The sequence below is a fragment of the Ideonella sp. FW305-24 genome (assembly GCF_058788035.1).
In genome coordinates this window covers 1-54077 of record NZ_JBYTAI010000004.1, presented here as the reverse complement: position 1 = coordinate 54077, position 54077 = coordinate 1, and the positions used below count along the sequence as shown (strand labels likewise).

56 protein-coding genes and 3 pseudogenes (1 of these 59 running past the window's edge) are annotated in these 54077 nt (G+C 69.2%); 40 read left to right on the top strand and 19 right to left on the bottom strand.

Features of this window, described 5'->3' with window-relative positions:
- From AC3WR5_RS12175 to AC3WR5_RS12155, 5 genes are all read left to right on the top strand, one after another.
- On the top strand, positions 1-775 hold the 3' portion of the coding sequence (locus AC3WR5_RS12175) for a LysR family transcriptional regulator (RefSeq protein WP_492484705.1). Its footprint begins 152 nt before the window's first position; only the last 775 of its 927 coding nucleotides appear in the window; the start codon falls outside the window, past its left edge; it ends in the stop codon at positions 773-775.
- Between the two features lie 293 nt (positions 776-1068).
- Positions 1069-1491 carry an Lrp/AsnC family transcriptional regulator gene (locus tag AC3WR5_RS12170; RefSeq protein WP_141288077.1) on the top strand — a complete coding sequence of 141 codons (423 nt, stop codon included), beginning with the start codon at positions 1069-1071 and terminating at the stop codon, positions 1489-1491.
- A 173-nt stretch (positions 1492-1664) separates the two neighbouring features.
- A complete protein-coding gene (locus AC3WR5_RS12165; protein ID WP_492484703.1) occupies positions 1665-2738 on the top strand; it encodes a hypothetical protein in 1074 nt (357 codons plus the stop codon).
- A 79-nt stretch (positions 2739-2817) separates the two neighbouring features.
- Entirely contained in the window at positions 2818-3612 is a 795-nt protein-coding gene (locus tag AC3WR5_RS12160; protein ID WP_492484701.1) for a hypothetical protein, read from the top strand.
- Positions 3613-3807: 195 nt separating this feature from the next.
- Entirely contained in the window at positions 3808-5595 is a 1788-nt protein-coding gene (locus AC3WR5_RS12155; protein WP_492484699.1) for a tannase/feruloyl esterase family alpha/beta hydrolase, read from the top strand.
- A 17-nt stretch (positions 5596-5612) separates the two neighbouring features.
- Here the strand turns inward: AC3WR5_RS12155 and AC3WR5_RS12150 are convergent, their stop codons facing one another.
- The gene (locus AC3WR5_RS12150) at positions 5613-6353 is read right to left on the bottom strand and encodes an IclR family transcriptional regulator (RefSeq protein ID WP_492484697.1); all 741 of its coding nucleotides are present in this window, start codon (positions 6351-6353) and stop codon (positions 5613-5615) included.
- A 189-nt stretch (positions 6354-6542) separates the two neighbouring features.
- On the opposite strand from AC3WR5_RS12150, the gene AC3WR5_RS12145 reads away from it, so the two are divergent.
- From AC3WR5_RS12145 to AC3WR5_RS12110, 8 genes are read left to right on the top strand one after another with little or no spacing between them, the layout of a single operon-like run.
- Complete coding sequence (locus AC3WR5_RS12145) at positions 6543-7547, top strand: tripartite tricarboxylate transporter substrate binding protein (RefSeq protein ID WP_492484695.1); 1005 nt, start codon at positions 6543-6545, stop codon at positions 7545-7547.
- Positions 7544-8080 (top strand): tripartite tricarboxylate transporter TctB family protein, encoded by a 537-nt coding sequence (locus AC3WR5_RS12140; RefSeq protein WP_492484693.1) that lies wholly within the window; start codon positions 7544-7546, stop codon positions 8078-8080. The genes AC3WR5_RS12145 and AC3WR5_RS12140 overlap by 4 nt, the downstream gene beginning before the upstream one ends.
- Positions 8081-8135: 55 nt before the next feature.
- A complete protein-coding gene (locus AC3WR5_RS12135) occupies positions 8136-9614 on the top strand; it encodes a tripartite tricarboxylate transporter permease (RefSeq protein ID WP_492484691.1) in 1479 nt (492 codons plus the stop codon).
- A 7-nt stretch (positions 9615-9621) separates the two neighbouring features.
- Entirely contained in the window at positions 9622-11001 is a 1380-nt protein-coding gene (locus tag AC3WR5_RS12130) for an MmgE/PrpD family protein (protein ID WP_492484689.1), read from the top strand.
- The gene (locus tag AC3WR5_RS12125; RefSeq protein WP_492484687.1) at positions 10998-12317 is read left to right on the top strand and encodes an LLM class flavin-dependent oxidoreductase; all 1320 of its coding nucleotides are present in this window, start codon (positions 10998-11000) and stop codon (positions 12315-12317) included. The genes AC3WR5_RS12130 and AC3WR5_RS12125 overlap by 4 nt, the downstream gene beginning before the upstream one ends.
- On the top strand, positions 12314-13756 hold the full coding sequence (locus AC3WR5_RS12120; protein WP_492484685.1) for an FAD-binding oxidoreductase: 1443 nt from the start codon (positions 12314-12316) through the stop codon (positions 13754-13756). The genes AC3WR5_RS12125 and AC3WR5_RS12120 overlap by 4 nt, the downstream gene beginning before the upstream one ends.
- Positions 13757-13763: 7 nt before the next feature.
- Positions 13764-14639 carry a sulfurtransferase gene (locus AC3WR5_RS12115; RefSeq protein ID WP_492484683.1) on the top strand — a complete coding sequence of 292 codons (876 nt, stop codon included), beginning with the start codon at positions 13764-13766 and terminating at the stop codon, positions 14637-14639.
- Positions 14636-16963, top strand: coding sequence for a molybdopterin-dependent oxidoreductase (locus AC3WR5_RS12110; RefSeq protein ID WP_492484681.1), 2328 nt, complete (start codon positions 14636-14638; stop codon positions 16961-16963). The genes AC3WR5_RS12115 and AC3WR5_RS12110 overlap by 4 nt, the downstream gene beginning before the upstream one ends.
- A gap of 34 nt (positions 16964-16997) precedes the next feature.
- Here the strand turns inward: AC3WR5_RS12110 and AC3WR5_RS12105 are convergent, their stop codons facing one another.
- On the bottom strand, positions 16998-17447 hold the full coding sequence (locus AC3WR5_RS12105; RefSeq protein WP_492484679.1) for a CopD family protein: 450 nt from the start codon (positions 17445-17447) through the stop codon (positions 16998-17000).
- Between the two features lie 71 nt (positions 17448-17518).
- Between AC3WR5_RS12105 and AC3WR5_RS12100 the strand changes: the two genes are divergently transcribed.
- Positions 17519-17923 (top strand): VOC family protein, encoded by a 405-nt coding sequence (locus AC3WR5_RS12100; protein ID WP_492484677.1) that lies wholly within the window; start codon positions 17519-17521, stop codon positions 17921-17923.
- Between the two features lie 73 nt (positions 17924-17996).
- Here the strand turns inward: AC3WR5_RS12100 and AC3WR5_RS12095 are convergent, their stop codons facing one another.
- Positions 17997-20525 carry an ATP-binding protein gene (locus AC3WR5_RS12095; RefSeq protein WP_492484675.1) on the bottom strand — a complete coding sequence of 843 codons (2529 nt, stop codon included), beginning with the start codon at positions 20523-20525 and terminating at the stop codon, positions 17997-17999.
- 145 nt (positions 20526-20670) lie between these two features.
- Between AC3WR5_RS12095 and AC3WR5_RS12090 the strand changes: the two genes are divergently transcribed.
- The 5 genes from AC3WR5_RS12090 to AC3WR5_RS12070 are packed head-to-tail and all read left to right on the top strand — an operon-like array spanning position 20671 to position 25644.
- Positions 20671-22125, top strand: coding sequence for a carotenoid oxygenase family protein (locus tag AC3WR5_RS12090; RefSeq protein WP_492484673.1), 1455 nt, complete (start codon positions 20671-20673; stop codon positions 22123-22125).
- Positions 22122-23297, top strand: a complete 1176-nt coding sequence (locus AC3WR5_RS12085; protein ID WP_492484671.1) for an SMP-30/gluconolactonase/LRE family protein — start codon at positions 22122-22124, stop codon at positions 23295-23297. The genes AC3WR5_RS12090 and AC3WR5_RS12085 overlap by 4 nt, the downstream gene beginning before the upstream one ends.
- Before the next feature lie 36 nt (positions 23298-23333).
- A complete protein-coding gene (locus AC3WR5_RS12080; protein WP_492484669.1) occupies positions 23334-24134 on the top strand; it encodes an alpha/beta hydrolase in 801 nt (266 codons plus the stop codon).
- 27 nt (positions 24135-24161) lie between these two features.
- A complete protein-coding gene (locus AC3WR5_RS12075) occupies positions 24162-24386 on the top strand; it encodes a 2TM domain-containing protein (RefSeq protein ID WP_492484667.1) in 225 nt (74 codons plus the stop codon).
- A gap of 10 nt (positions 24387-24396) precedes the next feature.
- Positions 24397-25644, top strand: a complete 1248-nt coding sequence (locus AC3WR5_RS12070; protein WP_492484665.1) for an MFS transporter — start codon at positions 24397-24399, stop codon at positions 25642-25644.
- Positions 25645-25777: 133 nt separating this feature from the next.
- Here AC3WR5_RS12070 and AC3WR5_RS12065 read toward each other — a convergent pair whose 3' ends face one another.
- From AC3WR5_RS12065 to AC3WR5_RS12055, 3 genes are all read right to left on the bottom strand, one after another.
- Entirely contained in the window at positions 25778-26173 is a 396-nt protein-coding gene (locus tag AC3WR5_RS12065; protein WP_141289345.1) for an ankyrin repeat domain-containing protein, read from the bottom strand.
- A 79-nt stretch (positions 26174-26252) separates the two neighbouring features.
- Positions 26253-26633: a DUF5071 domain-containing protein gene (locus AC3WR5_RS12060; RefSeq protein WP_492484663.1), complete on the bottom strand. Its 381-nt coding sequence runs from the start codon at positions 26631-26633 to the stop codon at positions 26253-26255.
- Positions 26634-26729: 96 nt separating this feature from the next.
- A complete protein-coding gene (locus AC3WR5_RS12055; protein WP_492484661.1) occupies positions 26730-27179 on the bottom strand; it encodes a CopD family protein in 450 nt (149 codons plus the stop codon).
- Positions 27180-27250: 71 nt separating this feature from the next.
- Here AC3WR5_RS12055 and AC3WR5_RS12050 point away from each other — a divergent pair, with 71 nt between their 5' ends.
- The 4 genes from AC3WR5_RS12050 to AC3WR5_RS12035 all read left to right on the top strand — a co-directional run bounded on the left by AC3WR5_RS12050 (position 27251) and on the right by AC3WR5_RS12035 (position 28549).
- Positions 27251-27646, top strand: a complete 396-nt coding sequence (locus AC3WR5_RS12050; RefSeq protein WP_492484659.1) for a VOC family protein — start codon at positions 27251-27253, stop codon at positions 27644-27646.
- An 83-nt stretch (positions 27647-27729) separates the two neighbouring features.
- Entirely contained in the window at positions 27730-27963 is a 234-nt protein-coding gene (locus tag AC3WR5_RS12045; RefSeq protein ID WP_492484657.1) for a FitA-like ribbon-helix-helix domain-containing protein, read from the top strand.
- Entirely contained in the window at positions 27960-28352 is a 393-nt protein-coding gene (locus AC3WR5_RS12040; protein ID WP_492484655.1) for a type II toxin-antitoxin system VapC family toxin, read from the top strand. The genes AC3WR5_RS12045 and AC3WR5_RS12040 overlap by 4 nt, the downstream gene beginning before the upstream one ends.
- 29 nt (positions 28353-28381) lie before the next feature.
- A complete protein-coding gene (locus AC3WR5_RS12035; protein WP_492485492.1) occupies positions 28382-28549 on the top strand; it encodes a hypothetical protein in 168 nt (55 codons plus the stop codon).
- Here the strand turns inward: AC3WR5_RS12035 and AC3WR5_RS12030 are convergent.
- From AC3WR5_RS12030 to AC3WR5_RS12020, 3 genes are all read right to left on the bottom strand, one after another.
- Entirely contained in the window at positions 28505-28858 is a 354-nt protein-coding gene (locus AC3WR5_RS12030; RefSeq protein ID WP_492484653.1) for a BrnA antitoxin family protein, read from the bottom strand. The two genes, AC3WR5_RS12035 and AC3WR5_RS12030, sit on opposite strands and share 45 nt — an antisense overlap.
- Positions 28815-29084 carry a BrnT family toxin gene (locus AC3WR5_RS12025; protein ID WP_492484651.1) on the bottom strand — a complete coding sequence of 90 codons (270 nt, stop codon included), beginning with the start codon at positions 29082-29084 and terminating at the stop codon, positions 28815-28817. Before AC3WR5_RS12025 ends, AC3WR5_RS12030 begins: the two co-directional genes overlap by 44 nt.
- Positions 29085-29195: 111 nt before the next feature.
- On the bottom strand, positions 29196-30053 hold the full coding sequence (locus AC3WR5_RS12020; RefSeq protein WP_492484649.1) for a LysR substrate-binding domain-containing protein: 858 nt from the start codon (positions 30051-30053) through the stop codon (positions 29196-29198).
- A gap of 127 nt (positions 30054-30180) precedes the next feature.
- Here AC3WR5_RS12020 and AC3WR5_RS12015 point away from each other — a divergent pair, with 127 nt between their 5' ends.
- Both AC3WR5_RS12015 and AC3WR5_RS12010 read left to right on the top strand, forming a co-directional pair.
- Positions 30181-31482: an aspartate aminotransferase family protein gene (locus AC3WR5_RS12015; RefSeq protein ID WP_141287981.1), complete on the top strand. Its 1302-nt coding sequence runs from the start codon at positions 30181-30183 to the stop codon at positions 31480-31482.
- A gap of 103 nt (positions 31483-31585) precedes the next feature.
- On the top strand, positions 31586-32353 hold the full coding sequence (locus tag AC3WR5_RS12010) for a hypothetical protein (protein WP_492484647.1): 768 nt from the start codon (positions 31586-31588) through the stop codon (positions 32351-32353).
- Between the two features lie 26 nt (positions 32354-32379).
- Here the strand turns inward: AC3WR5_RS12010 and ylqF are convergent, their stop codons facing one another.
- The 5 genes from ylqF to AC3WR5_RS11985 all read right to left on the bottom strand — a co-directional run bounded on the left by ylqF (position 32380) and on the right by AC3WR5_RS11985 (position 37226).
- Positions 32380-33309, bottom strand: coding sequence for a ribosome biogenesis GTPase YlqF (ylqF, locus tag AC3WR5_RS12005; protein ID WP_492484645.1), 930 nt, complete (start codon positions 33307-33309; stop codon positions 32380-32382).
- A gap of 76 nt (positions 33310-33385) precedes the next feature.
- On the bottom strand, positions 33386-34552 hold the full coding sequence (locus AC3WR5_RS12000) for a mandelate racemase/muconate lactonizing enzyme family protein (protein ID WP_492484643.1): 1167 nt from the start codon (positions 34550-34552) through the stop codon (positions 33386-33388).
- A gap of 28 nt (positions 34553-34580) precedes the next feature.
- Positions 34581-35279 carry an SDR family NAD(P)-dependent oxidoreductase gene (locus AC3WR5_RS11995; RefSeq protein WP_492484642.1) on the bottom strand — a complete coding sequence of 233 codons (699 nt, stop codon included), beginning with the start codon at positions 35277-35279 and terminating at the stop codon, positions 34581-34583.
- On the bottom strand, positions 35269-36237 hold the full coding sequence (locus tag AC3WR5_RS11990) for a Bug family tripartite tricarboxylate transporter substrate binding protein (protein WP_492484640.1): 969 nt from the start codon (positions 36235-36237) through the stop codon (positions 35269-35271). The genes AC3WR5_RS11995 and AC3WR5_RS11990 overlap by 11 nt, the downstream gene beginning before the upstream one ends.
- 56 nt (positions 36238-36293) lie before the next feature.
- A complete protein-coding gene (locus AC3WR5_RS11985; RefSeq protein WP_492484638.1) occupies positions 36294-37226 on the bottom strand; it encodes a dihydrodipicolinate synthase family protein in 933 nt (310 codons plus the stop codon).
- 179 nt (positions 37227-37405) lie between these two features.
- On the opposite strand from AC3WR5_RS11985, the gene AC3WR5_RS11980 reads away from it, so the two are divergent.
- Genes AC3WR5_RS11980 through AC3WR5_RS11965 form a run of 4 tightly spaced genes read left to right on the top strand, consistent with a single transcriptional unit; the run spans position 37406 to position 41791 of the window.
- Positions 37406-38317 carry a LysR family transcriptional regulator gene (locus AC3WR5_RS11980; RefSeq protein WP_492484636.1) on the top strand — a complete coding sequence of 304 codons (912 nt, stop codon included), beginning with the start codon at positions 37406-37408 and terminating at the stop codon, positions 38315-38317.
- 8 nt (positions 38318-38325) lie between these two features.
- Positions 38326-39867: a DUF2868 domain-containing protein gene (locus tag AC3WR5_RS11975; RefSeq protein WP_492484634.1), complete on the top strand. Its 1542-nt coding sequence runs from the start codon at positions 38326-38328 to the stop codon at positions 39865-39867.
- Positions 39864-41378, top strand: coding sequence for a DUF3482 domain-containing protein (locus tag AC3WR5_RS11970; RefSeq protein WP_492484632.1), 1515 nt, complete (start codon positions 39864-39866; stop codon positions 41376-41378). The genes AC3WR5_RS11975 and AC3WR5_RS11970 overlap by 4 nt, the downstream gene beginning before the upstream one ends.
- A complete protein-coding gene (locus AC3WR5_RS11965) occupies positions 41375-41791 on the top strand; it encodes a hypothetical protein (protein WP_492484630.1) in 417 nt (138 codons plus the stop codon). Before AC3WR5_RS11970 ends, AC3WR5_RS11965 begins: the two co-directional genes overlap by 4 nt.
- Before the next feature lie 10 nt (positions 41792-41801).
- On the opposite strand, the pseudogene AC3WR5_RS11960 reads toward AC3WR5_RS11965, so the two are convergent.
- Positions 41802-41951, bottom strand: a pseudogene (locus AC3WR5_RS11960) (LysR family transcriptional regulator); the annotation flags it as partial.
- 8 nt (positions 41952-41959) lie between these two features.
- On the opposite strand from AC3WR5_RS11960, the pseudogene AC3WR5_RS11955 reads away from it, so the two are divergent.
- The 3 genes and pseudogenes from AC3WR5_RS11955 to AC3WR5_RS11945 all read left to right on the top strand — a co-directional run.
- Positions 41960-42268: pseudogene (locus AC3WR5_RS11955) on the top strand (hypothetical protein); the annotation flags it as partial.
- 18 nt (positions 42269-42286) lie between these two features.
- Positions 42287-44044: an arsenical pump-driving ATPase gene (arsA, locus tag AC3WR5_RS11950; RefSeq protein WP_141287304.1), complete on the top strand. Its 1758-nt coding sequence runs from the start codon at positions 42287-42289 to the stop codon at positions 44042-44044.
- A 558-nt stretch (positions 44045-44602) separates the two neighbouring features.
- The gene (locus AC3WR5_RS11945) at positions 44603-45403 is read left to right on the top strand and encodes a hypothetical protein (protein WP_492484628.1); all 801 of its coding nucleotides are present in this window, start codon (positions 44603-44605) and stop codon (positions 45401-45403) included.
- A 55-nt stretch (positions 45404-45458) separates the two neighbouring features.
- Here the strand turns inward: AC3WR5_RS11945 and AC3WR5_RS11940 are convergent, their stop codons facing one another.
- Positions 45459-46145 (bottom strand): alpha-ketoglutarate-dependent dioxygenase AlkB, encoded by a 687-nt coding sequence (locus AC3WR5_RS11940; RefSeq protein WP_492484626.1) that lies wholly within the window; start codon positions 46143-46145, stop codon positions 45459-45461.
- Between the two features lie 284 nt (positions 46146-46429).
- Here AC3WR5_RS11940 and AC3WR5_RS11935 point away from each other — a divergent pair, with 284 nt between their 5' ends.
- The 5 genes from AC3WR5_RS11935 to AC3WR5_RS11915 all read left to right on the top strand — a co-directional run bounded on the left by AC3WR5_RS11935 (position 46430) and on the right by AC3WR5_RS11915 (position 50049).
- Positions 46430-48412, top strand: a complete 1983-nt coding sequence (locus tag AC3WR5_RS11935) for an AfsR/SARP family transcriptional regulator (RefSeq protein ID WP_492484624.1) — start codon at positions 46430-46432, stop codon at positions 48410-48412.
- A 13-nt stretch (positions 48413-48425) separates the two neighbouring features.
- Entirely contained in the window at positions 48426-48851 is a 426-nt protein-coding gene (locus tag AC3WR5_RS11930; protein ID WP_492484623.1) for a globin domain-containing protein, read from the top strand.
- Positions 48852-48992: 141 nt separating this feature from the next.
- The gene (locus AC3WR5_RS11925; protein ID WP_492484621.1) at positions 48993-49337 is read left to right on the top strand and encodes a hypothetical protein; all 345 of its coding nucleotides are present in this window, start codon (positions 48993-48995) and stop codon (positions 49335-49337) included.
- A gap of 47 nt (positions 49338-49384) precedes the next feature.
- Complete coding sequence (locus tag AC3WR5_RS11920; protein WP_492484619.1) at positions 49385-49843, top strand: globin domain-containing protein; 459 nt, start codon at positions 49385-49387, stop codon at positions 49841-49843.
- The gene (locus tag AC3WR5_RS11915; protein WP_492484617.1) at positions 49840-50049 is read left to right on the top strand and encodes a hypothetical protein; all 210 of its coding nucleotides are present in this window, start codon (positions 49840-49842) and stop codon (positions 50047-50049) included. The genes AC3WR5_RS11920 and AC3WR5_RS11915 overlap by 4 nt, the downstream gene beginning before the upstream one ends.
- 86 nt (positions 50050-50135) lie before the next feature.
- Here the strand turns inward: AC3WR5_RS11915 and AC3WR5_RS11910 are convergent, their stop codons facing one another.
- The 3 genes from AC3WR5_RS11910 to AC3WR5_RS11900 form a co-directional block, all read right to left on the bottom strand.
- Positions 50136-50411, bottom strand: a complete 276-nt coding sequence (locus AC3WR5_RS11910) for a hypothetical protein (protein WP_492484615.1) — start codon at positions 50409-50411, stop codon at positions 50136-50138.
- A gap of 196 nt (positions 50412-50607) precedes the next feature.
- On the bottom strand, positions 50608-51090 hold the full coding sequence (locus tag AC3WR5_RS11905; protein ID WP_492484613.1) for a GreA/GreB family elongation factor: 483 nt from the start codon (positions 51088-51090) through the stop codon (positions 50608-50610).
- 381 nt (positions 51091-51471) lie between these two features.
- Positions 51472-52113 (bottom strand): TetR/AcrR family transcriptional regulator, encoded by a 642-nt coding sequence (locus AC3WR5_RS11900; protein WP_492484612.1) that lies wholly within the window; start codon positions 52111-52113, stop codon positions 51472-51474.
- Between the two features lie 90 nt (positions 52114-52203).
- Between AC3WR5_RS11900 and AC3WR5_RS11895 the strand changes: the two genes are divergently transcribed.
- The 3 genes and pseudogenes from AC3WR5_RS11895 to AC3WR5_RS11885 form a co-directional block, all read left to right on the top strand.
- Positions 52204-52647: a PaaI family thioesterase gene (locus AC3WR5_RS11895; RefSeq protein ID WP_492484610.1), complete on the top strand. Its 444-nt coding sequence runs from the start codon at positions 52204-52206 to the stop codon at positions 52645-52647.
- Positions 52640-53602, top strand: a complete 963-nt coding sequence (locus AC3WR5_RS11890) for a LysR family transcriptional regulator (RefSeq protein WP_492484608.1) — start codon at positions 52640-52642, stop codon at positions 53600-53602. The genes AC3WR5_RS11895 and AC3WR5_RS11890 overlap by 8 nt, the downstream gene beginning before the upstream one ends.
- 134 nt (positions 53603-53736) lie before the next feature.
- Positions 53737-54077: pseudogene (locus tag AC3WR5_RS11885) on the top strand (hypothetical protein); the annotation flags it as partial.

The window sequence follows — 54077 nt, the reverse complement described above, 5'->3', positions numbered from 1 at the left end:
GCTGATGCAGCGGTCCACCCGCAAGCTGTCGCTGACGAACGCCGGCCAGGACTTCTACGACCGGTGCGCCAGCGCCGTGGAAACCCTGGGTGATGCGGGCCAGGCACTGATGTCTGGCAACGAGGTGCCCAGCGGGCTGGTGCGGGTCGCGGCGCCGGCCGAGTTCTTCGATTTCTTTCCAATGGCATGCCTGGCGGATTTCCTCGCCAAGCACCCACTGGTGCGCGTGGACTTCGTCCTCAGCGACGCGCGGGCCGACCTGATTGCAGACCGCATCGACGTCGCCATCCGGGGCGGGGTGCTGGAAGACTCGGGGCTCTTCGCGCGCCAGGTGCTGGACGCCGGGCTGGACGGCCTGGTGGCCAGCCCGGCCTACCTCGCAGCCAGGGGCGCACCCGCCACCTTGCAGGACTTGGCCAACCACGACTGCCTTGTCTTCGCGCACCCGAGCGGGCGTGCGACCTGGCGGCTCTCAGCGCGCGATGGCACTGACACCGAGGTGCAAGTGGCCGGCCGGTTCAGCGGCAACACATCGCAGGCCTTGCGCAAGGCGGCATTGGCCGGCCTGGGCATTGCGCTGCTGCCGGCGGCGATCACGCGCCGTGAACTGAGCGCCGGCAGCCTGTTGCCGGTGCTGCCGCAGTTCCATCGGAGGGGACACGGCGTGCACCTGGTCTATGCCAGTCGCCGCCACTTGCCTTCGGCCGTCTCCGCGTTCATCGAGCTGGTGGCCGACAAGTTCGGTGACCTGTCGGACACGGCCGCAAAGCCTTAAAAAAGCACGGGCGCTGGCTCACATGGAGGCAGCGCCCGCGGGTCGGTTGGGACCTGGCTACATCACGTAGGGAGATCCCTCTCGGACCAAGAGAATGAAGACATATCACCTCCTTTCGCAGCTTGCTGAAGCCCACAGGGTACCCCAACGCAGGGTTGCAGGCATGGCCGAAATCAATGCGGCCTGTGAGGTTTGCCGCGTGCAAACCCGTCTTTTGCAGAATGCACGGTCCACCCTACATTTCGCCAGGTGTTTCATCTGATCTGCGCAAACTGCTGCGCGCGTACCCGCCCATGGACGACACCGACCGCCAGCTGATTGCACTGCTGCGCGACAACGCCCGCCTGCCGGTCGTGGCCCTGGCCAAGAAGCTGCGCGTGGCGCGGGCCACGGTGCAGAACCGCATCGCCAGGCTGGAGGCCGACGGCACCATCGTCGGCTACACCGTGCGGCTGCGGCCCGAGGCCGAGGCGCACCGCATCCGCGCCATCATGAGCATCGAGATCGAAGGCCACCACGCCGAAGAAGTGCGACGCCAGCTGCGTGGCCACCCCAACGTGATCGCCCTGCACACCACCAATGGCCGCTGGGACCTGATGGCCGAGTTGCGCACCGACACGCTGGAGATGTTCGACAGCGTGCTCAACGCCATCCGCTCCATCGAGGGCATCTCCAGCACCGAGACCAGCATCCTGCTGTCCACGCACAAGCTCTGACAATAGCAAAGGCCCACGAAGGGTCGCTTGGCAGGGCGGGCTCAAAGCCGCTTTCCGGCGCCTTGATCAGCTTGGTTGTTGATGCCGCGGCACAAGGATGGGGCCACGCTACGCCTCATTCCCGTCAATGCGCTGCGCAGCGTTGTGAACGGGTTCTGTCACCCGGATGCACCATGCCTCAGATCACTTTTCGCCGGTCGGCGCCGCCCGCGGCAGCGCTTGCGCTGCTGCTTAGCGGTTGCGCGTCAATCCCCGATGTCGAGGTCACGTACTACCTGCCAAAGGCAAGCGTGACCTTGACGCTGCTGCAAACCCTGCAATGCAGCAAGGCAACACCGCCGCAGCTCATCGCTGGCTACAGCGTCACTTCGGCGGTCTCGTATGCGAGTGACCTGGCTCGCAGACAGCAGATCTCGCTACAAGACCTCGACGGGACCTATTCGGACATCGACCTGAAATTCGGTCTCACCGAAGACGGTCGGCTGACTGCGGTCAACACAACGGCGACGGGCCAAGGCGAAGCCATTGCACGCTCCGCCATCACCCTGCTTGGCTCTGTATTGCCATTGCTGGTGCCGGGTCCGCACCCGGCGCCTTCGCCCTCGCCGTCACCCAATGTCTGCGAGGTGCTCAAGAACTGGGCGAAGGCCGACACGCCCGCCTCCCTGACCTACGTGGCGACCATCGCCTTCGCGAATGGCATGCCCACCGTGCCGCCGCAGTTCTTGCCGATGGGCGGCAGCGACGTGCTCGCAGAAAGCCTTCGCACGGCCGGCGGCGTGCCAATGGCGCGAATCAGCGTCGGCGCACCGGAGGCCGTGCAAGCGCCAGCGTCAACCTCCGCTTCTGCGCCGCGTCGTGCAGGCGTGCTCGTGGCGACGCGCACAGCGCCCGTCACGCTTCAAATCGATCTGCCGCCCAGCACTTCGGCGTCGAAGCCCGTACCGATATGGTCAGGCACCGTGGTGATTCCCCTTGCGGGCGAGATCCCGTTGCCAATCGGCCACGGTGCGGCGTTTGGCCAACAAACGTTCGAACTCGCGTTGGCTGAGTCGGGCGCCATCAAGACGCTGCGCTACGCGAAGAGCACCGGCATCGGCTCGGCCCTGAATGCTGCAAACGCCGCGCTCATTCCGTTCCAGCCCCCATCCCTTTCCGACCAAACCGCTGCCATCAACGCGCAGGCCGATCTGCTCGCCGCCCAGCAGCGACTCGTGAAGTGCAAGGCCGACCCGACAAGCTGCTGATCGCACGCGCGCAGCAGCACTTCGCCCACGAAGGCGCAACGCGTCTTCGCCATGTTCTAGCCCATCCCGGGAGCATCCGATGAGAACTGCCCAACTGGTCCTGACCCCTGGCGGCTTCCGCCATTCTTCGCTGGTGCACCATGTGCCGAGCGACCACGAGGTCCGTCACACGGCCACCGTGCAGCGCATCCGAGAACTGAAGACTGGTCTTTACAAGACCTTTTCGCAGCAGGCCATCCTGCCCGGCGAGGTGCCTGCGCTGAGCGGCGGCTGGATCTGCTACGCCTGGTGGACCAACAACACCGGCTCGCCTATCCAGTCCTTCGAGACCACCTGGACTGTGCCACCGCCGCCCGCCTCGCCAGGCGCGCAGACCGTGTTCCTGTTCAACGGCATCGACCCGCTCAACACCTCCGACGGCATCCTGCAGCCGGTGCTGCAATGGGGTGAATCGGCCATCGGCGGGGGGCCGTGGTGGGCCGTGGCGAGCTGGTATGTCGCGGGTGATGGCCATGCATATCACAGCGACCTGGTACCGGTGAACCCTGGCGACACGCTGGTGGGCCGTATGACACTCACGAACGCCGCCGGCAATGGCTTGTTCGACTACACCAGCCAGTTCGTGGGCATTGCCAACACCCAGCTCGCGGTGCCCGACCTGCCCGAGCTGGTGTGGTGCAACGAGACGCTAGAGGCCTATGGCATTGCTCAGTGCTCCGACTACCCGGCGGGCGGTGGAACCACGCTCAGCCAGATCAGCGTGCAGACAGCCAATGGCCTCGTGGCGGTCCCGTGGACCCGCCAGGTCGATGTACAAAACTGCAACCAGAACGTCACCCTCGACACGGGCGGCTCAATCCTGCTCAGCTACTGAGCAACGCTTGAGCGGAGCCCCCAGACCTGTCGCGCTGGGGCGACCCGTGCAAACCATGATCCTTCGCGGTTATCGCGGCCGTTCCCGCGACATCTTCAACACGGGCAAGCCCGTGGCTAAAGTCTCCCCACCCTTCCCTGCCCAGCATTGCATTCGGCCGGCACGCAGGCGGGTCCAACCACAATGGAGACGAGCATGGAGAAGACAACCGTGCGGCGCCAGCGCGCCGCATCCGGGTTCGGCACGGCGGCACAGAAGTGTCGGCAGGCTGTGTGGGGCGCGTCGTGGGCATTGGCACTGGCCTTGCCGCTGTCTGCCACCGCCGCCCCGCCGATTGCCAACCTGCCGGCCGTGCCGGCGCTGATGCAGTGCTCGCTGCCGGCCTTCCAGGCGCTGAATCTGAGCGGCGTGGCCGACGACGGCGGCCAGGTCAGCTTCACCAGCGCGACGCTGGTCGACGTGTCGTCCAGCAACCCGGCCGCGTACTGCGCGGTGCGCGGCATCATCGGCCCCGGCGCCAGTTCCATCGTGATGAACCTGCCGATGGCAACCTGGACCCAACGCTACGTGCAGAACGGCTGCGGCGGCGAGTGCGGCAACGACAACCTCGGCGCGCCCACGCAATCCAGCGGCTGCGTGCCGGGGGTCAAGGGCCAGCTGGTGACGGCCACCACCAACATGGGCCACACCAGCGCGCAAGGCTCTGCCTGGATCGTCAACAACCCCTGGGCCGCGATCGACTTCGCCTACCGCGGCGTGCACGTCACCGCACAGGTCGCCAAGGCGGTGATCCAGCAGTTCTACGGCCAGCCGGCCACCTACTCGTATTTCGACGGCTGCTCCGACGGCGGCCGCGAGGCGCTGATGTCTGCGCAAAGGTACCCGAATGACTTCAACGGCATCACCGCAGGCGCGCCGGCCAACAACATGGACGTGCAGAACACGTACCACCATGCCAACCGGCTGCTGACCAACCAGAGCACGCCAGGCACCATCCCGCTGCCCGCGCGCAACACCTACCTGCTGCTACGTGGCAACCTGCCGTACATCCACGCCAAGGTGGTGGCGGCCTGCGACGCGCTCGATGGCGTCAGCGACGGCATCATCGACGACCCGCGGGCGTGCAAGTTCGACACCAACACCCTCGTCTGCGCCAACAACGGCAATGAATCCGGCTGCCTGACCCAGGCCCAGGCCGACGCGGCCTTCCGCATCCATGACGGCGCGAAGTCCGTCGCCGGCCACCGGCTGGAACCGGAAATCGCCAGCGAATGGGGCTCCGAGCTGGACTGGACGCTCTACATGCCGGACGCGCAAGGTGGCACCGCCTCCTCGGAGAACTTCGTCACCAGCTGGCTGTACAAGACCTACCTCAATGAGCCGTACCTGGACGAAGCCACGTCGACCCCGCGCACCATCAACGACCTGACATGGAAAGTGCCGGCCTTCCGCAAGACGGTCAAGTCCTCGCAGCTGTACTCGGCCACCAACCCGAACCTCACGCCCTTCGCCGCAGCCGGCGGCAAGCTGATGCTGTGGCATGGCTGGGCCGACCAGCACATCTCGCCACAAGGCACGCTGCAGTACTGGGAAAGCATGACCGGCACCACGGCCAGCAGCGAGGACTTCGCGCGCTTCTACCTGTTCCCAGGCATGGGCCACTGCGGCAGCGGCCTGGGTCCGAACACCTTCGACGTGCTGACGCCGATGATGTCCTGGGTCGAGACCGGCACCGCGCCCTATGCACTGGTGGCCAACAACGCGACGACCGGCGTGTCCCGCCCGGTGTATCCGTACCCGACCGTGGCGCGCTACGTCGGCAGCGGCAGTACCAACGACGCGGCCAACTTCAAGCCCTTCACGCCGAAGAAGAAGTCCGGTGTGAAGGTCACCAACGCTGGCGACTACCTCTACTCGGCCGACTTCCCGCAGGTGCATTGCACCGCGCTGGGCACGCAGATCGCCTGCGACACCGGCGACTGATCGAGCGCGAGCAGACTTCAGCGGGCGGCCACCAGCCCCTCGGCTTGGGTGACAAACCCCCGCTCCGCCAGCAGTTGGCGCGCCCGCTGCGCCGCCGCACGCAGGCTGTCGTCGCCGTGCAGCTGCGCCGGCCCGATGAGCACCAGCGCGCCGCGGAAGCGCCCGTCCAGCTCGAACACCGGCACGGCCACTGACGCCAGGTCGGCCAGGCGCTCCTGGCGGGTGATCCAGTGGCCCTGGGCCCGCACCTGGTCGCCGGTGGGGCTGACGCGTCCTGTGTAGGCCAGCAGCACATGGGCAGACGACCCGCCCTCGGACAAGCGGATGCGGGTGCCAACCTCCACGTGGTGGGCCACGCCGCCAGTCGCACCGTCCCGGTAGAGGCAGACGCGCTCGTCGCCATCGCGCACGTAGAACGCCGCCGTCTCGCCCAAGGCCAGCGCCAGCTGCGTGAGCACCGGCTGCAGCCGTTCCGACAAACCAAAGCTGGCGCTGTAGACGGCGCCCAGCCGCAGGCTGCCTGGACCCGGTGCGTATTGCCCGTCCTCCAGCCGCTGCAGCAAGCCATGGCCGATGAACACCTTCAACAGGCGCAGCAAGGTCGCCTTGTCCAGCCCGGTGGCCGGCGCCAGATCGCGCAGCGACCAACGCGGCCGGCTGGCGGTGAAGCACTCGAGCAGCAGCAGCCCGCGCTCCAGCACGCCGGCAGGCACCTGGCGTGCGACCGCTGCGTCAGGCGCCTGAGTTGACGAACTCATGGACGGATCCGGTACAGAATTTCATTGATTGAAATTTATCACACCACCCCCGCGCAGTTTTCTCGTCATTCAGCCGCCTTCATGCCGAAGCTTCATGAAGGAAACAAGCATGTTCTTATGCCTTGACGCCGAAGGGGGTCAGTTTCTATCGTTTCGCCCTAGAGCATGAAAATTTCAAGGAACGAAACGATGAATGAGCAGTCCCCGATCGGTGCCCCGCACTTCCGCTTGAACCGGCGGCGAGTGCTGGGCGGGCTTGCCGCCGCCGCCGCGCCGCTCAGCGGACACGCACGCGCCGACTACCCCAACAAGCCGATCACCTTGCTCTGCCACACGGCGCCTGGCTCGGCTGCCGACGTGTACGCCCGGGAACTGGCGCGCATCCTGGAGCCGGAACTGGGCCAGCCGGTGGCGGTGGTCAGCAAGGTCGGCGGCAACGGCCTGGTGCAGATGGCCAGCATCGCGGCCGCACCGGCAGACGGCTACACGCTGGGCGTGAACACGGTGTCGCACCTGTCCATCCTGCGCACCACGGCCAGGCAGACCTACAAGCTGAGCGACTTCAGCTGGATCGCCCGCGTGCAGCGCGAGACCTTCATGACCGTGGTGCGTGCCGACTCGCCCTGGCTCACGCTGAAGGATTTCGCCGCCGCCGCGCGCAGCGCCAACCCGCTGCTGAGCATTGGCGGCCAGGGCGCGCCGGGCTCGGCGCACAACATCCACACCCACATGCTGGCCCAGGCAGCGGGCTTCAAGTTCAACTGGGTGCCTTACCAGGGCGGCATCGAGCACCTGACCGCGTTGCTGGGCGGCACGCTTTCAGGCACCAGCAACAACCCCCAGACGGTGCTGCAGTTCGCCGAGGCCAAGCGGGTTCGGCCACTGGGCGTGCTGGGCGACAAACGCATCGACGCCTTCCCGGATGTGCCGACCTACGGCGAGGCCGGCTTCAACGTGGACCCGAACTGGATGCAGGTGCGCGGCCTGTTTGGCAAGGCCGGGCTGCCAGCCGAAGTCATGCAGCGCCTGGTGGCCGCGGTGCAAAAAGGCCTGCAGAACGCTGCGTGGAAGCAGTACATGAAGGAAAGCAGCCTGATGGACGGCTTCCAGGCCACGCAGGAATACACCGCCTTCATCGCCAAGCAGGATGCCCTCACGGGCCATTGGCTGCAGGCCCTGGGGCTGGAAAAGTGAACGCGCCCCTGCCCGACGAGCGCCAGCCAGGGCCCGCCAGCACTGCGGCAGCAGACGCAAGCGGCAAACCCGGCACGACCTGGTCACTCCCCCCAGGGCCGACCGCAGCACTCACCGTGCTGCTGAGCTGGCTGGTGGCGGCCGCCTTCCTGGCTGGCAGCCTGGACCTGCTGCATGCGCCGCAACCGGGTGACATCGGCGCCGGCACCTTCCCGGCCCTGGTCGCCGTGGGGCTGGCGCTGGCCGGCACGGTGGTGGGCTGGCGCACCTGGCGCGGCCTGGACGCATTGCCGCTGCACTGGCCACAACCGCTGGCCACGCTGGGCACCGGCCTGGCCGTCGTGTTGATGGTGGTCCTGTGGGGACCGGCGCAGGCCGTGCCTGGCAGCGCCTGGGGCCTGTTCGCGCTGTTCGCCGTCGGGCTGCAATTCCTGCTCGGCGAGCGCCGGCCGCGGTGGCTGTGGGGCGGCAGCCTGGTGCTGGCCGCCACGCTCTGGCTCATCTTCGGCCGGCTGCTGCAACTGCCGCTCTGACAGCACCCTGACCACCCCGCAGCCGCCCCGCGCGGCCGCCACTGCGAGACCCTCCATGCTCGACCTCCTCGGCCAGGCCCTCTGGCACAGCCTGCACCTCACGCCATTGCTCGCCATCCTGCTGGGCACCTTGATCGGGTACCTCATTGGCGCCCTGCCCGGCGTCGGCCCGGTGATGACCATCGCCTTGATCACGCCTTTCACCTACGGCATGGACCCGAAGATCTCCATCATCTTCCTGGTGGCGATCTACGTGGCCGCGGAGTACGGCGGCGCGATCACCGCCATCCTGCTGAACATGCCCGGCGAGGCCGCCGCGGTGGCCACCTCCTGGGACGGCTACCCGATGGCGCGGCGCGGCGAGGCCGCCACCGCGCTGCACATCTCCATCGTCGCCTCCGGCATTGGCGCGCTGCTGAGCGCGGTGATGCTGATCTTCAGCGCAGTGCCGCTGGCCGAGTACGCGCTGAACTTCGGGCCCAGCGAGTTCTTCATGCTCTCGCTGCTGGGGCTCACGCTGGCCGCCGGCCTGGGCGGCGCCTCGCTGGCGCACGGGCTGGTTGCCGTCGGCCTGGGCCTGCTGCTGACCACGGTGGGCATTGACCTGGTCAGCGGCGAGCCGCGCTTCGCCGTGGTGCCGGCGCTGATGGACGGCATTCCGCTGGTGGTCGCGCTCACGGGCCTCTATGCCATGTCGGAAGTGTTGGTGATGGCCGAGGAAAGCGCGCTGCCCGCCCCCGAGGTGACCGGCCTGCACGGCCTGCTGGGCGTGCCGTTGTCGCTTTACCGGAAGCTGATGCGCACCATCGTGCGCAGCTCGGTGATCGGCTTCGTGATCGGCGTGATCCCTGGTGCTGGCGCCGTCATCGCGTCGCTGGTGGCCTACAGCGACGCGCGCCGCACCTCGTCGGAACCCGAGCGCTTCGGCAAGGGCCACCCGGAAGGCGTGGCGGCGCCTGAGGCGGCCAACAACGCAGCCGTGCCCGGCGCGCTGGCGCCACTGCTGGCGCTGGGCATTCCCGGCTCCAGCACCGCCGCGGTGCTCGGCGGCGCGCTGACCATCCACGGCATCCAGCCCGGTCCGCTGCTGTTTTCCAAGCACCCGGAGGTGCCGTACGCCGTGTTCGCCTCGCTGCTGATCGGCGTGCCGGTGATGGTGGCCGTCGGCCTGCTGGGTGCCAGGATGTGGGCTCGCCTGGCGCTGGTGCCGCGGCCGCTGCTGGCCGCGCTGATCGCCATCACCTGCTGCCTGGGCGCCTACGCCACGGCCAACGACCTCTACCCCGTGTGGGTCATGCTGGCCTTCGGCCTGCTGGGCTGGGTGCTGCGCAAGCTCTCGGTGCCACTGGGCCCGCTGGTGCTGGGCTTCGTGCTGGGCGACATGCTGGAGACCAACCTGCGGCGCGCGCTGGTCGTCGCGCAAGGCGACCTGAGCCAGTACCTGTCGCGCCCGCTGACGCTGGTGCTGATGGCCGCGGCCATCGCTTCGCTGGTGCTGGCGCTGCGCCGCCGGGCCACGCCGGCCCTGGCCTGAGGTCAACATGAGCCAGACCCCTGACGCTCTTTCCCTGACCGAAGGCCTGGCGCAGGCCGTGGTGGCCAGCGAACCGCTGAACGACCCGCAGCTGGCGCGGCTCGCCCGCCAAGGCCTGCTGGACTTCCTCGCCTGCGCATTGGCCGGTGCGAACGACCCGGCAGTGGTGCACCTGGAAGCCGGCCTCGCCTCAGGCGGCGGCCCCTGCGCCGTCTTTGGCCGCGGCCAGCATGCCGACCCGGTGAGCGCTGCCATGCGCAACGCCTGCGCCGGCCATGCGCTGGATTTCGACGACGTGCACGCCAGCGTGCGCGGCCATCCGAGCACGGTGATCCTGCCGGCAGTGCTGGCGCTGGCCGGCGCGCAAGGCAGCAACGGCCAGGCCGTGCTGGCGGCCTACGCCGTCGGCCTGGAAGCGATGGCGCGGCTGGGCCTGGCCACCGGCACCCAGGCCTACGAAGCCGGCTGGCACCACACGGCCACGCTGGGCGGTGTGGGCGCCGCCGTCGCCTGCGCCCATCTGCTGCAGCTCACGCCGGCGCAGACAGCCGTTGCCATTGGCCTGGGCGCGACGCAGGCGCAAGGCCTGCAGGTGCAGTTCGGCTCCGAGGCCAAGCCTTTGCATGCGGCGCTGGCCGCGCGCGCCGGCTTGCAGGCGGCGCTGTGGGCGCAGGCAGGCCTGCAGGGCAGCAGCCAGGCGCTGGACGGCCCGCGCGGCTTCATCCGGATCTTCGGCGGCAGCGGCGCGCAGCCGGAGCGGCTGCTGCAAGGCTGGGGCGCGCCCTGGCAGTTGGCGCTGCCTGGCCTGTCGTTCAAACAGCATGCCTGCTGCAATGCCACCCATCACGCGGCAGACGCCGCGCTGCGCCTGCATGCGCAACTGGGCCCGTCGCTGGCGCGCGTGCAGTCGGTGGTCGTGCACATGCCGCCCGGCAGCGACGCGCCGCTGCGCCGCAGCCCGCCGGCCAATGGCGTCGAGGGCCGCTTCAGCCTGCCCTACGTGGTGGCGCTGGCGCTGTGGCGTGGCGCGCTGCCGCTGCAGGCGTTTTCGGATGCGCCCTTGGCAGCGGACCTGGCCGCGCGCCTGCCGCTGATCCACACCCACATCGACGACGATGCCCCGCGCGTCGGCACCGACCCCGCCCACCGCTACGCCGAAGTCGTCGTCACGCTGGACGACGGCCGAACGCTGTGCGAGCGCGTCAGCAGGCCCGAAGGCGCAGGCGACAGCCGCGCCAAGTTCCGCAGCGCCACCGATGACGCCGCCGCCTGGCGCGAAGTGCCCGACCGCGTGCAGGACCTGGCCAGCACGGCCGACCTGCGCGCGCTGTTCGAGGTGCTGCTGCGCCCGGCCACCCACCCACTTGCCTTGAACACCGCCCCATGAGCACTGACAAACACATGCACCTCGGCCTCTTTCTCCAGGTGGTGGGCCACCACGTGGCCGGCTGGCGCCATCCGGATGCAGCCGTGGGCAACCACAACCTGCCGCTGGTCCAGGAGATCGCCCGCATCGCCGAGCAGGCCTGCTTCGACATGCTGTTCCTGGCCGACGGCCTGACCAGCACGCCAGACGCGCACCCGTCGATGGTCGTGCGCTACGAACCGCTGGGGCTGCTCTCGGCGCTGTCGGTCACCACCCAGCGCATCGGCCTGGCCGCTACCGTGTCCACCACCTACAGCGAGCCCTTCCACGTGGCCCGCTCGTTCGCCTCGCTGGACCACCTCAGTGGCGGCCGCGCAGCCTGGAACGTGGTGACCACCTCCTATGACCGCTCGGCCGCGAACTTCAGCCGCGGCCAGCACCCGGCGCACGGTGAGCGCTACGAGATCGCGGCCGAATTCGTCGAGGTCGTGCGCAAGCTCTGGGACAGCTGGGACGACGACGCCTTCCCGATGGACAAGGCCAGCGGCCGCTACCACGACCCGGCAAAGCAGCACACCATCGACCACGCCGGCAAGCACTTCCAGGTCAAGGGCCCGCTCAACGTGGCGCGCTCGCCGCAAGGCCACCCGGTCATCATCCAGGCCGGCTCGTCCGAGCCCGGGCAGGACCTGGCCGCCGCCACTGCCGACGTGGTGTTCACGGCGCAACAGACGCTGGTCGAGGCCCAGGCCTTCATGCAAAGCCTCAAGGGGCGGCTGGCGCAGCACGGCCGGCAGCCGGGCGACCTGAAAGTGATGCCTGGCGTGTTCCCGGTCATCGGCCGCACCGAGGCCGAGGCCAAGGGCCGCTACGCGCAGCTGCAGCAGTGGGTGGACAGCAGCAACGCCATCTCGCTGCTCTCCGAGCGCCTGGGCTACGACATCTCCGGCTACCCGCTGGACGGCCCGCTGCCCGAGCTGCCCGAGTCCGACCAGATCAAGAGCCGGGCCCGACTGCTGACCGACCTGGCTCGCCGCGAGAACCTGAGCCTGCGCGAGCTGTACCACCTGGTGGCGGGCGCACGTGGCCACCGCATCGTCTGGGGCACGGCCGGCCAGGTGGCCGATGCGCTGCAGGACTGGTTCGAGCAAGGCGGGGCCGACGGCTTCAACATCATGCCGCCCTACTTCCCCGGTGGCCTGCGGGACTTCGCCTCCGAGGTGGTGCCGGAGCTGCAGCGTCGCGGCCTGTTCCGCGCGGCCTATGGCGGCCCCACGCTGCGCGACCACCTCGGCCTGGCGCGCGTGCCGGCGCCGGTGCGCACGCCAGCGGCATGACGGCCCGCCTGCTGGCCGAACTGGCGGCCATCGTCGGCGCCGCCCACGTGTTGCGCGACCCGCCCGACCTCGCCTCCTACGACCACGAGTACCGCGGCCAGTACCCCGGGCGGGCGCTGGCCGTCGTGCGCCCGGGCTGCCGCGACGAGGTGGCCGCGGTGGTGAAGGCCTGCGCACGCCACCGCGTGGCGCTGGTGCCGCAGGGCGGCAACACCGGCCTGGTCGGCGCCTCCACGGCGGACGACAGCGGCACCGAGCTGCTGCTCAGCCTGCGCCGGATGCGCCAGGTGCGGCAGGTCGATGTGGACGACGACAGCCTCACCGTCGAAGCCGGCTGCACCGTGGCCGAGGTGCAAGCCGCAGCGGCCGCGCACGACCGGCTGTTCGCGCTCTCCCTCGCCTCGGAAGGCAGCGCCACCATCGGCGGCGTGCTGGCCACCAATGCCGGCGGCGAGCAGGCGCTGCGCTACGGCGTGGCCCGCGAGCAGGTGCTGGGCCTGGAGGTCGTGCTGGCCGATGGCCGCATCTGGCATGGCCTGAGCAGCCTGCGCAAGGACAACACCGGCTACGACCTGCGGCAGCTGTTCATCGGCGCCGAAGGCACGCTGGGCATCATCACCGCCGCCACGCTGCGGCTGCGGCCATCCGTGCGGCAGCGCTGCACCGTGTGGGCCGGCGTGCCCACGCCGGCCGCCGCGGTGGCGCTGCTGCGCCGGCTGCACGAGGCGCTGGGCGAGCGCGTCACCGCCTTCGAGCTGGTCAGCGCCACCGCCTTGCAGATCGTGCTGGCCCACCCCTTGCCCGGCATGCGCGCGCCGCTGGCGACCGATGCAGCGTGGCACGTGCTGTTCGAAGTCTGCGAAACCTCGCAGCGCCTCGACCCGGGCCCGGTGCTGGAAGACACGCTGGCCGACGCGATGGCCGCGGCCGAAGTGCTGGACGCCGTGCGCGCCGAAAGCCAGGCGCAGGCCCAGGCGCTGTGGGCGCTGCGCGAGCACCTGTCGGAAGCCCAGCGGCGCGAGGGTCCGTCGATCAAGCACGACATCGCCGTGCCGGTCTCGCGCATCCCCGCCTTCCTGGCCCAGGCCGGCGCCGCCTTGCAGGCCCGCGTGCCGGGCATCCGCATCGCCGCGTTCGGCCATGTGGGCGACGGCAACCTGCACTACAACCAGAGCAAGCCGCTGCAGATGCCGGACGACGCGTTCCGTGCGCTCGCACCGGCGCTGCATGCGCTGGTGCACGGCCTCGCCGTGGACCTGGGCGGCACCATCTCCGCCGAGCACGGCATCGGCCGGCAGAAACAGGCCGAGCTGCTGCAGTTCAAGCCGCCGGTGGCCATCGAGCTGATGCAGCGCCTGAAGCAGGCGCTGGACCCGCAAATCACCTTCAACCCCGGCCGGCTGCTGCCGCGGCCACCGGCTCTCCCCCATCTGCCATGACGCCGCCATGACCCTGCCGCTCATCACCGCCGACACGCTTGCCCAGGCTTTGCAGGCACCCGAAAGCCAGCGCCCCGTGGTGCTGGACACCAGCTTCGACCTCGCCCAGCCCGACGCCGGCCGCCAGGCCTGGCTGAGCAGCCGCATTCCCGGCGCGCTGCATGTGGACCTGGAGCGCGTGCTGAGCGCGCCCAAGACCGGCCGCAACGGCCGCCACCCGCTGCCCACGCCGGAAGCCTTCGCCCAGGCACTGGCCGCGCTGGGCCTGGACGGTTCGCGGCCGGTGGTGGCATACGACCGCAGCGGCGGCATGTTTGCCGCGCGGCTGTGGTGGATGCTGCGCTGGGTCGGGCATGCCGAGGTGTCGGTGCTCGACGGCGGGCTTGCGGCCTGGACCGCCGCCGGCCTGCCACTGGCCAGCGGCCCGGCCCAGGCCCAGCCCCCCGCCGAACGCTTTGCGCTGCGACCCAGCCTGGTCAAGCAGATCGACCACGCCGCGCTGCGCGTGGCGGTGGCCGAAGCCTCACCCTTCATCGCCGATGCCCGCGCGCCCGACCGCTACCGCGGCGAGAACGAAACGCTGGATCCGGTGGGCGGCCACATTCCCGGCGCCCGCAACCGCTTCTTCCGCGACAACCTGGCCGCCGATGGCCGCTTCAAGCCCGCAGACGCGCTGCGCACCGAATGGCTGGCGCTGCTGGGCGCGCAGGATGCGGCCGAGGTGATCCACCAATGCGGCTCTGGCGTGACGGCCTGCCACAACCTGCTGGCGCTGGCCCATGCCGGCCTGGCCGAAGGCCTGCTCTACCCCGGCTCCTGGAGCGAATGGAGCGCGCAGCCGGGTGCCCCGCTGGCGACGGGCGCGCAAGAGGTGGCCAGGTGAGCGACCACGGCACCGCCGCAGCGCCGGCCGACGGCCCCTGGCGGCCGCACAGCGCGCACTGGGGCGCCTTCTCCGCCGCCTGGCGGGACGGCCGCCTGATGCTCAGGCCGCACCCCGGCGACCCCGACCCCAACCCGCTGCTGGACAACATGGCCAGCGCGCTGCACCACCCGGCGCGTGTCACCCGGCCCATGGTGCGCCGCGGCTGGCTGGCGGACGGGCCGGGGCCGGACACGCGGCGTGGCGACGACCGCTTCGTGGCGATGGACTGGCCCGAGGTGCTGGACCGGCTGGCCGCGGAGTTGCGCCGCATGCGGGACGTGCATGGCCCACAGGCGGTGTTCGGCGGCTCCTACGGCTGGTCCAGCGCGGGCCGCTTCCACCATGCCCAGAGCCAGGTGCACCGCTTCCTCAACACCGCGCTGGGCGGCTACGTGCGCTCGGTCACGAGCTACAGCTCCGGCGCCGCGCAAGTCATCCTGCCGCATGTGCTGGGCCCGATGGATGAAGTGGCCCGCCGCCACGTCACCTGGGACCAGGTGGCTGCGCACACCGACATCGTGCTGGCCTTCGGCGGCATGGCCTTGCGCAATTCGCGCGTGGCCGGCGGCGGCGTGAGCCGGCACATCGAACGCGAGGCCATGCAACGCGCCGCGGCACGCGGCTGCCGCTTCGTCAACATCAGCCCACTGCGTGCCGACCTGCCCGAAGAGGCCTGCCCGGAATGGCGCCCGCTGCAGCCCGGCAGCGACACCGCGCTGATGCTGGCGCTGGTCCACACCCTCGTCACCCACGACCTGCACGACCGCGCCTTCCTGGCCGGCTGGACCGAAGGCTGGGAGGACTTCCTGCCTTACCTGATGGGCGAGCAGGACGGCACACCCAAGTCCGCCGCCTGGGCCGCCCCGCTGACCGGCTGGCGCGCCGAGGCCATCACCGCGCTGGCGCTTTCACTGCCGGGCAAGCGCGTGCTCGTCGGCGTGGCCCATGCGCTGCAGCGGGCCGAGCATGGCGAGCAGCCGGTGTGGATGGGCGCGGTGCTGGCCTGCGTGCTGGGGCAGCTGGGCCTGCCCGGTGGCGGCTTCGCCTATGCGCTGGGCGCGCTCGCCCACTATGGCCGCTGCCGCAATGCCGTGCCGGTCGCCGCACTGCCGCAGGGCCGCAACAGCGTGCAGGACTTCATCCCTGTGGCGCGCATCGCCGACATGCTGCAGCACCCCGGCGAGCCCTTTGCGTACAACGGCGCCACCCACCGCTACCCGCACATCCGCCTGGCCTACTGGGCCGGCGGCAACCCCTTCCACCACCACCAGGACCTGGCCCGGCTGAAGCAGGCCTTCGCGCGGCTGGACACCCTGGTCGTGCACGAAAGCGCCTGGACCGCAACGGCCCGCCATGCGGACATCGTGCTGCCGGCCACCATGACGCTGGAACGCGAGGACATCGGCGCCGCGCCGACCGACCCGCTGCTGGTGGCCATGCACCGCGTGGCCACACCCTGGGGCCAGGCACGCGACGACTACGCCATCTTCACCGACCTGGCCGAGCGGCTGGGCGCGCGCCAGGCCTTCACCGAAGGCCGGGACGTGCACGGCTGGTTGAGGCACCTCTATTCACCCACCCAGGCCGCGCTGGCCGAACACGGCCTGCCGGCGCCTGATTTCGACAGCTTCTGGCAAGCCGGCGAACTGGCCCTGCCCCAGCTGCCCGACGACGGCGGCATCATCGGCGCCTTCCGCCGGGATCCCACCGGCCATCCCTTGCCCACGCCCAGCGGCAAGGTGCAGCTCAGCTCATCGGTGCTGGCCGGCTTCGCCCTGCCGGACTGCCCCGGCCATCCGGCCTGGCTGCCGCCCAGCGAAGCCCCGACGCCAGCACACCCCTTGGTGCTGCTGGCCAACCAACCCGCCACCCGGCTGCACAGCCAGCTGGATTTCGGTGCCCACAGCCAGTCGGCCAAGCGGCATGGCCGCGAGGTCTGCCGCCTGCACCCGCAGGACGCCGCGGCGCGCGGCATCGCCGACGGTGACCTGGTGCGCCTGCACAACCACCGCGGCGCCTGCCTGGCCGCCGCGCGGCTGGACGAGGGCGTGCTGCAAGGGGTCGTGCAGTTGCCCACAGGCGCCTGGTTCGACCCGCAACCAGAGCTGGCGGGCGAATCGCCGATTTGCTGCGGCCACGGCAATCCGAACGTGCTGACGCGCGACATCGGCACCTCGGCGCTGGCCCAGGGCTGCACCGGCCAGCTGAGCGTCACCCAGGTCAGCAGACACACAGGGCCGCCGCCGCCCATGCGGGCGTTCGAGCCCCCCACGCCAGTGTGAGCCCGGCCGATGCCGCAGGCACCGGCCCGCGGCCTCAGCGCGCCGACACTGCGGCCACCACCACGAGCACGCCCAACGCGAGGTTCAGCGCCACCAACTGGCGGATGCGGTTCAGCACCTGGGCCGCAGCCGGCCAGGCCGAGGCATCGCAGAACGCCCGCAGCCTGGGGAACAGCAGCAGGTACAGGTAGGCGAACACCGCGGCCATCACCAGGCCCAGCGTGAACATGGCATGCCAGCCCGGCGGCGCGGCGCGAAAGCCCACCGGCAGCAGCATGGCCAGCCCCGAGCCCAGCAACAGCAGCACGGCGACTGCCATGTATGGCAGGAAACGCGAGAAGGTCGCCACCCACAGCGGCAGCCGCCGTGGTGGCTCCAGCACCTCGGCGGCCGCCGGGCGCAGGCAGAAGTAGGCGAAGAACATGCCGCCCATCCAGGCCATGGCCGCCAGCAAATGCAGCAGGAGCAGTGATTGGTGAAGCATGGTGGTGGTCTCTTCGCAGGCGTTGGGCAGGAGCCGCATTGTTGCCGGCCCGCGGCTGGCAAGATGGCGCCATGTTTTCCCACCACTTCACCGGCGTGCAGGACTTCGAGCGCGCCCTGGCCTTCTACCGGCCGCTGCTGGCCTCGCTGGGCCTGCAGCAGCGCTTCGTCGATCCTTCGCGCCCCTGGGCCGGCTGGCAGGTGCCCGGCCAAGCCCGCCCGCTGTTCGTCATTGCCGCACCGCACGACGGCACCCATGCCCCCGGCAACGGCCAGATGGTGGCCTTCCTCGCGCCCAGCCGCGAGGCGGTGCGCCAGGCGCATGCCATTGGCCTGGCGAATGGCGGCACTTGCGAAGGCGAGCCCGGCCTGCGCCCGCACTATCACCCCGACTATTACGGCGCGTATTTGCGTGATCCGGAGGGCAACAAGATCGGGTTGGCATGCCATGCCCCGGAGGCCGAAGCCGGCAGCTGAAGCCATGCCGCCAGGCAGGGGGTGGCTTCATCAGAGGCAGCTGGCGCCTGGCGTTTGGCGAGCAGCGGCGGCTTCAGTCGCCCACGGCCAGCAGGCTGCGGGCTTGCTCCCGGGCCTCTTCGAGCGACCATCTGCGGCCTTCCTGCCAGGCACGGTCGAAGGCGTCGTCGTCCTGGAGGGCGTGTCGCGCGGCCTCGCGCAGGCGCTGCAGCCGCGCGGGGCGCATCGAGAACAGGGCCCGCTCTTCCCGGTGGCGCTGCACGCAGCCCCACACGCCCGCTGCAGCGACAGCGTGGCCGGGCACCTCCAGCGCGCCCGCAAACACGTCCAGCCATTCCAGCAACTCGTTGTACTGCCCGCGCGGCAGCCCATCGAAGGCCCGGCGCAATTCCGCCCTCGCGGCGGGCAGGTCCCCGAGGTCCTGCGCGACTTTCGCCAGCTGCATCCGCGCGTAGGCCACGCCACCACGGTCGCCGAACGCGATAAAGCCCTGCAGGCTCTCCTGCAACGCGGCCCGGGAAGCCTCGAGGTCCTTGAGTTCCTGCATCAGCAGCGACCACATCGTCAGCGTGGCCGCGGTATTCCACGGCCCGATGCTGCGAGCGACCGCCAGGCACTGCGACAGCCAGGTTCTTGCCGTGGGCAGGTCACCGGACGACAAGGACGATTGCGCCAGCACGGCCAGCGCAAACGAGATGGTCCGCAGGTCACAGAACTCGCGCGCGATCGACAAGGCCTCCTCGGCCATGGCCCGTGCCGCCACCAGCTCGCTGCTGTAGGCCAGCACTTCCGCCAGGTTGGCGAGCGAGGCCGCGAGCCGCTGGCGGTCGCCCAGTTGCTGCCACAGGTCGGCCGCCTCCCGCAGCCTGGCCTCCGCCGCGGCCTGGTCGCCGTTGAAGGCCACCAGCGCGCCGGCCCCGTGCAATGCCATCGCGCGGGCCGGGCCGCGTTCGTCGGCCGGCGCCAGCGCCAGCAGGCGCCCCAGCCACCCCACGCCCTCGCCATAGTTGCCGCGCGTCTGCCAGAACGTGACGAGAAGGCTCGCGAGCCGCAGGCCCTGCACGGCACGGGCGGGCTCGCCTTCGCACCAGGCCAGGGCCGCGCGCAGGTTGTCCTGCTCGGCATCCAGCTGCGGCAGCGTCTGCTGCAAGACCGCGTCGAGCGAACCGTCCAGCGCACCGGCCAGGCCGATCAGGTACTGGACATGGCGGTCGCGCACCGCCACTTCCTCGCCGCTTTCGCGCAGCCGGTCCTGCGCGTAGTGGCGCACCGTCTCCAGCATCTTGAACCGGGGGTCGCCATCGGTCGCCTGGGTCGCCTGGGTGATGACGAGGTTCTTGTCGACCAGCGCGGCCAGCAGGTCCAGCAGGTCGCCGGGCGCCACGCCTTCGCCGCTGGCGATCTGCTCGGCCGCCGCCAGCGTCCAGCCGCCGGCAAAGACCGACGCGCGGCGCAGCACGGCTTTCTCGGGCCCGCTCAGCAGTTCGTGGCTCCAGTCGATCAGCGAGCGCAGCGTGCGATGCCGCGGTAGCGCCGTGCGTGAACCTTCGGTCAGCACACGGAAACGGTCGTCGAGGCGCTGGCTCAAGGCCTCCAGCGACATCACGCGCACGCGCGGCGCAGCGAGCTCGATCGCGAGCGCGATGCCGTCGAGGCGGCGGCAGATGGCCGCCAGCGCGGGGGCGTCGGCGGCAGTGGCCTCGAAGTCCGGCCGCTGCAGCCTGGCGCGGTCGACCAGCAGGCGCACGGCCTCGCTGGCCAGCAGGCCGTCGCTGGCGTCATCGGCTGGCATCGACAGCGACGGCACCCGGTAGTTCAGCTCGCCCTCGATGCCCAGCCGTTCGCGGCTGGTGACCAGCAGTGCGAGCCGGGCGCACTGGCGCAGCAGCCGGTCGGCCAGCTGCGCGCAGGCATCGAGCAGGTGCTCCGCGTTGTCCAGCACCAGCAGCACGCGGCGCGACGCCAGCCAGCCGATCAGCGTGTCGGCAATCTCCTGACCCGGTGGCGCCTGGATGGCCAGCGCCTTGGCCACGGCCCAGGGCACCAGCTTCGGGTCACCGAGCGGCGCCAGGTCGACCAGCCAGACCCCATCGGGATGCTGCTCCAGCATGGCGCCGGCCACCACCAGCGCCAGCCGCGTCTTGCCGCACCCACCTGCGCCAGTCAAGGTCAGCAGCCGCGTGCTTTCCAGCCAGCGCCGGATGTCGGCGATTTCGCGCTCGCGGCCGATGAAGCTCGTCAACGCGTGCGGCAGGTTGTGCGGCGTGGCCGGCGCGGGCAGTGCCTCGACCGGCGCCGTGGCCAGCGTGAACCGGTAGCCCTGCCCGCTGACGGTGGCGATGGCCGGCACCCCCAGCACCCTGCGCAGCGCTGAAACATGCGCCTGCAGCGCGTTCTCTTCGACCACCACCTGGCCCCAGACCCGCCGCAGCAGTTCGGTCTTGGTCACCAGATGCCCGGCGCGTTCCACCAGCACGGTCAGCACGTCGAACGCCAGCGGGCGCAGCGCCACGGCGGCCCCCGCGCTCAGCAGCCGCCGCTCGTCGAGCTGAAGCTCGAAGCGGCCAAAGCGATAACGAACCGGTGCGGCCGAAGCAGGCATCGTTGCAAGCTCCTGGGGAAGGTGGGTGCACCGAGTCTAAATCTCTGAAACCCGGCGCATCAGGAAAGCTTCAGGATAGCTTCAGCTCCGGTCCACCACGCGGCAAAACAATCCCGACGTCCTCCCAGCTCGGAGCAGCGACGTCATGCCTCAGGTCCAAACCCGTTTCCGTGAGATCGAGTCGATGGCGCCGTTCCGGCGCTCGCCCGATGTGCACCAGCCGCGCGAGGCCGCCGTCACCGGCAAGGTGCCCGCCTGGCTGCGGGGTGACCTGCTGCGCACCTGCCCGGCCGTGTTCGCCCAAGGCGACTGGCAGGCCCGCCACTGGTTCGACGGGCTGGGCCAGGTCTACGCTTTCCGCATCGGCAGCGGCGCAGTGAGCTTCCAGTCGCGCCTGCTGGACAGCGAGGCCGCGCGCGAGGTGGCGGCCGGACGGGCGCAGCGCTCCTCGTTTGGCACACCCACCGGCCGCACGCCCTGGCAGCGCCTGCTGCAGCCGGTGCAGCGCAGCACCGACAACACCAATGTCAACATCGTGCAGATGGGCGACGAGCTGGTCGCGATGACCGAAGGTGCGCAGCAACTGCGCATCGACGCGGCCACCTTGCGCTCGCTGGGCGTGCGGCCCTATGCACAGGACGGGCTGGCCGGCACGCTGATGAGCGCGCACCCGCACCGTGACTTCGCGCGGCGCCAGGTCGTGAACCTGGCGACCAACTTCGGCAGCAGCGGTGGGGTCGTCTCGCTCTACGAACATGGCGACGGCGAGCACACGCGCCGGGTCATCGGGTCCTGGCGGACCGAGCGCGTGCCCTACCTGCATTCCTTCGGCCTCACGCCCTCGCGCGCGGTGCTGCTGGCCCACCCCTTCTCGGTGAAGCCGCTGGCCATGCTGTGGTCCAACCGCGGCTACATCGACCACTTCGAGTGGCGCCCGCAGGACGGCACGCGGCTGGTGGTGATGGACCGCGCGACCGGCGCCACGACCGAATACGAAACCGACGCGATGTTCGTCTTCCACGCCGTCAACGCCTTCGAGCGTGGCAGCGAGACGGTGCTGGACGTGCTGGCCTATCCGGACGCCGCGATCATGGAAGACCTGCGCGTGGCCCGCATGGTCGAGCGGCTGCCGGACCTGCGGCCCTCGCTGGTGCGCATCACGATGCGGCCGGGCCAGCCACGCGCCGAGCTGCAGACGCTGAGCGAAGCCGGCTTCGAGTTCCCCTGCATCCACTACCGCCGGCACAGCGGCAGCGACTACCGCTTCGCCTGGGGCGCGGCCGACGGCCCCGCGGCAGCTGACGGCAGCGGCGGCTACACCTCGTCCATCGTCAAGGTGGACCTGCACAGCGGCATGGGCCGCAGCTTCAGCGACGGCGAACGCATCTACGGCGAGCCGGTGTTCGTCGCCAGGCCCGGCGGCACCGACGAGGACGAGGGCGTGCTGCTCTCGGTGGGCTGCAGCCAGCAGCAGCGCAGTTCGGCGCTGGCCATCCTGGACGCTCGCACGATGGCGCTGCTGGCCTCGGTGGAGGTGCCTGCGGCCATCCCGCTGGGCTTCCACGGCTCCTTCGTCCACGCTCAAGGAGGCAGAACGTGAGCACCACCAACACCAGGGCCGTGCACGGGTTGGGCCCGCGCCCGCCGCTGCCGACAAAACACCGGTCCATGGCCAGGCGGTTGGCCGGCGTGGTCGCCGTGGTCGTGGCCGCCGCCGTGGCCTACCTCTGCCTGTGGCCGGTGCCGGCAGAGCCGGTGGCCTGGCCAGCGCCCACGCCGCCCGGCTACGTGGGGCCCCATGCCGCGAACACCCGCCTGGCCGGGCTGCACGCCCTGGACATCGGCACCGAGTACGGCCCCGAGCACATCGCGTTCGGGCCGGACGGCAAGCTCTACGCCGCGATGACCAGCGGCACGCTGCTGCGCATGGACGCCGATGGCGGCCAGCGCGAGGTGCTGGCCCGCACGGGCGGGCGGGTGCTGGGCTTCGACTTCGACCGCCAGGGCCGGCTGCTGGCCGCCGATGCGATGCGCGGGCTGCTCGCCATCGGCACGGACGGCAAGGTGGAAGTGCTGGCCGACCACGTGAGCCCGGACGACCCGATCCGCTATGCCAACTCAGTGGTGGTCGCACCGGACGGCACGGTGTACTTCACCGATGCCTCGGGCCGCTTCGCGCCTTCGCAATGGGGCGGCACCTACGAGGCCAGCGTGCTGGACATCCTGGAGCAGGCCGCCACCGGCCGCGTGCTGGCCTACGACCCGGTGGCACGCAGCACGCGCGTGGTCGCCCGGGGCTTCTCGTTTGCCAACGGCCTGGCGCTCTCGGCGGACGGGCAGTCGCTGTTCGTCGCCGAGACCGGCCGCTACCGGGTCTGGAAGCTGGACCTGGCCGCGCGCGACCTGGACGTGCAGCAAGGTACGCCGCAGGCCCGCGTGCTGCTGGACAACCTGCCCGGCTACCCGGACAACCTGATGCGCGGCCGCGAAGGCCGCATCTGGGTGGGCCTGTTCAAGCCGCGCAACCCGGCGGCCGACAGCCTCGCGCAACACCCCTTCCTGCGCAAGCTGCTGCTGCGGCTGCCGCGCGCCTGGCTGCCGCTGGGCCAGCCCTACGGCCACGTCTTTGCCATCACCGAAGACGGCCGCGTCGTCGAGGACCTGCAAGACCCGACCGGCGCCTACCCGCAGACCACAGGCGCCACCGAGACCGCCCAGCGCCTCTACATCCACAGCCTGCATGCACCGGCCATCGGCTGGCTCGCGCGCTGAGCCTGTACCTCAAACCCCTCAACAAGGAGCCCTGACATGACGCATTTCAACCGCCTCCATCGCTTGTTGCGCCTGATGGCGCTGCTCGCCCTCCCGCTGCTGGCGGTCGCCCCCGCTGCAGCACAACAGGCCCAACAAGCCTCACCCACCCAGGAGAAAGCCAAAGTGAAAAACATCGTCCTCGTTCATGGTGCCTGGGCCGACGGCTCGGGCTGGCAAGGTGTGCATGAGCTGCTGCGGGCCAAGGGCTACGCCGTCAGCATCGTGCAGAACCCGCTGACCTCGCTGGCGGCCGACGTGGCGGCCGTGCGCCGCGTGATGGCGCGGCAGAACGGCCCGGCCCTGCTGGTGGGCCACTCCTACGGCGGCGTGGTCATCACCGAAGCCGGCAACGTGCCGAACGTGGCGGGGCTGGTCTACGTGTCGGCCTTCGTTCCGGACGCGGGCGAGTCCGTCACCTCACTGCTCGACGGCGGCGCCGCGCCACCGGTGCAGCCATCAGAAGATGGCTACCTGTTCTTCGACGCCAACATCTTCCCGCAGGCCTTCGCGCAGGACCTGCCACCGGCGCAGGCCGCCTTCCTCGCTGCCGCGCAGATCCCGCCGGCTGCGGCGGCCTTCGAGGCCAAGATCACGCAGCCGGCCTGGCGCACGCACAGCAGCTGGTACGTGCTGTCCACCGAGGACCGCATCATCCCGCCGGCCGCGCAACGCAAGATGGCCGGCCGCGCGAATGCGGCCGTCAAGGAGGTGCGCGGCAGCCACGCCGCGTATGTCTCGCAGCCCGTGGCGGTGGCCGAGGCCATCGACGAGGCCGCACGCGCCCTGGTCCGCTGAGCGCAGCGCGCACGACAGGAGCCCGACATGAGACGACACGGCAGCCCTTCTGAAAGACGGCGCGGCTTCGGTGTGCATGCGCTGGTGTTCGTGCTGGGCATGGCCCTGCTGGCCGGCATCAACCTGCTCTGGACGGGCCCGCCGTACTGGGTGCTGTGGGTGCTGCTGGGCTGGGGCATCGGCCTGGTGGCCCATGGGTGGGCCGTGCTGGGTGCAGGGACTCGCAACGAGTTTGGAAGCGCGAGGCGCTAGGAGGACCAGCATGTTCAACGAAGCCTACGAGCCGCAATGCCGGGCCACCAAGGCCCATTGCACCGACGCCCGCCAGCTGCGCCGCCGCCGGCTGACCCTGCTGGCCCTGGCACTTGGCACCTTCTGCATCGGCACGTCCGAGTTCGCCAGCATGGGCATCCTGCAGTTGTTCGCCGCCAGCCTGGGGCTGAACCTCGCCAGCGCCACCCACGCCATCGAGGCTTATGCCTTCGGCGTGGTGCTGGGCGGTCCGGCCATCACCATCCTGGCCGCCAAGCTGAACCGCAAGCATCTGCTGCTGGCCCTGATGGCGATCTTCATCGTCGGCAACGTGCTCTCGGCGCTGGCCACCGGCCTGGGCAGCTTCGCGCTGGCCCGCTTCATCAGCGGCATTCCGCAGGGCGCGTACTTCGGTGCCGGCGCCGTGGTCGCGTCCTACATCGTCGGCCCCGGCCAGGGCGGGCGGGCGTTTGCCCTGGTGATGACCGGGCTGACGGTGGCCACCATCTTCGGCTCGCCGCTGGCCACGCTGCTGGGCCAGACGCTGGGCTGGCGCAACGCCTACCTGGCCGTGTCGGCGCTCGGCGTGCTGTCGTTCCTGGCGCTGTGGCTGCTGGTGCCCCGCTCCAGCGCGCTGGATGGCGGGCCGGTGCTGCAGGAACTGCGGGCCCTGAACCGCCCGGCCGTGTGGGCCATGGTGGCCGTGGCCGCGCTGGGCGTGGCCAGCATCTTCGCGGTCTACACCTTCATCGGCCCCTTCGTGACGGACGGCGCCGGGCTGGACGCGTCCTGGATCCCCATCGCGCTGGGCCTGTTCGGCGTCGGCATGACGGCAGGCAACGTCTTCGGCGGCTGGCTGTCGGACCGCCACCCTTCGCAGGGTTTGACAGCGGGCTTCGGCAGCGCGCTCATCGCGCTGGCGCTGCTGGCCGTGGGCGGCCAGAACCCCTGGGTGCTGATGGCCGGCATGCTCGCCGTGGGCGCCACGATGATGGTTGCGATCCCCACCATCCAGATCCGCCTCACCCAGGCCGCGCCCGACGCCCCAACGCTGATGGGCGCGATGAACCTCGCCGCCCTGAACGTGGCCAACGCCATCGGCGCCTGGGCCGGCGGCCAGACCATCGCCCAGGGCCACGGCCTGCTCTCCGCCGTCTGGGCCGGCTTCGCGCTCACGCTGGCGGGGCTGCTGCTGTTTTTGCTGGTGGCTCGCAAGCCCTCCGACGGCCAGCCGGCGCGCGCGCTTTATCCGCTGTAGGCGGCCACCCTCACGCGAGATGATACGTCCGCGGTCCCAGGCCGGCCCCTGTCCAGCATTGCCGCGCAGCACGACGGTACCCATGCGCCAAGCAAAGGCCAGAAGGTGGCCTGCCTCGCGCTCGGCTACAGGGTCAGGTACCGCGGCCGCGGACCCATTCGGCCATGTCTTGACGGTCGAACTCCAGGAGGTGCTGCACGATGTCTTGCCCCTCAGCGTCGAGGGCCTTGACGTCGGCCCCATTGGCCAGGAACCAATCGAACAAGTCCTTGTATTCCAGCGACGCGACCTCGAACAGCGCCGGCGTGCCGAACTTGTTCTTGGTGTCGAGATCAGCGCCTCGGGCGTGAAGCCACACCACACCGTCCAGAGCGTTCTCCACGGCCAAAAAGTGAAGCACGGTCTCGCCGATGCCATCGGTGTGGTGCAGCAAGGCCGGCTGCATGTCCAGAAGATGGGCCGCAGCGTCGAAGTCGCCCGCGTAGAGCGCATCACGCAACGCGTACCAGGATTGTGGTGTGTCACTCATGGTGCGGCATGTTCGATACAAGAAGCGGCCTGCGTCTCGGCAGAAGCAATCGCCGTGACGGGAAGATCATTCATGTGTTTCAAAGTTGCGCCAAAGCTTCAGCGGCGACGCGGTCGACCTCTTCTGTGCGCTCCGAGTCGGTTGGAAACCGGACGATGCGGCGCAGTTCGCCCTCGAGGGCTTCGGCAAGTGACTTGGAGCGGGCGACGACCGCCGAGATAACGTAGTACTTCCAGACATCATCCTGAGTCTGGAGAATCTGCCGAACATATGGCGCCAAGTCAGCACCGATGCGTTCAAAAAAGGGCGCTAACACTCGGGCGACAGGCCAGTTGATGTCCTGCAGCCACATCAGCAGTTGCATGGTCATCGGCTCCACGTCGGGCCAGCCTAGCTTGACTGCTGTTTCGGCCGCCGACAGATCGGACTTGTGGCGCGGTAAGAGGGTTTCCAAGTTCATGCTGGTGATGTGTGAAATGGCGGACAACAGGCGCTAGCGGCGCTCTAGGGTGAGGAACTGGCAGCCCTGCCACCTTCGTCCACGCCAGCAAGCCCCTCAGCGCGCCGAGACCGCCGCCACCACGACCAGCACGCCCAGGCTGAGGTTCAGCGCCACCAACTGGCGGATGCGGTTCAGCACCTGGGCCGCAGCCGGCCAGGCCGATGCGTCACAAAACGCCCGCAGCCTGGAGAACAGCAGCAGATACAGGTAGGCAAACACCGCGGCCATCACCAGGCCCAGCGTGAACATGGCGTGCCAGCCCGGCGGCGCGGCGCGAAAGCCCACCGGCAGCAGCATCGCCAACCCGGAGCCCAGCAGCACCAGCACGGCCACTGCCATGAACGGCAGGAAACGCGAGAAGGTCGCCACCCACAGCGGCAGTCGGCGAGGCGGCTCCAGCACCTCGGTCGCCGCCGGGCGCAGGCAGAAATAGGCGAAGAACATGCCGCCCATCCAGGCCATGGCCGCCAGCAGGTGGAGCAGGAGCAGTGATTGGTGAAGCATGGCGATGGTCTCGTGGCAGGCGTTGGGCGGAAGCCGCATTGTTGCCGCCCCGCCGCTGGCAAGATGGCCCCATGTTTTCACACCACTTCACCGGCGTGCAGGACTTCGAGCGAGCCCTCGCCTTCTACCAGCCATTGCTGGCCTCGCTGGGCCTGCAACAGCGCTTCGTCGATACCTCACGCCCTTGGGCCGGCTGGCAAGTCCCCGGCCAACCCCGCCCGCTGTTCGTGATTGCCGCCCCACACGACGGCCCTCACGCCCCCGGCAACGGCCAGATGGTCGCCTTCCTCGCCCCCAGTCGTGAATCGGTGCGCCAGGCGCATGCCATCGGCCTGGCGAATGGCGGCACCTGCGAAGGCGAGCCGGGCCTGCGGCCGCACTATCACCCTGATTACTACGGCGCCTATTTGCGCAACCCGGAGGGGAACAAGATTGGGGTGGCGTGCCACGAGGCGGAGGCTTCTTAAGCGTCGAATTGCCAGCCGTGCCGTGGCGATCCAAAATGCAACCGTTTTGGTTGCAAAAGACAATCTTCACCATGCCGACCTCCTTGACCCTGAAGAACATTCCAGATGCGGTGTACGAGCGGCTGAAGGCTGCTGCCGAACTGCACCGCCGAAGCTTGAACAGCGAGGCCATCGTGTGCCTGGAGTCTGTGCTGATGGCTGGCCGTGTGGCGCCGAGCGATCGCCTGGCACGCGCTCGCGAACTCAGAGCCGGCCTGCCACCGGTGCAGTTCTCCGCGAAGGACATTGATGCAGCCAAGCGGGCAGGCCGCAAGTGATCGTGGTCGACAGCAATGTGCTGGCCTACCTGTACCTGCCAGGGGAGTTCACCGCCGCAGCCGAAGCCCTGTTGGAGCGAGAGCCGGAATGGGCTGCGCCGCCCCTGTGGCGCAGCGAGTTCCGGAACATTCTGGCCGGCTGCATGCGCCGCAAGATGCTGAGTTTCGAACAAGCCTGCAGCCTTCAGGCTGAAGCTGAATCCCTGATGGAGGGATTCGAATTCGACGTGCATTCGCGGGAAGTCATGGCGCTGGTGCGGGCCAGCGAGTGCTCTGCCTGCGACTGTGAATTCGTCGCGCTGGCTGAACGCCTGGATGCCAAGTTGGTGACGATGGACAAAAAGGTGCTGAAAGCCTTTCCTGAACGAGCCATTTCGCTTGTGGCTTGACAAGGCCTGGCAAGCGACAGATGGCGCAAGTGCGCAGCTACAAGGCCAAGAATGGCCTGCAGTTTCGTTGCGACGAAGACATTCTTCCGCTCATCGAACTTGTGCATCACACTGATCAATCAGATCGCGGCTGCGCGATCTATCGTCATCCGTCAGGCCGCACTCTGCCGGCGGGCCTTGCGCTTGGGTGGCTGTGATGCCAACCACTCCTTGAGCGCAGCGTTCACCCTGGTCTGCCAACCAGGGCCGCTGGCCCGAAGCGCACCGACGACGTCGGGGTCAAGCCGAATCGCAACTTGTTCCTTGGCGGGCTTCTTGGCTGGGCCCCGGCTACGGCGCAGCGCTGCGATGGTTGCCGTGACACCCCCTCCGGGCGTCACTGCGCCCTGCGTCCAATTGACATTGGACGCCGCCGATGGGGCGTCGACGGCCGCCGCCTTTGCGGCGGCGATCTCTGCGGCACTAAAGGGCTTGGAAGTAGTCGTCGGTTTCTTGGCGGTCGGCATAGCGGCAGGAGATCAAGTGCGCGGTGTCATCACCTCGCGGGGTCCACACCAAGAAGACGACTCGTCCTTGCCACATGCCAAGACTCTGCAGCCTCAGCTCGCCGTAGCTCTCGCGCGCGTCTTCCACCGTGATCATTGGGAAGTCGAACATGGGCGCCAGATCAGCAAGATCAATCTTGTGCTTCCGGATGTTCCCCCGACGCTTCGTCTCGTCCCAGGTGATCATCTTCAGAATGTAGATGCGATCTGATGGCCGGTCAACCGACAGTCTTCCGGGAGGATGAACAGCACCCTGCGCCATCGCCGCGACCGCCAGCGCATGATTCCGGCTGGACGCCTACAGCGCCGGAAGTTGCCGCTGCAAATGCTCCGCAAACTCCACCGCCAGCGGCGGCGGTCTTCGCAGGTCGAAGGCGACGGCCAAGCCGACGTCGGGCAGGCGGGGCAGCAGTTTGTTGCCGGTGGGAAGGACCTGCAGGTCGGTTGGCACTGCGGCCTGGGTCAGCACGGCAATCGCCTGGCCTGAGCGCACCACGGCCAGCAGGCCGGAGATGCTGCCGCTGGCGTAGGCGACGCGGTAGGCGCGGCCGATGGCGTCCAGGCCTTCGCAGGCGGCGCGGTGATCCAGCGTGTCGGGGTCGGACAGGGCGAGTTGCAGCGGTTCGCGCAGCACGGCGTCGTCGTCGTGCTTGCCCACCCACACCAGCGGCTCGCGGCGCACCACGGGCGTGGGGTCGTCCTGCGCGGTAGAGACCAGCGCCAGGTCCAGCTCGTGGCGCTTGAGCCGCTCGCGCAGCCGCGGCGTGGGCGCGCACAGCACTTCCACGAAGACCTGCGGGTGGCGGCCGGCGAAGCTGCGCAGGATGTGCGGCAGGAAGGCGGTGGCGTAGTCGTCCGGGCAGCCGAAGCGCAGCGTGCCCGAGAGGCCGGCGCCGGAGATGTCGGCCACGGCCGCGTCATGGTGGCGCAGGATGGTGCGGGCATGGGCCAGCAGGCGCTCGCCGTGCAGCGTGAGTTGCACGCCGCGGCCGGTGCGATTGAGCAGCGGCTGGTTCAGCATGGCCTCCAGCTTCTTGACCTGCATGCTCACGGCAGCCTGCGTGCGACCAACCCGCCCTCCCGCACGGCCCAGCGTGTGGGTCTCGGCAATGGCCACGAAGGTGCGCAGCAGGTCGATGTCGAGGTGGCGGGTCATGCATCGGATCTCCAGCCATCCATCTTGCCATCAAGCTACCTGATAGCTGGTTTCAAAAATATCAGCTTTCCTTGACCCCTTGACGTTCGTAAGCTGGGGGCGAATCAAGCCACCCACAGGAGCGCCCATGTCCCGCAATGACGACCCCGCCTTCTGGCAGCACGCCCGCCAGCACCTGATCCGCTACGGCGGCAGCTTCGAGCCGATGATCATCGAGCGGGCGCAGGGCAGCTTTGTCTATGACGCCGACGGCCGCGCCATCCTGGACTTCACCTCAGGCCAGATGAGCGCGCTGCTGGGCCACGGCCACCCGGAGGTGGCTGCGGTGGTGGCCGAACACGCTCGAAACCTGGACCACCTGTTCAGCGGCATGCTGAGCCGCCCGGTGGTGGACCTGGCCACGCGCCTGGCCGAGATTGCACCGAAAGGCCTTACCCGCTCGATGCTGCTGAGCACCGGCGCCGAGGCCAACGAAGCAGCCCTCAAGCTGGCCAAGCTCTACACCGGCAAGTTCGAGGTGGTGAGCTTCGCCCAGTCCTGGCACGGCATGACCGGGGGCGCCGCCTCGGCCACCTACAGCGCCGGCCGCAAGGGCTACGGGCCGGCGGCGGTGGGCTCGTTTGCCATTCCCGCGCCCTACCCCTACCGGCCGCGCTTCGAGCGCCACGGCCGGTTCGACTGGCAGGCCGAGCTGGACTACGCCTTCGACCTGATCGACCGCCAGTCCAGCGGCAACCTGGCCGCCTTCATCGCCGAGCCCATCCTCAGCTCCGGCGGCATCCTCGACCTGCCGCTGGGCTACTTGGCCGCGCTGAAGCAGAAGTGCAGCGAGCGCGGCATGCTGCTGATCCTGGACGAGGCGCAGACCGGCGTGGGCCGCACCGGGCTGATGTTCGCCTGCAACCGCGACGGCGTCTCACCCGACATCCTGACCCTCTCCAAGACCCTGGGCGCCGGCCTGCCGCTGGCCGCCGTGCTCACGTCGGACGAGATCGAAGAGACCTGCCACGCGCGCGGCTTCCTGTTCTACACGACACACGTCTCCGACCCGCTGCCTGCCGCGGTCGGCCTGAAGGTGCTGGAGGTGGTCGAGCGGGACGGGCTGGTGGAGCGCGCCAGGCTGGCCGGCCAGCGGCTGGAGCGCGGCCTGCGCGCGCTGCAGGAAGAGTTCGCCTGCATTGGCGACGTGCGCGGCCGCGGCCTGCTGCTGGGCCTGGAGGTAGTGAAGGACAGGGCCGGCAAGGAGGCCGCGCCGGAGCTGGGCTCGGCCATCACGCGCGAATGCATGCGGCTGGGCCTGAGCATGAACATCGTGCAGCTGCCTGGCATGGGCGGCGTGTTCCGCATCGCCCCGCCACTCACCGTCAGCGACGAGGAGCTGGACCTGGGCCTGTCGCTGCTGCGGCAGGCGATGCAGAAAGTGGCGTGAACAATCGTCCAGGGACCTCGCGGCATCCTCTGCCTGGATGATGGTGGTGGCGCAGGGCCGGTGCTAGCGTCGCCGCTCCCCACCCATACCAAGCGAGTTCCAGATGACGAAGTACCTCCCCGCAGCACCGTTGCGCAAAACCCTGGCCCTGTTGGCGCTGGCTGCACTGACCAGCCCGGGCTGGGCCCAGGACGTGGGCCTGTCCACCCGCACCCATGCCATTGCCTGGACGCTGGACTTCGACAACCAGCCCGTCGAAGCCTTCGACTACAGCGACAGCGCCACCACTGCCGGCCTCGGCAACGACTACTCCACCTCCATCGGCGACGCCATCAACGGCACGCATGCCAGTTGCCAGGCCGGTGGCAGCCTCGGCTGGATCACGGCCAGCAGCAGCGCCAGCTACCCGGCCCATGGCAGCTACGACTTCTCGCTGTACGCCAAGTGCATCGCCGAGGTTCACTCGCGCGACCGCATCCTGGCCAGCGCACCGGGCGTGCCCGCCGGCACCATGATGAAGTACACCGTCACGGTGGACACGAACGCCTACTCGAACGTCATCGACCCCTCGCTGACACCCGACGCGGTGGTCGCCCGCCTGCTGGTCACCGTGGCCGACGACAAGCACAAGGCCGACGCCAGCATCAACAACACCGACGCCTCGGTCGAACCGCTGAGGCTCAAGCGCACATTCCAGGTGCCGGCCGGCAGCTACTTCGACATCGACGCGATGCTCAAGACCAAGGCCAAGTCCTTCGCCGGCGAAGGTGCCAGCGGCGCCTCTGCCACCGCCGACTACGCCCGCGTGCGCGTGCGCTCCGAAACGCCCAACGCCAACATCACCGGCGTCTCCGGACACTCCTACCGCTGACGCAGAGAGCCGAAGGGCGCCGGGCTTCAGCGCCCGTCCGGCCGCCGCGTGCCGGCGCGGGCCGCCTTCTTCTGCGCCTTCTCGGCCTGGGCGGCCTCGGCCTCGGCACGCCAGGCGGCAAAACCTTCCGGCGTCTCCAGCGTCACCCGGCCCAGCGCGGCCGAGCGGTAGTCGTTCAGCAGGGCTTCGGAGGCCTTCTGCATGCTGACCTTGCCGCCGCTCTGCACCGCGCCGCGCGCACGGCCAATGCCGGCCAGCACGTCTTCGGACAGCATGCCCGCCACGTCCTGCAAGCGGTAGCGCGCTTCGAGCAGCGGTGCGTAGTCCGGCTGCAGCGTCTCGATCAGCTCCAGCGCCACCTCTTCCTCGTCGTACGCATTGCGGCCCACCGAGCCGGCCGCTGCCAGGTGGTAGCCGCTCTTGGGCACCAGGATCTTGGGCCACAGCATGCCGGGCGTGTCGTAGAGGTAGGCATCGCTGGCCAGCGAGATGCGCTGCTCGTTTTTCGTGATGCCCGCCTCGTCGCCGGTCTTGGTGGCCTTCTTGCCAACCAGCGTGTTGATCAGCGTGCTCTTGCCGACGTTGGGCACGCCGCAGATCAGCACCCGCAGCGGCTTGGCCATGCCGCCGCGGTTCGGTGCCAACTCGCGGCAGGCGGCGGCCAGGCGCGCGGCCGGCGCGGCTTCGCTGGCATCCAGTCCGATGGCGCGGGTCTCGGGCCTGGCGTTGAAGTGGTCCAACCAGGCCGCCGTGCGCGCGGGGTCGGCCATGTCCTGCTTGTTCAGCACCTTCAGCGCCGGCTTGGCCCCAGTCAGCTCGGCCAGCAGCGGGTTTTCGCTGGAGCCGGGCAGCCGCGCATCCAGCAGCTCGATCACCACGTCCACCCCCAGCTTCATGCGCTCGATGATGGCCTTGCGCGTGGCATGCATGTGGCCGGGGAACCAGTTGACGGACATGGGGAGAACCTTGGAACAGAAACGGGACCGGCCCGCGCTCGCGGCCGGCAACACCCATTGTCCCAGTTGTCAGCCATCAGCCCGCCAACGCCTTCATCTCCGCGTACAGATCGGCCTTGCCTTCGAAGCCGATGCCAGGCAGCTCGGGCAGCGTGACGTAGCCGTTGTCCACCTTCACGCCGTCGGGGAAGCCGCCGTAGGGCTGGAACAGGTCGGGGTAGCTTTCGTTGCCGCCCAGGCCCAGGCCGGCGGCGATCGCCAGCGACATCTGGTGCCCGCCGTGCGGCACGCAGCGCGCGGGCGACCAGCCGTTCTCCTTGAGCATGTCCAGCGTGCGCAGGTATTCCACGCAGCCATAGCTCAGCGCGCAGTCGAACTGCAGCCAGTCGCGGTCGGGCCGCATGCCGCCATAGCGGATCAGGTTGCGCGCGTCCTGCATCGAAAACAGGTTCTCGCCGGTGGCCATGGGCTTGGCATAGTGGTTCGCGAGTTCCGCCTGCAGCGCGTAGTCCAGCGGGTCCCCGGCTTCCTCGTACCAGAACAGGTCGTACTGCGACAGCGCCTTGGCGTACTCGACGGCGGTCTTGACGTCGAAGCGGCCATTGGCATCCACCGCCAGTTGCTGGCCCGGGCCCAGCAGCTTGAGCACGGTCTCGATGCGCGCCATGTCTTCCTTGAGCGAGGCGCCGCCAATCTTCTTCTTGACCACCGAATAGCCACGGTCCAGGTAGCTCTGCATCTCGCGCTTCAGGCCTTCCAGGCCCTGGCCGGGCCAGTAGTAGCCGCCGGCTGCGTAGACGAAGACCTTGCGATTGGCCCGGCCGTTGCCATGGCGCTCGGCCAGCAGCTGGTAGAGCGGCTTGCCTTCGATCTTGGCCACGGCGTCCCACACGGCCATGTCGATGGTGCCCACGGCCACCGAACGCTCGCCGTGGCCGCCCGGCTTTTCGTTGCTCATCATCGTGGCCCAGACCTTGTGCGGGTCCAGGTTCTCGCCCGTAACGTCGAGCAGGCTCGCGGGCTCGGCTTCCAGCAGGCGCGGGCGAAAGCGCTCGCGGATCAGCGCACCCTGGCCGTAGCGGCCATTGCTGTTGAAGCCGTAGCCAATGACTGGCTTGCCATCGCGGATGACATCGGTGACCACGGCCACCAGGCTCAGCGTCATCTTCGAGAAGTCGATGTAGGCGTTGCGGATGTTCGACTTGATGGGCTTGGTTTCTTCGCGGATGTCGATGATCTTCATGGCGTTTTCAGTCCTTGTTTCAAACGGTTCAGCGGGGCAGCGAGGCCCCGCCGCAGATGGCAATGTCCTGGCCGGTGATGGCGGCGGCGGCGGGCGACAGCAGGAACAGCACCAGTGCGGCAATCTCGTCGGGCTGGATCAGCCGGCCGATGGGCGGCAGCACCGGCGGCGCAGCCTGGCGGGCCGGGTCGTCGGTCATCGCGGTCTGCGTGGCCGCAGGCGAGACCACATTGACGGTGACGCCACGCGCCACCACCTCGGCGGCCCAGCTGCGCGCCAGCCCGGTCAGCGCCGCCTTGGTGGCCGCGTACTGGCTGCGCCCGGCCTTGCCCTGCGCCACGCGGCTGCCCACCAGCACCACGCGGCCACGGCCGGCCTCGGCCATGGCCGGCAGCAAAGCATTGGCCAGCCGCTCGGCGGCCGCCACGTGCAGCCGCCACATCAGCGCGGCGTCGTCTGCCTGCAGCCTGCCCAGCGGGCCCACGCGCAGCACGCCGGCCGCGTGCACCAGCGCGGCAGCGCCGGTCAGGCTTGCTGCTGCAGCGTCGGTGGCCGCGGCGTCGCTCAGGTCCACGCGCACGGACTGAAAGCCGGGGTGCGACAGCACAGGCGGCGCGAGGTCCAGCCCGGCCACCGTCCAGCCCGCTTCCAGCAGCGCCCTGCCGATGGCCAGGCCGATGCCCGAGCTGCTGCCGGTGAGCACCGCGAGCGGGGTGTCATTCGGCACGGATCTTCCCCTCGGTGATGATGCGCTGGGACAGCACCATGTCCTCGTGCTGGAAGTGCGCAAAGTCCTCGATGGAGCCTGGCGTGAGCAGCAGGCCCTGCGCCGGCAGCCGCTCGGGCATCTCGCCGGCCGTGAGGGCCTTGTTGACCTCGGCATTGAGCCGCGTGGCCATGTCCTTGGGCAGGCCGGCCGGGCCCCACAGGCCGTACCAGCTGTAGAACTCGTAGCCCGGCACCGTTTCGCCCACGGTGGGCAGCTCGGGCTGGCTGGCCAGCCGGTTCTTGGAGGTCACCGCCAGCACCTTCAGCTGGCCCGCCTTGGCAAACGGCACCGAGCCCAGGATGGGATCGATGAAGGCGTCGATCTGGCCGCCGATCAAGTCCTGGTAGGCCGGCGCCGAGCCCTTGTACGGCACGATCAGGTATTCCATCTGGCCCGCACGCCGCAGCAACTCGGTGCTGAGATGGCCCGCCGAACCGGTGGAGCCAATCGCAAAGGTCAGCTTGCCGGGATTCTGCTTGCCGTAGGCCAGCAGGCCCTTGATGTCGTTGAAGGGCAAGTGCTTGTTGACCGACACCGCCAGCGGCGCCTTGGCCACCAGCGCCAGCGGCGCGAAGTCCTTCACCACGTCGTAGACGGGGGTCTTCTGCGTCATCGGGGTGGTGGTGAAGGTGGACGCGGTGAACAGCAGCGTGTAGCCATCGGCCGGCGCACGCGCCACCATGCCGGCGCCCAGCGTGCCGGCGCCGCCAGGGCGGTTGTCGACGATCACCGTCTGGCCCAGCTGCTGCCCGAGCTTCTGGGCCAGCATGCGCCCCACCACGTCCAGCGTGCCGCCGGGCGGGAACGGAATGATCATCGTGATCGGCTTGGCCGGCCAGGCCTGGGCCGAAGCCGTGCCGGCCACGCAGGCCAGCGCTGCCGCGGCCATCCCGCGGATGAATTGTTGGCGTTGCATCGTGTTGTCTCCTGATTTTTTGTCTGCGATCTCTGGCGCACCCGGCGCTGCCGCACTCAGCGCTGCAGCAGCCCCGCGTTGGCCAGCGCCGCGCGCAGCGCCGCCACTTCCGCATCGGTGGGCATCTCGGTGGGCGGGCGCACGGTGGGCGCGTCCAGCACGCCTGCCAGGTACATGCCCATCTTCATGCGCGCATGGGCCTCGCCGGTGGGCTCGCCGCCGCCGTACACGGCATCCTTGAGCGGCGTGATCAAGGCCTGCGCCGCCTGGGCCTTCTTCAGGTCGCCGGCCTTCACGGCTTCCCACAGCTCGTGGATGAGGCCGGGGATGAAGGTGGCAAAGCCCACCAGCGCACCGTCCACGCCCTGCACCATGGAGGCCAGCAGGTACTCGTCGTGGCAGGTCAGGATGACCTTGCTCGGGTCTGCCAGGCGGATCGCGGCAATGTCGGCGGCGTACTTGTTCATGTCGCGCTGGCCCACCTTGAAGGCGGCCACGCTGGGCAGCTTCGCCAGCTCGGCCATGGTGGCCGTGCTGTACGAGGCACGGGTCCAGGCAGGGTAGACATGGGCCACCAGGTCCAGGCCCACCGAGGCAATGGCCTCGAAGTATTGCGTCACATGGTCGGGCCGGAAGCCAAAGCGCAGCCAGTGGTGCGGCGGCATCACGTCCAGCGCCTTGGCGCCGGCCTCGCGGGCCATGGCGGCCTGCTCCGTCGCATCGCGAATGCCTTCGCAGACGATGGACGAGATCACCGGCAGGCGCCCCTGCAGCTCGCTGGCGACAATGCGCGTGACCTCGGCACGCTCGCGCGGCAGCAGGGAGAACACCTCCCCGGTGTGGCCGTTGGTCATCACCGCCACCACACCGGGCTGGCCGGCCAGCCAGGACGCGTGCTTGCGCAGTGCAGGTTCGTCGATGCGGTGATCGCTGGTGAAGGGGCAGGCGATCGCGGGAATGATGCCGCGGTAGTTCGCAATGGTGGCCATGGGGCGTGTCTCCTGTTGAATAATCGCTGCCCATCTTGCGTGAGGCCGAAGCGGCTTGCCAATGCTGCTTCAGCCTTCTTCGATGCTCCCAAAGCACTGCCCATGAAGTCCCTTCGCTCACGTCGATCCCCCTGTCCGAGGGGCGCAGCGGCAGCTTGGTGTCGCCCCGCGAGGCCGGCATGAACTTCCTCTGGCTGGAAGACTTCCTGGCCCTGTCCGCCAGCGGCAATTTCTCTCGCGCGGCCGAAGAACGCCACATGACCCAGCCAGCCTTCAGCCGCCGGGTGCGCGCGCTGGAGGAATGGCTGGGCGTGGTGCTGTTCGACCGCAGCACCCAGCCCGCCACGCTGACCGAGGCCGGCGAGTGGTTCCGCAGCGTCGCGCAGGACCTGATGACGCGGGTGCAGGGCCTGCCCGACCAGGCCCGCGGCGTGGCCGACGCCAGCGCCGCCACACTGCGCATCGCGGCCACCCACGCGCTGTCGTTCAGCTTCCTGCCCGGCTGGCTGCGCGCACTGGAGGCCCGCATCGAGGGCGGCCCGCGGCCGGTGCAGCTGATCAGCGACGTGATGCAGCAATGCGAGGCGCAGATGCAGCAAGGCCGCGTGCAGTTCCTGCTGTGCCACGCGCACGAACAGGTGCCCAGCCGGCTGGAGCCAGCCCAGCACCTGCATGCGGTGGTGGGCCACGACGCGCTGCTGCCCGTGTCCGCACCCGCCCACGGTGGCCGCCCTCGCCACACGCTCGACGGCACCCAGCTCCCCGCCGTGCCGCTGCTGGACTACAGCGCCGAATCCGGCATCGGCCGACTGGTGCACACGCTGCGCGCGGCCGACCTGGCCGCCGCCCACGCCCAGCCCGCGATGACGGCCCACCTCGCCACCGTGCTCAAGACCATGGCGCTGGACGGCCGCGGCGTGGCCTTTCTGCCGCACAGCCTGATGGCCGACGAGCTGGCGGACGGCCGCCTGGTGCAGGCCGGCGGCGAGCGCTGGCGCATCGAGGTGGAGATTCGCCTGTACCGCCGTGCACAGCCGCTGCCGCGCGCCGGCGAAGCCTTCTGGCGCGCAGTGGCGGCCAGCGCCGGTTGAAGACCCCGATGCGCGCCGCCGACGCCCACACCGTCCTGCTGGTCAAGGCCATCGAGGAGACCGACAGCACCGGTGCGCTGCTGAGCGAAGACCAGCGCCGCGACGCCAGCCGCCATGCCCGGGAGCGGGCCGACTGGGCACACGACGCCGTGAAGGCCCGGCAACCGGCCCGCGGCAGCGCGCGCGAGCAGGCCTTTGTGCTGGCCCGTGCGCAGCGCCTGCTGGGCGACCTGCTGGTGCGCCAGCCGCGGCTCGCGCTGCTGCTGCAGCCACCCGGCCTGGGCCTGCTGCTGGGCGGCGGCCTGCCGCTGGCCGCGCTGGCGCTGGGCCTGTTCGCGCAGCACGTGGCCGACCCGCATCATGTCAACCTGGTCTTCGCGCCGGCCTTGCTGGTGCTGGCGATCAACCTGTTCGTGTACCTGCTGCTGGCCGGCCGTGCGGTGCTGGCCATCGCGCGCACCGGCAAGCCAAAGCCGCCCACCTCGCCGCGCCTGCAGCGCCTGGGCCGCTGGCTGGCGCCGCAGCCCATGCGGGGTTCTCGCGGCCTGCCGCCGCTGCTGCTGAACGCCTGGCTGCGCCACCAGGCCGAATGGCTGCAGCTCAGCGGACCGGCGCTGGCCGCGCGCCTGGCGGCGCTGCTGCACACCTGCGCGGCGATGCTGGCGCTGGGCCTGATCGTCTCGCTGTACGTCGGGGGGCTGTTCCTCGAATACCGCGTGGGCTGGGAGTCCACCTTCCTCGGTGCCGAAGAGGTGCGCGCGCTGCTGGCTGCGCTGCAGTGGCCTTTCGGCTGGCTGACCGGCTGGGCGCCGCCCACGGTCGATCAGGTTGCCGCGCTGCGCTTTGACGCCGCCACGCCGCCGTCCGTTGCACAAGGGGCGCACTGGGTGCACCTGTACGCTGCGCTGCTGCTGGCCTTCGTGGTACTGCCGCGCCTGCTGCTGGCCGCCCTCGCCCACGCCCAGCGCCGCCACCGCGAGCGCCGCGTGAAGCTGGACCTGCACGCGCCGTATTTCACCCAGCTGCTGACCGCCGAAGGCCTGGGCCTGAGCGGCGGCCGTGCGGTGCAGGTCGCCTGCCTGCCGTGCAGCCTCAGCCCTTCGCCCGCACTCGCCACCGCGCTGCCGGCCTGGGCCGAGGCCCGCTTCGGCCAGGGCAGCACGCTGAGCCTGCTGCCAGGGGCCGACCTGGCCCTGCCGCCGCGCCAGGCGCTTGCGCCGCTGGCCGCCGTCGCCAGCCAACCCGGCCAGGCCTGCGTGCTGCTGTGCAGCCTGGCCACCACGCCCGAGCCCGCGCCGCACGGCGCGCTGCTGGCCGCGCTGCAGCGGCTGGACCCGCAGGCCCGCGTGCTGCTGGAGGCCAGCGCCTACGTCGAGCGCCTGGGCGCGCAGGCCGGCGCCCAGCGCCTGCGCGAGCGCGAGCACCTGTGGCGCGAGTTCTGCCAGCGCCACGAACTGCGCTGCGAGCTGATCTGCCTGCAGCCCGTCGCGGCCGGCGTGTTCGACAGCCCGCTGTGGCCCGCCGCCACCGCCCCGGAAGCCAGGCCTTGAGCGCTGCACACCTCACGCTGGCCCTGGTCGGCCACACCAACGTCGGCAAGACCACGCTGGCCCGCACGCTGCTGCAGCGCGACGTGGGCGAGGTGCTGGACCGTGGCCACGTGACCACCACCACCGAGCGCCACGAATGGCTGCGCAGCGACGTGGGCGACACGCTGGCGCTGCTGGACACGCCCGGCCTGGCCGACGCCGCCGCGCTGCTGCAGCGCCTGTCGCAAACCGGCTGGCGCCGCTGGTTGCAGCGCGAAGTCTCGGACCGCCTGCAGGCCCCGCCCAATGGCCCGACCGAGCAGGCACTGCAAACGCTGGCCGGCCAGGCCGACGCGCTGCTGTACATCGTCAACGCCGCCGAACTGCCGCAGGACAGTGCCCACCTGCAACCTGAGCTCGCACTGCTGCGCTGGCTGGACAAGCCCACGCTGGTGTTGCTGAACCAGCTGGGCCCTGCAGGACCGCAAGGCCATGACGCCGCCGAACTGCAGCGCTGGCAGGCCGCGCTGGCCGACTGCGCCTTCGTGCACGCCGTGCTGCCGCTGGACGCCTTCTGCCGCAGCCCAGCCGACGAAGCCGCGCTGCTGCAAGCCCTGCCCGCCGCGCTGCCGGCCCAGGCGCGGGCACTGCAGCGCCTTGCCGCCGCCTGGCAGGCCCGCAGCGACCAGCGCCGCGATGCCAGCCAGTACCAGCTCAGCACATTGCTCGCAGATCTGGCCCAGCTCGCCGAACCGCTGGCCGCAGCGCCGTCAAGCAGCTGGCGCGACGGCCTGGCCCGCGCCGTCGGCAGAGGCGCAAACCGCCAGAACGATGCCGGCGAAGAAGCGCTGCAGCGCCTGCTGCTGAAGGTCGAAGCCCTGGTCCAGGCCAACACCAGCGAACTGCTCGCGCTGCACAGCCTCGCCGGTCTGCCCACCCGCAAAGGCGAGACAAGCGCCACGTCGGTCGCCGCGGCGCTTGTCGCCCAGGTGCGCGAACGCCTGATGCGGCAGGAGCGGCCGGTCGACGGGAAAAAGCTGGGGCTTTGGGGCGGCGTGCTCAGCGGCGCCGCCACCGGCCTGGGTGCCGACCTGGCCGCAGGCGGCCTGACGCTGGGCGCCGGGGCGCTGATCGGCGCCGTGGTTGGCGCACTCGGCGGGGCCGGCCTGGCCCACGGCTTCAACCTCTACACCGGCCAGAACGGCCAGCCCGCCCGCGTGCGACTGTCCGACGATGCACTGCAGGAACTCTTCGTCGCCGGCCTGCTGCGCCACCGCGCCGTGACCCACTTCGGTCGCGGCCGCGGGCCGTATGCGGACGGCGCGATGCCGGCCCATTGGCTGCCTGCGGCACAGGCCGCAGCAGCGCCACAGGCCGAAGCGCTGAAGGCCGTCTGGCCCACGCTGCGCGGCGAGTCCGCGGCTACTGAGCTGCCGGTGGCGCTGAAGCGGTTGCAGCAGTTGCATGGTGCAGCGGAGGACCGTTTCGACGCCGCGGGCCTTGCGGCGCGTGGTGACAGCGTGATCGGATGAAAGCCGCCGTCCCGCATGGCCTGCGCCAGGTGCACGGCGCCAAGGCAGCGCCTGCCGGATCGGGCCAACCCATGAAGCTTGTGGCGGTGCTGCTGGCCGTGCTGCCGCAAGTCGCGTTCGCGCACGGCGGCCCGAAGGTGGGCATGTTCGCCGGCTTCATGCCGCTGCTGGCCTACCTGGGCCTTGCCCTGGTCTGGCTGAGGCATCAGACGCGGCTTCCGCTGTGGCTGGCTTTCACGGCTGCAGCCATGCTGTTCCTGGCATTGGGATGCGTCGCCTTCTTCCTGCCAGGCCTGCTGCCGATCTCGAACCAGCACCACGACTTGGCTTCGCTGTTGCTCAACGGTGCGCTCACCTTGGTGCTGGTCGGGACCGCTGTGAAGGTTCGCGCGCAAGCCAGGCGAAAGCGGTAGAACAGGCGCGCTACGCCTTGCCTGACGCCGCCTGCTGCGACAGCGCCAGGAAATCCACGAAGGCGCGCACGCGGGCGGCCAGTTGGTGGCGCTGTGGGTAGACGGCGTGGATGTCGGCGTCGGGCGTCTGGCACTGCGGCAGCACGTGCACCAGGCGGCCGGCAGGTGCTGGAAGCGCTGCGCGACAAGGACGCGATCCTGTTCGGCTCGGCCGGCGACCCGCACATCCCCGACCACGTCACGCTGTGGGGCCTGCGCCTGAAGATCTGCCGGGGCTTCGACCAGTACGCCGCCACCGCGCGCGTGGCCAACCGCCCGGCCACGCTGGACACCCTCGTCGCGACCAACCTGCATGCCGACATCCTGGGCGACCTGGCCGCCGCGCTGGCCGGCAGCCTGGGCATTCAGTGGATGCCGCCCCATCGGCTTGACCGGCGTCAAGCCAGGCCACACGGCGGCGTGCACAGTCTGGCCTTCATCACCTGAGGTCAGCCGATGGAACTTCTGAAGAGCCCAACCCGGTACCTCTTTTTCACCGGCAAGGGCGGCGTGGGGAAGACTTCCCTGTCCACCGCCACCGCATTGGCGCTGGCCGACAGCGGCAAACGCGTCCTGCTGGTCAGCACCGATGCGGCCTCGAACCTGGACGAGATGCTGGGCATCGCGTTGCGCAACACACCGGTGGCGGTGCCTGGCGCGCCAGGGCTGTCGGTGCTGAACATCGATCCGACCAACGCCGCCGAGTCCTATCGCGCGCGGGTGCTCGGCCAGATGGGCGACGGCGCGACAGCGGCCGAGCAGGCCACCGTGCGTGAGCAGCTCTCGGGCGCCTGCACCACCGAGATCGCCGCGTTCGACGAGTTCGCGGCCCTGCTGGCTGGCGACGGAGCCGACTTCGATCACGTGGTGTTCGACACCGCGCCCACCGGCCACACGCTGCGCCTGCTGAGCCTGCCTCAGGCATGGAGCGGCTTTCTCGCCGGCAACGACCGGGGCGCTTCCTGCCTGGGTCCTCACTCGGGCCTGAAGATGCAGGAAACCCGCTTCCAGGCGGCGCTGGCCACGCTGCGGGACGCCAGCCGGACCACCGTGGTGCTGGTCACCCGCGCCGAGAGGGGCGCCGTGGCCGAAGCAGCGCGCACGGCCGAGGAGTTGCAGCTGCTGGGTTTGCAAAACCAGCGGCTGGCGATCAACGGTGTCTTTCACGCGCAGAACCGGCAGGACGCCGTGGCCCTGGCGATTGAGGGCGCCGGCCAGCAGGCATTGGACAGCATGCCGGCATCCTTGCGCGCCTTGCCGCAGGACCGCGTGCCGCTGCGCGCCTTCGACACCGTGAGCCTGCAAGCCCTGCGCGCACTGCTGACGGGCGAGCTGGCGCCAACAGGCCCGAACGCGCCAGGCCCCACGACCACACGCGCGGCGCCGCTGCCGGGCCTGGACCAGCTGGCAGACGAGCTTGCGGCGGGCAGCCACGGCCTGATCATGGTGATGGGCAAGGGAGGGGTCGGCAAGACCACGGTGGCCGCCGCGCTGGCGCTGGGCCTGATCAAACGGGGCAAGACCGTGCACCTGAACACCACCGATCCGGCGGCCCATCTGGCGGCCACGCTCATGGCTGAAGTGCCCGGACTGAGCGTGGACCGCATCGACCCCAAGACGGAGACCCAGCGCTACATCGACAAGGTCATGGCAGCGAAGTCACCCAGGCTGAATGCTGGTGAACAGGCCCTGCTGCTGGAGGACCTGCAATCGCCCTGCACCGAGGAAGTCGCCGTGTTCCACGCCTTCGCACGCGTCGTCAGCCAGGCGCGCAGCGAATTCGTCGTGCTGGACACGGCTCCCACCGGGCACTCGCTGCTGCTGATGGATGCCACCGGCGCTTACCACCGCGAAGCCTTGCGGCAGTTCGAAGGGCGCAACGCCGGCCATGTCTCCACGCCGCTCACACGGCTGCAGGATCCCGACTGGACCCAGGTGATCCTGGTGACCCTGCCGGAGGTGACCCCGGTGTCCCAGGCGGCCGCGCTTCAGGACGACCTGCGGCGCGCGGGCGTGGAGCCCTTCGCATGGGTGGTGAACCGCAGCATCCTGGCCTCCGGCACGCAGGACCCCTTGCTGCAGGCACGCATGGTGGGAGAACAGGTGCAGCTGGACAGGGTCGCCGGCGGGTTGGCCAAGCGGCTGTTCGCGATCCCGTGGCTGGCAACCCCGCCTGTCGGCCAGGCCGAGTTGGCAAAGCTCGCAGAGGGCTGAGCTGCCCGTCCGGTAGCGCGCCGTCGACCCGTCGCGAGGCCATGCCCCGACAAACCGCAGCGTCGAATCCACGGTGAAATATACCCAAGCCACCGTGATTTTTTCCGGCGGCTTTTTCTTTGCTGGTTGCGAGCAACGACGCCCAAAAGCAACTGCCCGGCAAAACTCAGGGGAAGCGACCGGCCTGTACCTTTGCGCATTTCCACGTTGGCCGAGGTAGAAACAGGTACATCCTCAATTCAGAGGTTGCTGCACCCCTCCCCCACCGCCGCAGAATATCGGCACTGACGGAGAAGTTCTCGTCCAAAACCCTGCAAAGCACTGACGGGTTCGGGACCTGCCGCCAGCGCCGGGCCATGCTGTATCGGCCATTTCAGACCAGACTCGTTGGGATCCCGCACCATTCGACCTGCCAGCCAACCGCCGCATGAGCGCGGGCGCGCCCATCGAGACTGACCTTCCTGCTCTTCTTCCCTGCTTCGGCCTTGGTTCTTCGATGACTTGAAATCGAACCATGCCCGATTTTCATCCATTGGATTCAACTGGAAAGGAATCCCCATGTCTGTTCTTGCTGACGCCATCAAGGCGCTGGACCCCACCCCGAATAAGACCACACAGCTGACCTTGTCGTTGAATCTGCTGAGCGAACTGGCCGAAAACAAGGCGCTCGAATTCGAGAACGATGTTTTCCGAAGCTACCTCACGGCCGGCACCCAGGAAAACAGGACGGCGCCCATCACCATGGTGATGGCCTCGCATTCCGAGTATCGAGCGTACGTGAAGGACGACGCCGGCAAAATTGCGACCGAGGTTTCCGGTGCGATCAAGAAATTCGTCTCGGGCGGCTCCGAGCAAATCATCAGCGGCATCGCGGACCTGGTCACCACCGGGCTCACGGCGATCCTGGGGGCGGGCCAGGCCACGCAGCAGGAAATGCACAGCTACTACATCACGGTCCAGTCCCGCGCACTGGTGCGCTACGACATCATGGCCTGGCGGCGCCTTGTGGAGGCAGAGGGCATCACCTCCCAGATCCAGAGCTGCATGGCGGTCTACGCCTCCAAGGCCAGCATCGACGTGGCCTCGCTGGACCTGAACACATTCCTGCTCGCCTACGAGGACCAGCTCTACAAGATGGGCTTCTCCGAGAAGGAGAACATCGAGTACATCGACTACGCAGAGTCGGTCTACAACAAGCTGATCGGCGCCAGCCGCGCCAATGTCGGCTCTGCCACCCGCGGCCCTGCCACGCTCGGCACGGCCAAGCCGGTGCCCAGCCGGCCCGGCGAGTTGCTGTTCCTGCCCATGATGCCCACGCCGCAGCGCACCCACAGAAACTCGCCGGGCCGTCGCGCATGAGCACGCTGCGCCGCCGAATGCAGGCCTGAGCCATGCCCGGCGGCGCGGGCGGACTTCACCCCGGCAAGGTGCCGTCAGGTCTTGGCACGCCTTCAATGCGCCGCAGCGTCACGTTCAGCCGCCCGCCTTCGGCCAGCAGCGCCGAGCTGCCGAAGCGGATGCGGTCCACGCCATGGAACAGCAGCCGGCCAGCGCCGCCGAACCAGACCACATCGCCGCTGTGCAGGTCCAGGCGCTGCAGCGGCGCATTGCGCGCCAGCCCGCCCACCGCAAAGCGCGCATCGTCACCAAGCGACACCGACACCACCGGCCCGCGCAGGCTCACGACATCCTTGTCCTGGTGCAGACCCAGCCTGGCCTTGGCGTCGTAGTAGTTGATCAGGCACTGGTTCGGCGGCTGCGCCTCACCGGTCGCCTCGGCCCACAGCCGCAGCAGCCGCTCGGGAATCGCCGGCCACGCCTGGCCCGTCACCGGATGCGTGCGCTGGTAGCGGTAGCCACCGACCTTGTCCGTCACCCAGCCCCAGGTGCCAGCGCCGCTCATGCGCACGCTGAGCGGCGCGCCGCTGCGTGGCATGGCTTGCTGGAACAGCGGCGCCTCGGCGAGCAGCTGGCGCAGTTCGGCCAGCAGAGCGGCCTGCTCGGCGGCATCGAAATGCGCCGGCAGGAAGTGGAACCCGGCCGGCAGCGGCGCGGGCTCGAAGCCGGGCAGCGGCGGTGCGTCATCAAGGTGCTGTGGCATGGGCCCGCCAGTGTGGCACCAGCCGCGCGCAGCGACCCGCCCTCTTCCGCGACACCCGATTCACCCAGGGCGCGGGCGACGTGAACGTCCGGGGGATGATGGTGAATTGACTCTCCGCAACTTTATGGATCATGGGTCTCCTCTTTGGTGGCACAGTCGGCGCGTCATCGCTCAAGCCGACCGGCGCCCCGTGCCATGCAGACGCCCGACCGACAACGACGTCGACATTCCATCCTTGTGTCTCGGCAAGAGCATCGCCTGAGCGTGCGGCACTCGATCCCGTGATGGATCCACTCTGCAAAGGTCTGGCGCTTTCGCACGCGGGGCACGCCGACGCGATGACGCTGTTGCGTGAGGCGCATGCGCGATCGCTCGAACTGCACGACGAGCGCGGCGTGCTGACAAGCGCCGCTGCGCTGGTGCTGACCAGCCACACGGTGGGCAATTTCAGGGACATGGCGGAGATGCTGAAGCACGTTGCGGCGCTCAAGCAGCCCGCGCTGGCGCTGCGGGCACCCGACGACGAACTGCTAGTCCGCACGGCGCTGCTGATCGGCCAGCTGTATGTCGATCTCGACGACCCGGATACCGACGCCAACGTGGCACGGTTGCTGGCCTTGCTGGAGCAACCGGGCGGCCTGGACGTGAACCTGCGTCTGGCGGCGGCCCGCATCCTGCTGTACTTCGTCGAGCCGCGCGAACTGCGCGAACTGGGCCTGCGTGTCAATGCACTCGTGCTTCCCCACCTGACGGACACCGCACTCCAGCCGCACCGGCACGGCCAGTGGCTGCTGCGCTGGCGGAGCTGCGCTGGCTATGCCAAGGACCCGTTGCAGGAGGCTGCCGCCACCGAGTCGGCACGCGCGCTGGCCGAACGCCACGGGCTTCGCGACGTGCGGTTCACGCTGGCCTTCGACGAGGTCGGCCACAGCCTGAACGGCGGTGACCTGCGGCGCGCGGAACGTGCGCTGGCCGACGCCGAGGCGCTGGTCGATCCGGGCAGCCTGCGTGAACTGATGCTGCTCGATGTGACGCGGATGCGCGTCGCACTCATCAAGGGCCAGGTCGACGATGCGCTGTTCCGCGCCGTCCGCGCCCGCAAGCTCGCGGTCGAGCTGCAATGCCCCGGGCCGATGCTGGGCGCCTACATCGTCAACGAGGCCAGCGTGCGACTGCTGCTGAACGACGGCGTCGGCGCGCGGCACCAGATGGAAGAGGCGATCCCGCTGCTGCCCCCTGGCTTCGCCCAGGAAGTTCGCGAAATGATCGCGGCGATGCTGGCATCCGAAGCGCTGCACCGCGGTGATCCGCGGGGGCGCGAGATGATGGCGTCGGTCTGGTCCGGTCTGCGCGAGCGCCAGTTCTACGACAGTTTCGACGGCCACCCGGCGTTCAAGGCCCGCATCTGCATGCAGGCGCTGGAGCAGCGGATCGAGGTCGAGTTCGTCACCAGCGTCATCCGGAAATGCGGGTTGGCGCCGCCGGCGAACGCACCCGAAACCTGGCCGTGGCGGCTGCGCCTGTACGCCCTCGGACGTTTTGAGGTCCAGCGCGACGGCGTGCCGCTCACCGCGGAAGGCAAAGGTCAGCGCAAACCGATGGAGTTGCTTCGAGCGCTGATCGCCCACGGCGCCACCAGCCGCGAGCGGGGCCTGCCCACCGGCGAGCTGATCGACCTGCTGTGGCCCGACCTGGAAGCGGAGGCGCCGAAGGCATCGTTCGACATGACGCTGATGCGCCTGCGCAAGCTGCTGCAGGTCGACGGGGCGTTGACGCTTGCCGAAGGACGGCTGTGGCTCGACCCGGCCCTGGTCTGGTGCGACGTCACGGCATTCGAACGCGACTGCGATGCGTTGACCGCACTGCCCGAGGCGCCCGGCGCGGAGGCCGAGCTGAGCGCGGCGGCGCGGCGACTCAGACTGCGTCGGGACCTGCGTCTGTTCGGCAGCACCAGCGTGGAAGGCTGGGCCGTTCTCGCGCGAGAGCGCCTGGCGACGCGCTTCGCAAACGCGATCACGGCCTACGGCGGCCACCTGGAGGAGCAGGCGGCCTGGATCGCCGCGATCGCACTCTACGGACACGGTGCCACCGAGGATCCCCTGGCGGAGCCCTTCTATCGCGGCCTGATGCGCAGCCACCTCGCACTCGACCAGCCGGCAGCGGCGATGCGCAGCTTCCAGCGCTGCCGCGAGCTGCTTGCCAACGTGCTCGGGGTGCCGCCTTCCCGCGAAACGCTGGCGCTGCTCGCAAGCATCCCGCAAGCCTGACACCGGAGCCACGATGAGCCCGCAACAAATCGAACTGGTCCGCCTCAGCTGGCAGCAGGTCTTCCCGCTGCGCGAAACCGCCGCACAGATGTTCTATGAGCGGCTTTTCGAGCTGGATCCGTCGCTGCGACCCCTGTTCAAGGCCGATCTGTCGCAGCAAGCCGCAAAGTTGTTCGACACCTTGAACGCCTTGGTGGCATCGCTCGGAGAGAACGGCGCCCTCGAAACGGTGGCGGGCCCGCTGCGGCGCAGCCATGCTGGCTTCGCGGCGACGCCGGCGCATTACGAGGCGGTCGGCGCAGCCCTGATGTGGACGCTGCAGGCGAGCGTCGGCAAGGCTTTCACGACGTCGACGCGGGCCGCCTGGCGCGAGGCGTACGCGCAGCTGTCTGCAGCGATGCAAATGGATCGCGGCGCTGCCGCTGCCCCTGCCCGCTGAACGCTGGAAACGCCCCCTAAAAGAAGGGGACGCCTGTTAGTCATCGGTTAGCGGCTGTCCAGGCCGGTCGCCGGATCATTCGTGCACTGCGCAAAGCAGCCACTGAACCGATCCGACACCCCTCCTGAAAGACCACCGTCCATGACCTCCTTCCGCACCCCCATCGTTGCCTCGTTTGTCGCTGCCGCAGCGCTCTCGACCTTTGTCGCGCCGGCCGGCGCCACCGATTTCGGCCATCACCCGGCGGCCACGAAGGCGAGGGCCGCCGATGCCGAGTTCGACCCGTCGACCTTCATGCCCGGGCACCCCGCCCGTGGCGCGGCTGGTCAGGCGGCGCATGCCAATTTCGAGCATCCGGCGCTGGCGACGTATCGCGCAGGTCAACTGCCGCACACCGATCCGAACACGTTCATCGTGCAACCTCCGGCCACCACCGCGTGGATCGTCGTCGACTCTCCGACCATCCTCGCCATGCAGCAGCGTTGAAGCGATCCGCGCCCAACACCCGCACCGACACCACCCGGAATCGATCCATGACCACTCTCGACACCTCCACCATCGAGCTCGTCCGCACCAGCTGGGCGCTCGTCGCGCCGAGCCAGCCCGAGGTCGCTTCGCAGTTCTACTGCCATCTCCTGCGGCTCGACCCATCGCTCGCGCCGATGTTCGGCGGCGACATGACGGTGCAGGGCCAGCGGCTGACGAGCATGATCGGCGCCGCCCTGACCCTTCTCGATCAACCCGAGCAGCTGATGCCGGTGCTGCGCAGCCTCGGCGCTCGCCATCTCGGCTACGGGGTGCAAGACTCGCACTACCCGGTGGTGGCCGAAGCGCTGCTTCAAACGCTCCATGGCGGACTGGCCTGCGCCTTCACCGAGGACGTGCGCGCGGCGTGGACCTCGGTCTACAGCATGCTCGCCAACGAAATGATGAGCGGCGCAGCAGCTGAACGCCTGCGCGATCACGCCCGGCAGCAGGTGGAGGCGTCATGAAGGTCTCGTCTATCGTTGCGACGCGTCGTCCTGTGTCTCGCCTCGTCTTCGGCCGCGTTGCCGTGCCGGCCCTGGTGATCGCGCTCGCCGTCCTGGTGTGGCACCAGAGACCCGCCGTTGCGCAGACAGTCTCGGAGCCGCCAGCCTCGCAGGCCTCCTCCCGCGGCGATTCAAAAAATCTGCCCCTCGAATTTTGGATGTTGTGATGCTGGCGTGGCGATGTGCTGGTCGCCGGCCGCGCGCACCGGTCCTTCGCCCATCGAGCAACCCTTCACCCGCGGTGAGGACACCGTCATTCGACAGCCGCAGACTCGTTCTCCGTGTGCCGGTCAGGCTCCGTGGTGAGGAGGATTTTGTTCAGAACGGACGTGGCGTAATTCCCTGCGGGCAAAGAGAAGGTGAGCACCAGCTGATCGGCTTGCGGCCATTCCCATGAAATGTCCACCGGCCCGGCCACCAGGGCGCGGCGCGCCTGATCCAGACCGGCGTGTTCCATGCCGTCGCACAAGCTGGCGTGACGTTCAGCCACGCCGTTCTCCAGGGCCTGCGCCTGATCGGTGGTGCTCACGCCGCCCCGTCCTCAGAGCGGCCCGGTGGGCCCACCCGCCTCGTCCGGTCCACGTCGTCGGATGCGGCCATCCGGCCGTTGACGTCGCTGGACCGGTCGGGCTGAATGCAGTGAATGGCGGCTTCCCGGTAGAGCGGCCAAGAAAAACAGCCATGGCAGAAGCCAACCCGGTATTCGGCGTGAACTTGCTTGAGGCTCAATGAACCCGCAGCACCTCAAACCGCTGTCGGGTTGGCGCGACCTGTATCGACACCTCATCGCCCTCGCATTTACCCAGCATGGCCCTGCTCAACGGGGCTTCGCTGCTGATGACCTGAACGAGCTGAGCGCCGCTGACCAACTTCATGCTGCCCCCATCCGGGCCGAGAAAGAGCTGTTGCTGCTTGTCGTCGGAATCGACCAGGAGGACCAGCGCGCCGAGCTGTATGCCTTTGCTGGCGTCGTAGGGGCGCGGGCGGAATTGGCGCCAGTTGACCATCGCCTGGCGGATGGCTTCGGCGCGACGCGCTTGGCCAGTGGCCAGGTATGCGGCTTCGAGACCCAATGTGTCGTACTTGTTCTCGGCGATGTTTTCCTCGTGAGTTGCCGATTCATGGGCCGCCCGCGCTGCCTGTTCGGCCTGCAGCAGATCCTCGGCGAGACGTTCCAGCACCTGCTGCTGCAGCAAGAATTTATCCATGATGAGAGGTAGGCATCTCGAACAAGCGGGAGTCGGGGCTCAATTGTGAAGGGATCCACCAGCGTTCGACGCTTCTGTTGGCTGCAGGTCAACTTCAGCGATGGTTCGGCTCGTGTCAGCGGCGACACAAGACAGCAGTCGTTCGACTTGTTTTTTGCCGAAGGGCGGCTTGCTGGCGCGCCCATGAACAGTCAATCTCGGCCAGGCGCCGTCCTTCGCCAGCGACAGCTCCAGGGCAATACGATCACCTTTGCGCAGCCCGCTGCGAGACCTTGTGCGCGACGCCGCCGGGCTGGCCGAGACAGGAAGCCGGCGACGACGGCGACCGCTTCGTCCGCGCCGTCGAATCCGAACCTGATCCAACCCTTCAAGGCAGGATGCCTACGCGCCGTAGGCCGCCATGAAGACCCGTACGGCCTCGCGTAGAAGGGCCCTGTTTTCCCGGGAATCCGGCATCTCGAGCTTCAGCAGTCCGCGGAAGTGCCCGGAGCCCAGGAACATCGACAGGAACAGGTCCGCCGCTTGAAGCGGGTTCCGCACGTTCAGTGTGCCCGCCGCGTCGGCGCGGCGCAGGTATGCAGCGAGCTCGTCGTTCACCCGCTCCGGGCCTTCCTTGTAGAACGCACGGCAGACTTCCGGCTGCGCCCCCGCGACGCCGTAGACAGCGCGCAACGCGCCCAGGGCGTCGTCCCCACGCGCCAGTGCGAGAAACCGGGCGCCTATCGCCAGCAGCGCGTTCTCCGGCCGGTCGGCGTCCAGTGCCCCGGCACCCGGGACGCCAACCACCACCGTCGCCGTCCTGTCGCGCACGACCGCCTGGAACAGCCTCTCCTTGGAGCCGAAGTTGTTGTACACGGTCGTCTTGGACACACCGGCGTCCGCGGCGATGGCATCCACGCTGGCACGCTCCAGGCCATGCGCGTTGAAGTGCGTTTGCGCCGCTTCCAGGATGCGCCGGACGACTTCGGGATCGCGTGGTCGCCCGCGTTGAGGCTTGGGGGCGGGAGCTTGGGGACGGGCCATGGACAGATTTAGTGGATTTGACAGTTCACTATATAGCACGCATATTGTTGTACTTTCAGTCCATTAAATTTCGGCGACCAGAGGAACCCCATGACACCCATGCAGTCGGGCCGGTTTCCGTATCCGCCGATGAACGACACCATGAACATGGTCCTTCGGGAGGTACAGGAAGGGCGCGTGGTCTTCCAGGGAATTCCGCAGGCCCGGCACGACACGCCCCTGGGGCCGATTCACGGACGTTGGTTCGTGAATCGGCTCGACTCTGCAGCCTGGCTGCGCGATCCAGACGACGCTGCCATCAGCGCGCACCTGCACCACTGCCGGCCTGAATATCCAAATCGTCCAGCGGCGACACATCAAACGGGCCCGCTGCGGGTCACCAGCGAAGTCACCCACCGGGGACGCCAGCTCGCTGCCGCCACTTCGAAGGTGAATGGCGAGTCGGGGAGGCTGTATGCGTCTGCGGCACGGTGGATCGTTCTGGTTCGCGCAACGACCGCGCGCCGCGGCAGGAAAGGACCGATGGATGGATGAACTCAAGGCCATGCGCACCTTCGTGAAGGTAGTGGACGAAGGCAGTTTCGCCGGCGCCGCACGCTCCCTGAACGTCGCCGCCTCGGTGGTCACCCGGGTGGTTGGTGAACTGGAAGAGACGCTGAACTGTCGCCTGCTGAACCGCACGACCCGCGCGCTGTCACTCACAAACGTGGGAGCCCAGTACCTGGAGCGCGTCCGCACCATTCTCGAGGACATTGAAGACGCCAAAAACCAGGCGACGGAGGCCACCGACACGGTCCGCGGCCTGCTGCGCGTGGCGGCGCCGCAGGAGTTCCTCACCGCCAGCCTTGCACGGCTGGTGTCTCGTTTCACACAACGCCACCCTGCGCTGAACATCCAGCTGACACTCTCGCCCGCGTGGGCGCTGGTACCCGACGATGCCGCGGACGTCACCATCCTCATCCCAGGCCCGGAGCCGCTCAACGGGGACTTTGTCGCCAGGCTGCTGGCACATGCCGACGTCGTCCTGTGCGCCACGCCGGAATACCTCGCGCGGCATCCGCCGATTGCCAGGCCCGAGGACGTGGATCTGCACACCATGCTCGTGCCGGACCCTGCCTTTGAACGCAAGGCCTGGACTTTTCATTCCATCCGCGAAGATGGCACCTGGGACTTGACCTCGCTGCGGCCCCGGCGCGCGCCCATCGGTTCGCCGAATCTGGAGGTCATGATCGCTGCGGCCCGCGGTCACTGCGGGATCGCCGGCGCCTTGTCATTGAACGTGTTCGAGGATCTGCGCCTGGGTACCTTGCAGCGCGTCCTGCCGGGCTGGTCGGCGGCGGGCTACCGGATCTATGCAGCCGTGCCGAGTCGGACGCATTTGCCCCGGCGCGTGCGGGCCTTCATGGATTTTCTCGTCGAGCAATACGGCGGGGCGCCGTCGGATCCCTGGCTCACCGGAATGAACGAGGAGCATCACCCCCTGCGGTGAGCTGGGTGAGCCGCGCGTGCAGCGGCAGCAGTGGGACATCCAGCATGCCGGACGCGTGGCGCATTAAGTGCACTTGACAGTTCACTATATCAGTCGCACATTACTGAACTCGTAGTCCAATAATCAATCGACCCATGACTTCCTCCTCCTGGCTCAGCCGCTGGGCGCCCCCTCGGGCAACCCGCCTCCTGTCCATCGCGGCATGGGCCGCGCTGTCGGCATGCTCGACACCCCCCGTGCAGCCCCCCGCGCCCTCGGTGCCCCTCGCGGCCGCCTTTGCCCACAGCGATGCGGCACAGCCGGAAGGCGCAGCCGCGGGCGCTGCGTGGTGGGCCGCGTGGGGAGATTCCACGCTCACCGCGCTGGTTGAGGAAGCGCTTGGCGCGAACCAGGACATCGCCATGGCACTCCAGCGGGTCGCCCAGGCCCGCGGGGGCGCGGATGCCCAGGCCTCCCGCCTGTGGCCGACGGTGGG

Coding starts and splice junctions, on each gene's coding strand:
- AC3WR5_RS11945 (WP_492484628.1), top strand. CDS start 44,603: ATGTCTGTTCTTGCTGACGCCATCAAGGCGCTGGACCCCACCCCGAAT.
- AC3WR5_RS12080 (WP_492484669.1), top strand. CDS start 23,334: ATGACGCATTTCAACCGCCTCCATCGCTTGTTGCGCCTGATGGCGCTG.
- AC3WR5_RS12125 (WP_492484687.1), top strand. CDS start 10,998: ATGAGCACTGACAAACACATGCACCTCGGCCTCTTTCTCCAGGTGGTG.
- AC3WR5_RS12170 (WP_141288077.1), top strand. CDS start 1,069: ATGGACGACACCGACCGCCAGCTGATTGCACTGCTGCGCGACAACGCC.
- AC3WR5_RS11890 (WP_492484608.1), top strand. CDS start 52,640: ATGGATGAACTCAAGGCCATGCGCACCTTCGTGAAGGTAGTGGACGAA.
- AC3WR5_RS12020 (WP_492484649.1), bottom strand. CDS start 30,053: ATGACCCGCCACCTCGACATCGACCTGCTGCGCACCTTCGTGGCCATT.
- AC3WR5_RS12050 (WP_492484659.1), top strand. CDS start 27,251: ATGTTTTCACACCACTTCACCGGCGTGCAGGACTTCGAGCGAGCCCTC.
- AC3WR5_RS12150 (WP_492484697.1), bottom strand. CDS start 6,353: ATGAGTTCGTCAACTCAGGCGCCTGACGCAGCGGTCGCACGCCAGGTG.
- AC3WR5_RS12130 (WP_492484689.1), top strand. CDS start 9,622: ATGAGCCAGACCCCTGACGCTCTTTCCCTGACCGAAGGCCTGGCGCAG.
- AC3WR5_RS12030 (WP_492484653.1), bottom strand. CDS start 28,858: ATGCCGACCGCCAAGAAACCGACGACTACTTCCAAGCCCTTTAGTGCC.
- AC3WR5_RS12155 (WP_492484699.1), top strand. CDS start 3,808: ATGGAGAAGACAACCGTGCGGCGCCAGCGCGCCGCATCCGGGTTCGGC.
- AC3WR5_RS12100 (WP_492484677.1), top strand. CDS start 17,519: ATGTTTTCCCACCACTTCACCGGCGTGCAGGACTTCGAGCGCGCCCTG.
- AC3WR5_RS11895 (WP_492484610.1), top strand. CDS start 52,204: ATGACACCCATGCAGTCGGGCCGGTTTCCGTATCCGCCGATGAACGAC.
- AC3WR5_RS12145 (WP_492484695.1), top strand. CDS start 6,543: ATGAATGAGCAGTCCCCGATCGGTGCCCCGCACTTCCGCTTGAACCGG.
- AC3WR5_RS11965 (WP_492484630.1), top strand. CDS start 41,375: ATGAAAGCCGCCGTCCCGCATGGCCTGCGCCAGGTGCACGGCGCCAAG.
- AC3WR5_RS11990 (WP_492484640.1), bottom strand. CDS start 36,237: ATGCAACGCCAACAATTCATCCGCGGGATGGCCGCGGCAGCGCTGGCC.
- AC3WR5_RS12025 (WP_492484651.1), bottom strand. CDS start 29,084: ATGATCACCTGGGACGAGACGAAGCGTCGGGGGAACATCCGGAAGCAC.
- AC3WR5_RS11940 (WP_492484626.1), bottom strand. CDS start 46,145: ATGCCACAGCACCTTGATGACGCACCGCCGCTGCCCGGCTTCGAGCCC.
- AC3WR5_RS11930 (WP_492484623.1), top strand. CDS start 48,426: ATGAGCCCGCAACAAATCGAACTGGTCCGCCTCAGCTGGCAGCAGGTC.
- AC3WR5_RS11900 (WP_492484612.1), bottom strand. CDS start 52,113: ATGGCCCGTCCCCAAGCTCCCGCCCCCAAGCCTCAACGCGGGCGACCA.
- AC3WR5_RS12090 (WP_492484673.1), top strand. CDS start 20,671: ATGCCTCAGGTCCAAACCCGTTTCCGTGAGATCGAGTCGATGGCGCCG.
- AC3WR5_RS11920 (WP_492484619.1), top strand. CDS start 49,385: ATGACCACTCTCGACACCTCCACCATCGAGCTCGTCCGCACCAGCTGG.
- AC3WR5_RS11905 (WP_492484613.1), bottom strand. CDS start 51,090: ATGGATAAATTCTTGCTGCAGCAGCAGGTGCTGGAACGTCTCGCCGAG.
- AC3WR5_RS11975 (WP_492484634.1), top strand. CDS start 38,326: ATGCGCGCCGCCGACGCCCACACCGTCCTGCTGGTCAAGGCCATCGAG.
- ylqF (WP_492484645.1), bottom strand. CDS start 33,309: ATGTCCGTCAACTGGTTCCCCGGCCACATGCATGCCACGCGCAAGGCC.
- AC3WR5_RS11980 (WP_492484636.1), top strand. CDS start 37,406: ATGAACTTCCTCTGGCTGGAAGACTTCCTGGCCCTGTCCGCCAGCGGC.
- AC3WR5_RS12060 (WP_492484663.1), bottom strand. CDS start 26,633: ATGAACTTGGAAACCCTCTTACCGCGCCACAAGTCCGATCTGTCGGCG.
- AC3WR5_RS12055 (WP_492484661.1), bottom strand. CDS start 27,179: ATGCTTCACCAATCACTGCTCCTGCTCCACCTGCTGGCGGCCATGGCC.
- AC3WR5_RS11915 (WP_492484617.1), top strand. CDS start 49,840: ATGAAGGTCTCGTCTATCGTTGCGACGCGTCGTCCTGTGTCTCGCCTC.
- arsA (WP_141287304.1), top strand. CDS start 42,287: ATGGAACTTCTGAAGAGCCCAACCCGGTACCTCTTTTTCACCGGCAAG.
- AC3WR5_RS12095 (WP_492484675.1), bottom strand. CDS start 20,525: ATGCCTGCTTCGGCCGCACCGGTTCGTTATCGCTTTGGCCGCTTCGAG.
- AC3WR5_RS12010 (WP_492484647.1), top strand. CDS start 31,586: ATGACGAAGTACCTCCCCGCAGCACCGTTGCGCAAAACCCTGGCCCTG.
- AC3WR5_RS12000 (WP_492484643.1), bottom strand. CDS start 34,552: ATGAAGATCATCGACATCCGCGAAGAAACCAAGCCCATCAAGTCGAAC.
- AC3WR5_RS12165 (WP_492484703.1), top strand. CDS start 1,665: ATGCCTCAGATCACTTTTCGCCGGTCGGCGCCGCCCGCGGCAGCGCTT.
- AC3WR5_RS11935 (WP_492484624.1), top strand. CDS start 46,430: ATGGATCCACTCTGCAAAGGTCTGGCGCTTTCGCACGCGGGGCACGCC.
- AC3WR5_RS12120 (WP_492484685.1), top strand. CDS start 12,314: ATGACGGCCCGCCTGCTGGCCGAACTGGCGGCCATCGTCGGCGCCGCC.
- AC3WR5_RS12070 (WP_492484665.1), top strand. CDS start 24,397: ATGTTCAACGAAGCCTACGAGCCGCAATGCCGGGCCACCAAGGCCCAT.
- AC3WR5_RS12065 (WP_141289345.1), bottom strand. CDS start 26,173: ATGAGTGACACACCACAATCCTGGTACGCGTTGCGTGATGCGCTCTAC.
- AC3WR5_RS12115 (WP_492484683.1), top strand. CDS start 13,764: ATGACCCTGCCGCTCATCACCGCCGACACGCTTGCCCAGGCTTTGCAG.
- AC3WR5_RS12105 (WP_492484679.1), bottom strand. CDS start 17,447: ATGCTTCACCAATCACTGCTCCTGCTGCATTTGCTGGCGGCCATGGCC.
- AC3WR5_RS11985 (WP_492484638.1), bottom strand. CDS start 37,226: ATGGCCACCATTGCGAACTACCGCGGCATCATTCCCGCGATCGCCTGC.
- AC3WR5_RS12075 (WP_492484667.1), top strand. CDS start 24,162: ATGAGACGACACGGCAGCCCTTCTGAAAGACGGCGCGGCTTCGGTGTG.
- AC3WR5_RS12160 (WP_492484701.1), top strand. CDS start 2,818: ATGAGAACTGCCCAACTGGTCCTGACCCCTGGCGGCTTCCGCCATTCT.
- AC3WR5_RS12135 (WP_492484691.1), top strand. CDS start 8,136: ATGCTCGACCTCCTCGGCCAGGCCCTCTGGCACAGCCTGCACCTCACG.
- AC3WR5_RS12015 (WP_141287981.1), top strand. CDS start 30,181: ATGTCCCGCAATGACGACCCCGCCTTCTGGCAGCACGCCCGCCAGCAC.
- AC3WR5_RS11925 (WP_492484621.1), top strand. CDS start 48,993: ATGACCTCCTTCCGCACCCCCATCGTTGCCTCGTTTGTCGCTGCCGCA.